At 69.5% G+C, this 56253-nt stretch carries 52 protein-coding genes, 1 pseudogene and 2 riboswitches (2 of these 55 cut by a window edge); of the genes and pseudogenes, 24 read left to right on the top strand and 29 right to left on the bottom strand.

Features of this window, described 5'->3' with window-relative positions; genetic code table 11:
* Positions 1–470, top strand: partial view of a glucosamine-6-phosphate deaminase gene (gene nagB / locus KEC56_RS08570; protein ID WP_227530601.1) — the 3' portion only. It extends 310 nt beyond the left edge of the window; 470 of the gene's 780 nt are visible here — the last part of the coding sequence; the start codon falls outside the window, past its left edge; it ends in the stop codon at positions 468–470.
* Here nagB and KEC56_RS08565 read toward each other — a convergent pair.
* The 5 genes from KEC56_RS08565 to nagA form a co-directional block, all read right to left on the bottom strand.
* Complete coding sequence (locus KEC56_RS08565; protein ID WP_227530600.1) at positions 467–910, bottom strand: NUDIX hydrolase; 444 nt, start codon at positions 908–910, stop codon at positions 467–469. The genes nagB and KEC56_RS08565 overlap by 4 nt on opposite strands.
* Positions 903–2264, bottom strand: coding sequence for an FAD-binding oxidoreductase (locus KEC56_RS08560; RefSeq protein ID WP_227530599.1), 1362 nt, complete (start codon positions 2262–2264; stop codon positions 903–905). The genes KEC56_RS08565 and KEC56_RS08560 overlap by 8 nt, the downstream gene beginning before the upstream one ends.
* Entirely contained in the window at positions 2261–2632 is a 372-nt protein-coding gene (locus KEC56_RS08555) for a YrdB family protein (RefSeq protein WP_227530598.1), read from the bottom strand. Before KEC56_RS08555 ends, KEC56_RS08560 begins: the two co-directional genes overlap by 4 nt.
* 9 nt (positions 2633–2641) lie before the next feature.
* Positions 2642–4489 carry a sigma-70 family RNA polymerase sigma factor gene (locus KEC56_RS13920; protein ID WP_308013006.1) on the bottom strand — a complete coding sequence of 616 codons (1848 nt, stop codon included), beginning with the start codon at positions 4487–4489 and terminating at the stop codon, positions 2642–2644.
* A 373-nt stretch (positions 4490–4862) separates the two neighbouring features.
* Positions 4863–6011 carry an N-acetylglucosamine-6-phosphate deacetylase gene (gene nagA / locus KEC56_RS08545; protein ID WP_227530597.1) on the bottom strand — a complete coding sequence of 383 codons (1149 nt, stop codon included), beginning with the start codon at positions 6009–6011 and terminating at the stop codon, positions 4863–4865.
* 38 nt (positions 6012–6049) lie between these two features.
* Positions 6050–6133: riboswitch (ZMP/ZTP riboswitch) on the top strand.
* A 37-nt stretch (positions 6134–6170) separates the two neighbouring features.
* Here nagA and glyA point away from each other — a divergent pair.
* Together glyA and KEC56_RS08535 are read left to right on the top strand one after the other, a co-directional pair.
* Positions 6171–7445 carry a serine hydroxymethyltransferase gene (gene glyA / locus KEC56_RS08540; RefSeq protein ID WP_227530596.1) on the top strand — a complete coding sequence of 425 codons (1275 nt, stop codon included), beginning with the start codon at positions 6171–6173 and terminating at the stop codon, positions 7443–7445.
* 115 nt (positions 7446–7560) lie between these two features.
* Entirely contained in the window at positions 7561–8445 is an 885-nt protein-coding gene (locus KEC56_RS08535) for a bifunctional methylenetetrahydrofolate dehydrogenase/methenyltetrahydrofolate cyclohydrolase (RefSeq protein ID WP_227530595.1), read from the top strand.
* Between the two features lie 10 nt (positions 8446–8455).
* Here KEC56_RS08535 and KEC56_RS08530 read toward each other — a convergent pair whose 3' ends face one another.
* The 3 genes from KEC56_RS08530 to KEC56_RS08520 are packed head-to-tail and all read right to left on the bottom strand — an operon-like array spanning position 8456 to position 10221.
* On the bottom strand, positions 8456–9013 hold the full coding sequence (locus KEC56_RS08530) for a hypothetical protein (protein WP_227530594.1): 558 nt from the start codon (positions 9011–9013) through the stop codon (positions 8456–8458).
* Positions 9014–9017: 4 nt separating this feature from the next.
* Complete coding sequence (locus KEC56_RS08525) at positions 9018–9776, bottom strand: DUF6882 domain-containing protein (RefSeq protein ID WP_227530593.1); 759 nt, start codon at positions 9774–9776, stop codon at positions 9018–9020.
* Between the two features lie 22 nt (positions 9777–9798).
* Positions 9799–10221, bottom strand: coding sequence for an FGGY-family carbohydrate kinase (locus KEC56_RS08520; RefSeq protein ID WP_372456262.1), 423 nt, complete (start codon positions 10219–10221; stop codon positions 9799–9801).
* 98 nt (positions 10222–10319) lie between these two features.
* Here KEC56_RS08520 and KEC56_RS08515 point away from each other — a divergent pair, with 98 nt between their 5' ends.
* Entirely contained in the window at positions 10320–11087 is a 768-nt protein-coding gene (locus KEC56_RS08515) for an ROK family protein (RefSeq protein WP_227530722.1), read from the top strand.
* Here KEC56_RS08515 and KEC56_RS08510 read toward each other — a convergent pair.
* From KEC56_RS08510 to KEC56_RS08485, 6 genes are read right to left on the bottom strand one after another with little or no spacing between them, the layout of a single operon-like run.
* Entirely contained in the window at positions 11081–11884 is an 804-nt protein-coding gene (locus KEC56_RS08510) for an HpcH/HpaI aldolase family protein (protein ID WP_227530592.1), read from the bottom strand. The two genes, KEC56_RS08515 and KEC56_RS08510, sit on opposite strands and share 7 nt — an antisense overlap.
* Positions 11869–12657, bottom strand: coding sequence for a 2-keto-4-pentenoate hydratase (locus KEC56_RS08505; protein WP_227530591.1), 789 nt, complete (start codon positions 12655–12657; stop codon positions 11869–11871). The genes KEC56_RS08510 and KEC56_RS08505 overlap by 16 nt, the downstream gene beginning before the upstream one ends.
* A complete protein-coding gene (gene hpaD / locus KEC56_RS08500) occupies positions 12654–13820 on the bottom strand; it encodes a 3,4-dihydroxyphenylacetate 2,3-dioxygenase (RefSeq protein WP_227530590.1) in 1167 nt (388 codons plus the stop codon). Before hpaD ends, KEC56_RS08505 begins: the two co-directional genes overlap by 4 nt.
* A gap of 10 nt (positions 13821–13830) precedes the next feature.
* Positions 13831–15327: a 5-carboxymethyl-2-hydroxymuconate semialdehyde dehydrogenase gene (hpaE, locus tag KEC56_RS08495; protein WP_227530589.1), complete on the bottom strand. Its 1497-nt coding sequence runs from the start codon at positions 15325–15327 to the stop codon at positions 13831–13833.
* A 12-nt stretch (positions 15328–15339) separates the two neighbouring features.
* Positions 15340–16029, bottom strand: coding sequence for a GntR family transcriptional regulator (locus tag KEC56_RS08490; RefSeq protein WP_227530588.1), 690 nt, complete (start codon positions 16027–16029; stop codon positions 15340–15342).
* Entirely contained in the window at positions 16026–17594 is a 1569-nt protein-coding gene (locus tag KEC56_RS08485) for a fumarylacetoacetate hydrolase family protein (protein WP_372456258.1), read from the bottom strand. Before KEC56_RS08485 ends, KEC56_RS08490 begins: the two co-directional genes overlap by 4 nt.
* Positions 17595–17731: 137 nt before the next feature.
* On the opposite strand from KEC56_RS08485, the gene KEC56_RS08480 reads away from it, so the two are divergent.
* From KEC56_RS08480 to KEC56_RS08440, 9 genes are all read left to right on the top strand, one after another.
* On the top strand, positions 17732–19105 hold the full coding sequence (locus KEC56_RS08480) for an MFS transporter (protein ID WP_227530586.1): 1374 nt from the start codon (positions 17732–17734) through the stop codon (positions 19103–19105).
* A gap of 64 nt (positions 19106–19169) precedes the next feature.
* Positions 19170–21020 carry an FAD-dependent monooxygenase gene (locus KEC56_RS08475; protein WP_227530585.1) on the top strand — a complete coding sequence of 617 codons (1851 nt, stop codon included), beginning with the start codon at positions 19170–19172 and terminating at the stop codon, positions 21018–21020.
* Between the two features lie 68 nt (positions 21021–21088).
* A complete protein-coding gene (locus KEC56_RS08470) occupies positions 21089–22060 on the top strand; it encodes an ABC transporter ATP-binding protein (protein WP_227530584.1) in 972 nt (323 codons plus the stop codon).
* A 5-nt stretch (positions 22061–22065) separates the two neighbouring features.
* Positions 22066–22827, top strand: coding sequence for an ABC transporter permease (locus KEC56_RS08465; protein ID WP_227530583.1), 762 nt, complete (start codon positions 22066–22068; stop codon positions 22825–22827).
* A 10-nt stretch (positions 22828–22837) separates the two neighbouring features.
* Positions 22838–24010 (top strand): sensor histidine kinase, encoded by a 1173-nt coding sequence (locus KEC56_RS08460; RefSeq protein ID WP_227530582.1) that lies wholly within the window; start codon positions 22838–22840, stop codon positions 24008–24010.
* Positions 24007–24627: a response regulator transcription factor gene (locus KEC56_RS08455; RefSeq protein ID WP_227530581.1), complete on the top strand. Its 621-nt coding sequence runs from the start codon at positions 24007–24009 to the stop codon at positions 24625–24627. The genes KEC56_RS08460 and KEC56_RS08455 overlap by 4 nt, the downstream gene beginning before the upstream one ends.
* 83 nt (positions 24628–24710) lie before the next feature.
* Positions 24711–25091: a VOC family protein gene (locus KEC56_RS08450; protein WP_175985759.1), complete on the top strand. Its 381-nt coding sequence runs from the start codon at positions 24711–24713 to the stop codon at positions 25089–25091.
* A 100-nt stretch (positions 25092–25191) separates the two neighbouring features.
* Positions 25192–25428, top strand: a complete 237-nt coding sequence (locus KEC56_RS08445; protein ID WP_227530580.1) for a hypothetical protein — start codon at positions 25192–25194, stop codon at positions 25426–25428.
* Positions 25386–26843, top strand: a complete 1458-nt coding sequence (locus KEC56_RS08440; protein WP_227530721.1) for a cation:proton antiporter — start codon at positions 25386–25388, stop codon at positions 26841–26843. The genes KEC56_RS08445 and KEC56_RS08440 overlap by 43 nt, the downstream gene beginning before the upstream one ends.
* Positions 26844–26852: 9 nt before the next feature.
* Here the strand turns inward: KEC56_RS08440 and KEC56_RS08435 are convergent, their stop codons facing one another.
* Together KEC56_RS08435 and KEC56_RS08430 are read right to left on the bottom strand one after the other, a co-directional pair.
* Positions 26853–27701, bottom strand: coding sequence for a PhzF family phenazine biosynthesis protein (locus tag KEC56_RS08435; protein ID WP_227530579.1), 849 nt, complete (start codon positions 27699–27701; stop codon positions 26853–26855).
* 39 nt (positions 27702–27740) lie between these two features.
* Positions 27741–29510 (bottom strand): thiamine pyrophosphate-binding protein, encoded by a 1770-nt coding sequence (locus tag KEC56_RS08430; RefSeq protein WP_227530578.1) that lies wholly within the window; start codon positions 29508–29510, stop codon positions 27741–27743.
* Positions 29511–29658: 148 nt separating this feature from the next.
* Between KEC56_RS08430 and KEC56_RS08425 the strand changes: the two are divergent.
* The 3 genes and pseudogenes from KEC56_RS08425 to murQ all read left to right on the top strand — a co-directional run.
* A pseudogene (locus KEC56_RS08425) lies at positions 29659–30027 on the top strand (phosphoribosyltransferase); the annotation flags it as partial.
* Positions 30028–30203: 176 nt separating this feature from the next.
* Complete coding sequence (locus tag KEC56_RS08420) at positions 30204–31091, top strand: N-acetylglucosamine kinase (protein WP_227530577.1); 888 nt, start codon at positions 30204–30206, stop codon at positions 31089–31091.
* Positions 31081–32025, top strand: a complete 945-nt coding sequence (murQ, locus tag KEC56_RS08415) for an N-acetylmuramic acid 6-phosphate etherase (protein ID WP_227530576.1) — start codon at positions 31081–31083, stop codon at positions 32023–32025. The genes KEC56_RS08420 and murQ overlap by 11 nt, the downstream gene beginning before the upstream one ends.
* Positions 32026–32038: 13 nt before the next feature.
* Here murQ and KEC56_RS08410 read toward each other — a convergent pair whose 3' ends face one another.
* On the bottom strand, positions 32039–32689 hold the full coding sequence (locus KEC56_RS08410; RefSeq protein WP_227530575.1) for an HAD-IA family hydrolase: 651 nt from the start codon (positions 32687–32689) through the stop codon (positions 32039–32041).
* Between the two features lie 127 nt (positions 32690–32816).
* Here KEC56_RS08410 and KEC56_RS08405 point away from each other — a divergent pair, with 127 nt between their 5' ends.
* Complete coding sequence (locus tag KEC56_RS08405; protein ID WP_227530574.1) at positions 32817–34265, top strand: glyceraldehyde-3-phosphate dehydrogenase; 1449 nt, start codon at positions 32817–32819, stop codon at positions 34263–34265.
* Positions 34266–34280: 15 nt separating this feature from the next.
* Here KEC56_RS08405 and KEC56_RS08400 read toward each other — a convergent pair whose 3' ends face one another.
* Positions 34281–34649: a DsbA family protein gene (locus tag KEC56_RS08400; RefSeq protein ID WP_227530573.1), complete on the bottom strand. Its 369-nt coding sequence runs from the start codon at positions 34647–34649 to the stop codon at positions 34281–34283.
* Positions 34650–34757: 108 nt separating this feature from the next.
* Between KEC56_RS08400 and KEC56_RS08395 the strand changes: the two genes are divergently transcribed.
* A complete protein-coding gene (locus tag KEC56_RS08395) occupies positions 34758–35831 on the top strand; it encodes a winged helix DNA-binding domain-containing protein (protein WP_227530572.1) in 1074 nt (357 codons plus the stop codon).
* A gap of 72 nt (positions 35832–35903) precedes the next feature.
* Here the strand turns inward: KEC56_RS08395 and KEC56_RS08390 are convergent, their stop codons facing one another.
* Positions 35904–37346, bottom strand: a complete 1443-nt coding sequence (locus KEC56_RS08390; RefSeq protein ID WP_227530571.1) for a helix-turn-helix domain-containing protein — start codon at positions 37344–37346, stop codon at positions 35904–35906.
* Between the two features lie 119 nt (positions 37347–37465).
* Between KEC56_RS08390 and KEC56_RS08385 the strand changes: the two genes are divergently transcribed.
* Positions 37466–39331, top strand: a complete 1866-nt coding sequence (locus tag KEC56_RS08385) for a phosphoenolpyruvate carboxykinase (GTP) (RefSeq protein ID WP_372456256.1) — start codon at positions 37466–37468, stop codon at positions 39329–39331.
* Between the two features lie 189 nt (positions 39332–39520).
* Here the strand turns inward: KEC56_RS08385 and KEC56_RS08380 are convergent, their stop codons facing one another.
* Both KEC56_RS08380 and KEC56_RS08375 read right to left on the bottom strand, forming a co-directional pair.
* The gene (locus KEC56_RS08380; protein WP_175985769.1) at positions 39521–41410 is read right to left on the bottom strand and encodes an ABC transporter ATP-binding protein; all 1890 of its coding nucleotides are present in this window, start codon (positions 41408–41410) and stop codon (positions 39521–39523) included.
* A 27-nt stretch (positions 41411–41437) separates the two neighbouring features.
* On the bottom strand, positions 41438–41644 hold the full coding sequence (locus KEC56_RS08375; protein WP_175985770.1) for an AsnC family protein: 207 nt from the start codon (positions 41642–41644) through the stop codon (positions 41438–41440).
* 141 nt (positions 41645–41785) lie between these two features.
* Here KEC56_RS08375 and KEC56_RS08370 point away from each other — a divergent pair, with 141 nt between their 5' ends.
* From KEC56_RS08370 to KEC56_RS08355, 4 genes are all read left to right on the top strand, one after another.
* Positions 41786–42739: an alpha/beta hydrolase gene (locus tag KEC56_RS08370; protein WP_227530570.1), complete on the top strand. Its 954-nt coding sequence runs from the start codon at positions 41786–41788 to the stop codon at positions 42737–42739.
* 57 nt (positions 42740–42796) lie between these two features.
* Positions 42797–43828: a CdaR family protein gene (locus KEC56_RS08365; protein WP_227530569.1), complete on the top strand. Its 1032-nt coding sequence runs from the start codon at positions 42797–42799 to the stop codon at positions 43826–43828.
* Positions 43829–43959: 131 nt separating this feature from the next.
* Complete coding sequence (locus KEC56_RS08360; RefSeq protein WP_175985773.1) at positions 43960–45012, top strand: alpha/beta fold hydrolase; 1053 nt, start codon at positions 43960–43962, stop codon at positions 45010–45012.
* Between the two features lie 36 nt (positions 45013–45048).
* Positions 45049–46083 (top strand): S66 family peptidase, encoded by a 1035-nt coding sequence (locus tag KEC56_RS08355; RefSeq protein WP_227530568.1) that lies wholly within the window; start codon positions 45049–45051, stop codon positions 46081–46083.
* Between the two features lie 59 nt (positions 46084–46142).
* On the opposite strand, the gene KEC56_RS08350 is transcribed toward KEC56_RS08355, so the two are convergent.
* The 8 genes from KEC56_RS08350 to KEC56_RS08315 form a co-directional block, all read right to left on the bottom strand.
* Positions 46143–47525 (bottom strand): MFS transporter, encoded by a 1383-nt coding sequence (locus KEC56_RS08350; RefSeq protein ID WP_227530567.1) that lies wholly within the window; start codon positions 47523–47525, stop codon positions 46143–46145.
* 88 nt (positions 47526–47613) lie between these two features.
* Positions 47614–47973 (bottom strand): Fe-S protein, encoded by a 360-nt coding sequence (locus KEC56_RS08345; RefSeq protein ID WP_227530566.1) that lies wholly within the window; start codon positions 47971–47973, stop codon positions 47614–47616.
* A gap of 56 nt (positions 47974–48029) precedes the next feature.
* A complete protein-coding gene (ribH, locus tag KEC56_RS08340) occupies positions 48030–48524 on the bottom strand; it encodes a 6,7-dimethyl-8-ribityllumazine synthase (RefSeq protein ID WP_227530565.1) in 495 nt (164 codons plus the stop codon).
* The gene (ribA, locus tag KEC56_RS08335; RefSeq protein ID WP_227530564.1) at positions 48521–49795 is read right to left on the bottom strand and encodes a GTP cyclohydrolase II; all 1275 of its coding nucleotides are present in this window, start codon (positions 49793–49795) and stop codon (positions 48521–48523) included. The genes ribH and ribA overlap by 4 nt, the downstream gene beginning before the upstream one ends.
* The gene (locus tag KEC56_RS08330) at positions 49792–50421 is read right to left on the bottom strand and encodes a riboflavin synthase (RefSeq protein ID WP_227530563.1); all 630 of its coding nucleotides are present in this window, start codon (positions 50419–50421) and stop codon (positions 49792–49794) included. The genes ribA and KEC56_RS08330 overlap by 4 nt, the downstream gene beginning before the upstream one ends.
* Entirely contained in the window at positions 50421–51452 is a 1032-nt protein-coding gene (gene ribD, locus KEC56_RS08325; protein WP_227530562.1) for a bifunctional diaminohydroxyphosphoribosylaminopyrimidine deaminase/5-amino-6-(5-phosphoribosylamino)uracil reductase RibD, read from the bottom strand. The genes KEC56_RS08330 and ribD overlap by 1 nt, the downstream gene beginning before the upstream one ends.
* Positions 51453–51504: 52 nt before the next feature.
* A riboswitch (FMN riboswitch) is annotated at positions 51505–51650 on the bottom strand.
* Between the two features lie 54 nt (positions 51651–51704).
* A complete protein-coding gene (locus KEC56_RS08320; protein ID WP_227530561.1) occupies positions 51705–52568 on the bottom strand; it encodes an Fpg/Nei family DNA glycosylase in 864 nt (287 codons plus the stop codon).
* Between the two features lie 41 nt (positions 52569–52609).
* A complete protein-coding gene (locus tag KEC56_RS08315) occupies positions 52610–53179 on the bottom strand; it encodes a GNAT family N-acetyltransferase (protein ID WP_227530560.1) in 570 nt (189 codons plus the stop codon).
* A 272-nt stretch (positions 53180–53451) separates the two neighbouring features.
* Here KEC56_RS08315 and mfd point away from each other — a divergent pair, with 272 nt between their 5' ends.
* Positions 53452–56253: the 5' portion of a transcription-repair coupling factor gene (gene mfd / locus KEC56_RS08310; protein WP_227530559.1), read on the top strand. 723 nt of this gene lie beyond the right edge of the window; only the first 2802 of its 3525 coding nucleotides appear in the window; its start codon is at positions 53452–53454; the stop codon falls past the right edge of the window.

The raw sequence follows: 56253 nt of genomic DNA, 5'->3' as shown, positions 1-56253 counted from the left end.
AGATCGACGGCGTCGAGCACGCCGGCGCCGACTACGAGGCAGCGATCGAGGCTGTCGGCGGCGTCGACCTGCAGATCCTGGGCATCGGCACAGACGGTCACATCGGGTTCAACGAGCCCGGTTCGTCCTTCGCATCGCGCACGCGGGTCAAGACGCTCACTGAGCAGACGCGGAAGGACAACGCGCGCTTCTTCGGCAGCATCGACGACGTCCCCATGCACTGCATCACCCAGGGCCTGGGCACGATCCTGCGGGCGCGCCACCTGGTGCTGTTGGCGTTCGGCGCAGGCAAAGCGAAGGCCGTCGCCGCGGCCGTCGAGGGTCCGGTCAGCGCGATGCTGCCGGGCTCCGCGATCCAGCTGCACGAGCACGTCACTGTCGTGGTCGACGAGGCAGCGGCCTCCGAGCTGACGCTCGCCGACTACTACCGATACACGTTCGCCAACAAGCCGGCCTGGCAGGGGATCTAGGAGTCCCTGCGCCGCTCCTGCGCCGATCCCTGAGTCTGTCGAAGGGCAGGCCACGCGATCGGCAGCAGGTGCTCGAGGCTGAGCGGCGCCAGTTCGATGGTCCCGATCGCGTCGGGTGTGATCCAGCGGAGCTCGGCGAGTTCGGCTTGGACGCTCACGGCATCCGCATCGATCGTGAACGAGAAGGCGTCGGCGATCACCCGGTGGCCGGGCTCGTTCGCCGCGGCGGAGACGAATCGGCCGAGCGGCCGCATCACGGTCTCCGCGACGTGCAGGCCGAGCTCCTCGTGGAGCTCACGGGCGAGTGTCTGCGCGGGGTTCTCGCCCGGTTCCGGCTTGCCGCCGGGCTGCATGAACGCGGTGGTGCCCTGCTTTCGGACCACGAGGATCCGGCCGTCCCCGTCGTCGATGACGGCGGCGCTGACGTGGATGTCAGGCATCGGCGAACACCTTCCCGGGGTTCAGGATGCCGAGCGGATCGAAGACGCGCTTGATCTGCCGCTGCAGCTCCCACTGGTCGTCGCCGAGCTCGTCGGCGAGCCACCGGCTCTTGAGCATCCCGATGCCGTGTTCGCCGGTGAGGGTGCCGCCCAGCCGCACGGCGGCGCGGAACAGCTCGTCGGCGGCGTCCCAGACCACCGCGGGAACCTCGTCGCCGTCGAAGATGAAGTTCGGGTGCAGGTTGCCGTCGCCCGCGTGCGCGACCGTCGGGATGGCGAGGCCGTAGATCTGCTCGATCCGCGCGATCTCGTCGAACATCTCGGGCAGCGCGCTGCGGGGCACGGCGATGTCCTCGATGAGCGTCGTGCCGAGCGCCGCCATCGCCGGATGCATCGCGCGGCGGATCGCGAGGAGGCGCTCGCCTTCGGCGCGATCGGTCGTGACGATCACGTCGCCGCCGGCCGCGCGCAACGTGACCGCGATGCTCTCGGCCTCGGCGGCGGCCGCCGGGCCGTCGGTCTGGATCGTCAACTGCGAGGCCCCGACCGGAGGCGCCGGGAGGTCGAGGAGGTCGTGGGCGGCCGTGAGCGCCGCGGCATCCATCAACTCCATGATCGCGGGCTGTACGCCGGATGCCGTGATCGCGGCGGATCCGACGGCCGCCGCGCGCACGGTCGGGAACAGCGCCGTGAGGGTGCAGGTGTCGCCCGACGTGATTCTCCGCAGTTTCAGCGTCGCGCCGACGACGACGCCGAGCGTGCCCTCGGAGCCGATCACGAGGGAAGTCAGATCGAGCCCGGTGACGCCCTTGACGCTGCGGTGCCCGAGATGCAGAAGGCGCCCGTCGGCGAGCACGAGGTCGACGCCGAGGACGGCATCCCGAACGACTCCGTACTTCGCGCATAGGAGCCCACCCGCACCGGTGGCGATGTTGCCGCCGACCGTCGAGATGTCGCGGCTGGCGGGGTCGGGCGCCCACCACAGACCGTGCTCGGCGAGGCGGGCGTTGAGGTCGGCGTTGAGGATGCCGGGTTCGACGACGGCGAGGAGGTCGTCGGGGCGGACCTCGAGCACACGGTTCAGCCGGACGGTGGAGAGCACGATCTCGCCGGGCCCGGCGTTCGCAGCGCCGGCGAGGCCGGTGCCAGCGCCGCGCACGACGACGGGCGTCCGCGTCGCGGTGGCGATCCGCATCGTCTGCTGGACGTCGTCGACGGTGCGCGCATGGACGACAGCGATGGGCCTGCCGGGGGAGCGGTGGCCGGAGCGGTCCGCGCGCGCCGACTCGAGGGTCTCATCCGAGACGTCGACGATGTCGCCGAGGGCGTCGCGCAGTGCCGCGAGGGCGCTCACCTCAGGCTTCTCCGACCCGCGAACAGCCCGGCTGCGACGGCGACCACCGCGAACGCGACGCCCGCCCATGCCTGACCCATCGACCACCAGGCGAGCGTGACGCCGGCGTAGATGATGAGTTCGACCGCGGCGCGGATGAAGGGATGCAGCCGCAGGACAGGGCGCGGCGAGAGGAACAACGCCCACACGACGAGGACGACGAGCGGCGTGCCGATGCCGAAGACGAGGTTCCACGGGAACTCCCACATCGCGAAGCCCCACAGGGCCAGCGAGGCGAGACCTGCGACGAGGACGACGGCCCGGATGATGTCGAGCGGAGTGATGTTCGGACGGTCGACACCGGGCACGGCGGCTGTGGCTTCGGGCATGCCTCCAGTCTATTCGGCGGGCGCGGTCTCCTCGGCTGTCGCGGAGTCCGTGGTGGCGGCGAGAGCCTGCGATCCGCCGAGCGCGGAAAGCGTCGTGTGGATCGGATGGAGCGGCCCGTCGGCGGTGACATATTGGATCGTGACGTCGGCGTCGCCCAGGATCTGAGTCAGGGTCGGGCGCAGATCGATCGTGCCGGCGCCCGCCTCGTCGAGAACGATCTGATCGGCGCCTCCTGCGCTTCCGTCGATCAGCGCCTGCACCGTGGCGCCGGGAACGCCGGTGATCGGCGTGGTCAGATGTGTCTTGAGGTTCCCGTCGATCCACACCTCGGTCTGACCGAGAGCGACGGGGCCTGTGATGGGGATCGCTTCGGGCTCAGGGCTCGCGGTCTCGTCGCCTCCGTCCGGGGCTTCGGGGTCCGCGGGGTCGGTCGGGTTCGTGGGGTCCGTCGGTTCGGTTGGGTCCGCCGGGTCGACAGGATCCACGGGCTCGCCGGGGTCGACCGGCTCTTCGGGCTCCACCTCCTCACCGGGGTCGACCGGAGGCTCGACGGCCTTGCTCCCGTCGCCGCCCTCGCCACTCGCCGACTCGTCTGCCGCGGGTTCCTCCTGCGCGATCTGCGGGGCGGTCTGCTCCTCGGGGGCCGTGCTCGGGGGCGCGTCATCGCGCGGGGCGGGCGTCTCGGGGTCCTTCTCAGGCGCGGGGAGCTCGAGGACGAGCATCTCCTCGGACTCGATGTCGCCGGAGGGCACCAACTCGGACGAGATCGATGAGCCGTCGGCATCTCCTGCGCTCGGCAGAGACGTGACGGGGCTGGCGCTGACCAGGCCGGGGATGATCGTGACGGCCGCGACGACTCCGGCCACGACCAGGGCTGCGGAGCCCGCGCCGACGAGAGCCCCGAGACCGGTGATCGCGCCGCCCGAGACGGTGCCGCCGGTCGTGGTGCCCGTGCCGCCGAGCACCGCGCCTTCCAGGCCGATCGAGCCGGCGCCGCCATCGGCGGATGCCGTGCCCGCCACGATGCTCACGGGCATCGTCGCCGCTGAGACGGCGGGAACACCGCCGTGCTGGATGAGCTGCGCGTACCCTGCGGCTCCGGCGACGCCGAGGACGAGCGGGAGCATGACGAGCGCGAGGCGGCCGGAGACGTCCTTCGCCTCGGCGGCGACGATGAGGCACCGGGTGCAGTCGTCGAGATGCGCGTCCATGCGCTTCTGATCACGGGTGCTGAGGTTGCCGCGGGAGTGGGCGCCGAGATGCGCGATCGTCCAATGGCACTCCGAATCGGACGACGTGCTCTGCACGTGCACCTGAATCCACGCCTCGCGCAGGCCCTCGCGGGCGCGGAAGGCGAGCTGCGAGACGGCACCGGCCTTCATCCCGAGCAGTGGGGCGACCTCGGCGGGCTTCATCTGCTCGATCTCGGTGTACCAGAGCACCTCCTGCCAGCGGACGGGAAGGCTCCGGAACGCCTGCGCGGTGAGGCTGCGGTCGAGCGCGTCGCCGACGGCCTCATCGGTGCTGTCGGGATCGACGACGGATTCGAGTTCGTCGATCGGCATCTCCCGGCGGGCACGGCCCCATGCGGCGGCGGTGTTGCGGATGCTCGTGAACAGGTAGGCCCGGAACGATCCGTTCGGACCGCCTCCCTTGAGGACGGCCTGGTAGATGCGGGTGTACGACTCCTGGACGAGGTCGTCGGGATCGATGCTCGAGGTGATCGATCGCGCGACAGCCATACCGGAGGGATAGTGGCGTCGCCACAGTTCGCTGAACGCGGTGGCATCTCCGGATCGCGTGCGCAGAATCAGATCGGCGTCGGCGGTCTGGTCGGTCTCGAGGTCGTGGTGCACAGTCTTCCATCGGTCGTGGGGCGGTCGTGGGCCTCCACAGGCATGGGTGCGTGGAACGGTTCTCCGCGCGCGCCCGAGCCATTGTCTCTCGAAATGCTGAGTGAGACCACCCCCTGTGAACAAGTCGCGGGAACGCTCCCGGGAAAAGTTTCACCGTTCCGCGTAATGAAACGGGTACGTCGTCGTCTCATCAATCAGAGACGGCCATGAACTCCTCAGGGGGAACGGTGTTCTGGCACCAGCGCGGGGGCAGGGCGCTGGTCGGCCGGGCTCGGGAGCCTCGGGGGAGGAGCGCCCGGGCCCGGCTCTCTCGACCGGAGAAGCGCTGGGGCCGCTGCCGCGGCGGCGGCCCCCGGCCGGTCCGGCCGAGGCGTCAGCGAATGCGCGCGCCTGTCTGCACATGCCGCACTTGCAGCCGCGCATCCAGCACCACGGCATCCCCGAGGAAGCCGGGCGCGAGATTCCCGAGCTGCTCGCCGAACCCGACCGCGTGCGCCGGCGTCGCCGTCAGCGCGCGCACGGCATCGGCGAGCGGAACACCCGCCTGGACCGAGCGCTGCAGTGCGACATCCTGGGTGAGGGTCGACCCGGCGATCGATCCGGTGTCGTCGGCCCGGGCGATGCCGTCCATCACGGTCACCTTCACGGCGCCGAGGTCGTAGCTGCCGTCCGCGCTGCCTGCTGCGGCCATGGCATCCGTCACCAGGGCGACGCGACCCGGCGCGGAGTCGAACAGCAGTCTGATGACCGTCGGATGCAGGTGCACGTTGTCGGCGATCCCCTCCAGGACCACGCGATGATCCGCGGCCGCCGTCAGCACGGGCCCCGGTTCGCGGTGGTGGATGCCGGGCATCGCGTTGAACGCATGGGTGAGGATCGTCGCACCCGCGTCGAAGGCAGCGGCGGTCTGCGCGGCATCCGCGCTCGTGTGTCCGACGGCGGCGGCAGAGCCCGCGGCGACGACGATCCGGATCGCGTCGAGCCCGCCGGGCAGCTCGGGGGCGATCGTGACCTGCCGCACGGTTCCGCGACCGGCATCCAGAAGGCGCTGCACGTCGGCCGCGGCCGGTTCGCGCAGCAGCGAGGGCTCATGGGCGCCGTGGTGCGCCGGGTCGAGGAACGGCCCTTCGAGGTGGGAGCCGAGGATGTCGGCATCCGTCCGCATGAGGTCGGCGATCGCACTGACTTGTTCTGCGAGAACGTCCAGCGGAGCGGTCACGAGCGAGATCACGGAGCGGGTCGTGCCGTGCGCGCGGTGCAGGTCGCGGGCGATGCGGATGGCGTCTGCGCCGTCGTCGAAGGATGCTCCGGCGCCCCCGTGCGCGTGGATGTCGACGAAACCGGGGGTGAGCACGGCATCCTGCCCGGCGATCTCGATCGCATCGACCACGGTGTCGGCATCCGTCCAGGTGCGCCCCGTGCCGACGGCCGTCACGTATCCGTCCTCGAATCGCACCCAGGAATCGGGCGTCTCGGCGCCGTCGGTGATCAGCCGGGCGGAGTGGATGACGCGGGAGACCATGAACAGAAACCTATCGCGCACGGGGGAGTCCGCTATGCTCGAACCGTCGCGACTGGCGTCTGGGTGGGTCACCACCGGGGAGCGACCGTTACGGAATTCGACCGCGCGCCTGGGCCGATGAGGAACACCCCCCTTTCCCGTGTGTGACAGGAGAACGCCATGACCGATCCGTACTTCAACGCCCCGCTCGCCGAGGTCGACCCCGAGATCGCCGAGGTCCTCGACCGCGAGCTGAACCGTCAGCGCACATTCCTCGAGATGATCGCATCCGAGAACTTCGTGCCCGTCTCGGTGCTGCAGTCGCAGGGCTCGGTGCTCACGAACAAGTACGCCGAGGGCTACCCGGGTCGCCGCTACTACGGCGGCTGCGAAGAGGTCGACGTCGCCGAGTCCCTGGCCATCGAGCGCGTCAAGTCGCTGTTCGGCGCCGAGTTCGCGAACGTGCAGCCGCACTCCGGTGCGACGGCCAACGCGGCCGTGATGCACGCCATCGCTCGCCCCGGAGACACGCTGCTGGGCCTCTCGCTCGATCACGGCGGACACCTCACGCATGGCATGAAGATCAACTTCTCGGGCCGTCTGTACGACATCGTCGCGTACGGCGTCGATCCCGAGACCTCGCTCGTCGACATGGACGAGGTGCGCCGCCTGGCGATCGAGCACAAGCCCAAGGTCATCGTCGCCGGCTGGTCGGCGTACCCGCGTCAGCTCGACTTCGCGAAGTTCCGCGAGATCGCCGATGAGGTCGGTGCGTACCTCTGGGTCGACATGGCGCACTTCGCCGGCCTCGTCGCCGCGGGCCTGCACCCCAACCCGGTGCCGCACGCGCATGTCGTCTCCTCGACCGTGCACAAGACGATCGGCGGACCGCGTTCGGGCTTCATCCTCTCGAACGACCCCGAGGTCGCGAAGAAGATCAACTCCGCCGTCTTCCCGGGCCAGCAGGGCGGACCGCTCATGCACGTGATCGCCGCGAAGGCCACGGCGTTCAAGCTCGCCGCGACCCCGGAGTTCAAGGATCGCCAGCAGCGCACGCTGTCCGGTGCGTCGATCCTCGCCGACCGGCTCACCCAGCAGGACGTGGCGGATGCCGGCATCTCGGTGCGCTCCGGCGGCACCGACGTGCACCTCGTGCTCGTGGATCTGCGCAATGCCGCGATCGACGGCAAGCAGGCCGAGGATCTGCTGCACGACATCCACATCACGGTCAACCGCAATGCCGTCCCGAACGACCCGCGCCCGCCGATGGTCACCTCCGGGCTCCGCATCGGCACGGCCGCCCTCGCGACCCGCGGGTTCGGGGATGCCGAGTTCACCGAGGTCGCCGACATCATCGCCCTCGCGCTGCTGCCGGGCGCCGACGCCGCCGCGCTCAAGGCCCGCGTGGACGCGCTCGCTACGCAGTTCCCCCTGTACCCCGACCTGCAGCAGTAAGCACCCGCAGTCCCACTCGTCTCGAGACGGGGTTTGCGGCGCGAGACGGGGCTCTCTGGCACGGGTCTCATGCTGCGAACCCCGTCTCGGCGCAGTGGTCGATGAGAGGAATGACATGACCGCACAGATTCTCGACGGTAAGGCCGCAGCGGCGGAGATCAAGGCCGAGCTCACCGAGCGGGTCGCGGCGCTGCGCGAGCAGGGGATCGTTCCCGGCATCGCGACGGTGCTCGTCGGCGCCGACCCGGCATCCCAGCTGTACGTCGGCATGAAGCACCGGCAGTCCGAGGCGGTCGGGATGAACTCGATCCAGCGCGAGCTGCCCGCCGACGCCACGCAGGCAGAGGTCGAGGCGCTGATCGACGAGCTCAACGCCGACCCGACCTGCCACGGCTACATCGTGCAGCTCCCGCTGCCGAAGCATCTCGACACGGATGCGATCCTCGAGCGCATCGACCCCGCCAAGGACGCCGACGGCCTGCACCCGACCAACCTCGGTCGGCTCGTCCTCAACGTCAATGCCCCGATCCGCACGCCGCTGCCGTGCACGCCGCGCGGTGTGATCGAACTGCTGCTGCGCAACGACTACGACCTCAAGGGCAAGCACGTCGTCGTCGTCGGGCGCGGCGTGACGATCGGTCGCCCGATGGGCCTGCTGCTGACCCGTCGCGACATCAACGCGACCGTCACTCAGGTGCACACCGGCACGCCCGACATGAGCCCGTACCTGCGTCAGGCCGATGTCATCGTCGCGGGCGCGGGCGTGAAGCACCTCATCCAGGCTTCCGACGTCAAGCCGGGAGCCGCTGTGCTCGACGTCGGCGTCACGCGTGAGGACGATCCTGAGACCGGCAAGTCGAAGGTCTTCGGCGACGTGCACCCGGATGTCGCGGACGTCGCAGGCTTCATCTCGCCGAACCCCGGCGGGGTCGGACCGATGACCGTCGCACTGCTGCTGACGAACGTCGTAGAGGCCGCGGAGCGGTCCGCCGCCGGCTGAACGAGCCCGTTCAGAGGTTGTCGAGCATCCGACGCTGCTCTGGTGTCAGTCCATCGCGCAGCTCGTCGCGTCCGATGCTCGCCTCGGGCGAGGCGGCCGGTGCGGAGGCGGGGGAGGATGCCGCGGAATCCGTCCGCTTCATGCGCGACGAGACCGAGCCGATCACCTCGCCCGTCTTCGCCTCGATGCGGTCGTCGATCTGGTCGTAGATGACCCACGCGATCAGCAGGTAGAGCGGCGGCAGCACGTAGCCCCAGAACCACCCGGCGACGTTCACGCCGCTGAGCAGTACCGTGAGCACCCACACGATCAGCTCGACGACGAAGACCAGCACGTACTGGACGATCTTCTCGCCGACCTTCGTGCGGCTGGATGCCGATTTCGAGGCTGCTCCGCGGAACGCCTTCAGCAGCACGGGCTTGAGCGCCAGCGTCGCGAGCGTGAGGACGACGGCGGCCCACAGCGCGTGCCAGCCGACGCTCACGCTGCGCATGAGCAGGCCGATCAGCAGCAGGACGACGACGTTGAAGACGCACAGCGAGACGGCGCGGATCAACCAGCTCTTCATGCGCTCAGCTTGGCACAGCGGCGCTTTCGGCGGCACCCCCGCCGAGAGCGCCTTCGATGTTCGTGATGCGCGCCTGATCGTCGAACCGGAACGTGGCCGACCCCGACGCGTCGCTGACGGTCGCGCCTGTGAACTCCTCGTCGGTCCACTGCATGCTCCAGCCGGCCAGGCGCGCGGCATCCCACACCGACCCGCGGGCGTCGCTGAGCTCGAGGCCCGCGAGCAGGCGCGGCATCTTCGTGACGGCGTCGGCGACCGTGGTCTGCGGGACCGGGGCATCGAGGAGGAACACCGCACGGGTGCCGCCGCCGATCGGTGCGGAGTAGTAGGGCGAGCGTCCGGTGATCTCGACGGCGATCCTGCCGATCTGGTGCGCCGTGTCGGCGATCCACGCACCGAGCTCGTCACCGTTCGCCGGCGCATCCTCGGGGAACGCCAACTCGGCCTGGGTGAGCTCGTCGAGGCTGTACTGGGCGCCGTAGTCGCGCAACTGCGCAGCCACGCCCTGCGCGTCGCCCTGGGGGTGGGCCCATGCCCACAGCATCGATCGCGGTCCCGGCGCGATCGTCGCGATCAGGTGGGGACGTGTCTCGAGGATGCGCGACGGGTCGGTGGTCGAGCTGAACGAGAGCGTGCCCGCAGTCATGTCGGCGTCCCACCGGTGCTCGCCGAGGCTGTCGAGGGCTTCGGAGAGCGCGTCCTGGCGGAGGGCGGCGAAGAGGGCGGCGCGATCGGCTAGGGGCTGAAGGGATGCGAAGGTCATGCGTCCAGTCTTGCCGCAGATCCTATGATTCCGCCACCTCCACCGCGTGAGCAGTCCTTCCCATCCGCCACACGCTCGGAACCAGGCTGCTCGCTTGTCGTGCCGCGCCCAGAGCGACGTACTCCGCGGGCTCCGGCACCTCGACCGGGACGCCGAGCACGTCGGGGGCTATCCGGCGCACGGCCTCGGACTGCGCACCGCCGCCGATCAGCTGTGCGCGCTCGAACGGGATGCCGAGGTCGCGGAGCGCCTGCATTCCTGCAGCGAGGCCGCCCAGCATCCCCCCGACGGCCGCGCGGGTGAGGTTGGGCCTGGTCGTCGAGGACAGCGTCATGCCGGACAGCGCGGCCGTGGCATCCGGCAGATTCGGGGTGCGCTCGCCCTCGAAGTACGGCACGAGCGTGAGCCCGCCCTCACCCGGCTCGGTGTGAACCCCGAGGTCGATGCGATCGAGATCGGTGCGGTCAGCCTCGGCGGAGGTCTGCGGACGCGCGTGCGGCTCGAGCTCGCCCGCGTGCCGACGGCTGCCGATGCCGTGCCGCCATCGCGGATCTCGTCACGCGCTGGCAGAGCGAGGAGCTCAGCGGCTGCCGCATCGTCGGCCTCGGCGTCGCCGTTCCGGGGCTCGTGCGGGCGTCCGACGGACTCGTGCGCCTCGCACCGCACCTCGGCTGGCGCGACGAGGACATCGCGACGCCGCTCGCGGAAGCCCTCGGGCTGCCGGTGGCCGTCGACAACGACGCATCTCTCGGCGCCAGGGCAGAGCACCTGTTCGGCGCCGCGCGCGAGCACGCCGACGTCGTCTACCTCAACGGCGGCGCGAGCGGTATCGGCGGCGGACTGATCCTGGACGGCACCCTGATCCGCGGAGCCGGGGGCTACGCGGGGGAGTGGGGCCAGACGAGGCCGGCGATCGCGAACGAATCGCACCGCCGCACGCCCGACAGGGTGCTCGAAGACGAGGTGAGCCGCGCCCGGCTCCTCGCCGCGGCTCGACTGGTCGCGAGCGACGACGCCGCGCTCACCGCGGCGCTCGCCGCCGATTCGGGCCCGACCGCAGACGAAGAGGTGGCCAGGCAGCGCGGCGTGCTTGCGGCCACGGTCGGCAATGCCGTCAACGTGCTAAACCCCGGTGTCATCGTGCTCGGTGGGTTCCTGGGCATCCTGCGCGACCGCGACCCGGAGGGCTTCGACGCCGATGTGCGTGAGCGGTCTCTCGCGGTCGCCGCCGAGGATGTGCGGGTCGCCTCGGCGGCGCTCGGCCAGGACCGCCTGCTCATCGGCGCGGCCTTGCAGGCTCGAGGTCAGTAGCCGGCGCGCGCGGCCCGGTCGGCGTCCGGGATCCAGACGGCGGCGAGCTTCTCGGTCGCGCGTGCGAGGATCGACACGTCCGCGGCGACGAGCGCGAAGGATGCTCCGGCGTCGATGTATCGGCGAGCGATGGCCGGATTGAAGGCGTTCACGCCGACCGGCTTTCCCGCCGTTCGCACCTCGGCAATCGTGTGCTCCACGGCGGCGACGACTTCGGGATGCTCCTGCTGACCGAGCAGCCCCATGGACGCTGCCAGATCGCTCGGGCCGATGAAGACGGCATCCACGCCCTCGACCTCGGCGATGGCGCGGGCGCTCTGCACCGCGGCATCCGTCTCGATCTGCACCGTCACCGAGGTGAGCTCATGCGCCCGCGGGAGATAGTCGTCGATGCGGTTCCATCGGCCCGCGCGCGCGAGCGCGCTGCCGACCCCGCGGATGCCGCGCGGCGGGTAGCGGGTTGCGGCGACGGCGGCTGCGGCATCCTCTGCGGAGTTCACCATCGGCACGAGCAGGTTCTGCGCGCCGGTGTCGAGCACCTGCTTGATCCACACCGGATCCGCCGACGGCACGCGCACGACCGGGGTGATCGGGTGCGGGGCGACGGCCTGCAGGAGCGACACGATCTCGCTCAGTCCCACAGGGCTGTGCTCGCCGTCGATGAGGGTCCAGTCCAGGCCGGAACCTGCGACGATCTCGGCGGCGATCGGGCTGCCCGAGCAGATCCACGCGCCCACGAGCGGCCTGTCGGTCGAAGCCAGCCGGTCACGGAACGACGGCTCTACACGAAACGGCATTCGATCACTCCCATCTCGCGGTAGTCGCAGCGCACTTCATCACCCTTGCGCACCCACATCGGCCTCGTGAACGATCCTGCCAGGATGATCTCGCCGGCCTCGAGCCGCGCGCCGTGCCGGTGGAACGTGTTCGCAAGCCACGCGACACCGGTGGCGGGGTGCCCGAGGACTCCTGCCGCGACGCCGGTCTCCTCGATCTCGCCGTTGCGCGAGAGGACCCCGGGAACCCAGCGCAGGTCGATCTCGTCCACTCGCTTGCGCACGTCGCCGAGCACCATCGCACCGTACGCGGCGTTGTCGCTGATCGTGTCGACGATCGTGCGGCCCTCGAGCTGGATGTGCGAGTTGAGCACCTCGAGCGCCGGCACGGCGTAATCGATCGCGGCCAGCGCATCATCGAGCGTGCAGTCGGGGCCTTCGAGCGGCGTCTTCAGGACGAACGCGAGCTCGACCTCGATCCGGACGTTCGAGAAGTCGTCGAACCGGAGCTCGGAGCCCGAGGCGTACACGGTGTCGTCGAACATGACGCCGTAGTCCGGCTCGGTGATGCCCGTCGCCTGCTGCATCGCCTTCGAGGTCAGCCCGATCTTGCGTCCGACCAGGCGGCGTCCGGCAGCGATCTGCGAATCGCGCCATATGCCCTGAATGGCATAGGAGTCCTCGATCGTCGCATCCGGGTATCGCGCCGTGATGCGCTCGATCACGCCGTGCGTCCGGTCGGCCTCGTCGAGCTCGCCCGCGATCTGCTCGTGCTGCTGCGGCGTGAGCGTCACAACTGGTGTCCCAGCTTGTACTCGCCCTGCTTCCACTCCGGCATCGACCCCTCGCCTTCGTCGGGGCGGGTGTACGAGAAGCCGTCGGCGCCGATCGTCACGGCCATCTCGCTGTTGTCCGTTCGGGCGACCACGGGCTGCGGATTGCCGTCGAGGTCGAGCACGAGCGAGCCGTCGGTGTACCAGGACGGCACGACGGGGTTTCCCCACCAGTCGCGGCGCTGGTTGTCGTGGACGTCCCAGGTGACGACCGGGTTGTCGGGGTCGCCGGTGTAGTAGTCCTGCGTGTAGATCTCGACGCGGTGGCCGTCGGGGTCGCGCAGGTACAGGTAGAACGCGTTCGAGACGCCGTGGCGGCCGGGGCCGCGCTCGATGGCGTCCGAGCGGCGGAGCGCGCCGAGCTTGTCGCAGATGGCGAGGATGTTGTGCTTCTCGTGCGTCGCGAAGCAGACGTGATGCATCCGCGGACCGTCGCCGCCGGTCATCGCGGTGTCGTGCACCGTGGGCTTGCGGCGCATCCACGCGGCGTAGACAGTGCCCTCTTCGTCCTGGATGTCCTCGGTGACGCGGAAGCCGAGATCCTGCATGTACTTCACGGCGCGCGGCACGTCCGGGGTGATCTGGTTGAAGTGGTCCAGGCGCACGAGCTCGCCGGGGATGTGCAGGTCGTAACGCCACGACATGCGCTCCTGATGGTCACTCTGGTGGAAGAACTCGTAGGGGAAGCCCAGCGGATCGATGACGCGCACCGAGTCGCCGACGCCCTTGACGAAGCCGGACGGGTTGCGGCGGACGTCGCAGCCGAGTTCGGTGAAGAACGCCACGGCCTTGTCGAGGTCCGCAGGTTCGCGGACGCGGTACGAGAACGCGGCCACCGCGGCGACGGGTCCCTTGCGCAGCACGAGGTTGTGGTGGATGAACTCCTCCGTCGAGCGCAGATAGATCGCCTCGTCGTCCTCGCTGGTCACGTACAGGCCGAGGATGTCGACGTAGAACTGGCGGGATGCCGCGAGGTCGGTGACCACGACCTCCATGTACGCGCAGCGGAGGATGTCGGGCGGCGAGGCCTGCGGGGTCGCGACCGGGTTGTCGGTCTCGATCGGGGCCTCCTGGCTCACGTAGTAGCCGGAGGAGGTCAGGGTCATGTCCTTGCGGTTCGTCATGTCAGCGTCCTCACTGCTTGCCGAAAACAGGGTTGTGGACCTCGCCGAGGTTGATGTGCACGGCCTGCTGGTCGGTGTAGAAATCGATCGAGCGGTATCCGCCCTCGTGACCGAGACCGGACGCCTTCACGCCGCCGAACGGGGTGCGCAGGTCGCGCACATTGTTCGAGTTCAGCCACACCATGCCCGCCTCGACGTTGCCTGCGAAGTTGTGCGCGCGCTTCAGATCGTTGGTCCAGATGTAGGCGGCGAGGCCGTACTTCGTGTTGTTCGCGAGGGCCAGGGCCTCCTCGTCGGAGGAGAACGGGGTGATCGCGACGACCGGGCCGAAGATCTCCTCCTGGAAGATCCGCGCGTCGGGCATGACGTCGGCGAAGACGGTCGGGGCCACGTAGTTGCCCGTCTCGAAGCCCTCAGGGCGTCCGCCGCCGGCGACGAGGCGACCCTCGGTCTTGCCGATCTCGACGTACGACATGACCTTCTCGTAGTGCTCGGGATGCACGAGCGCGCCGACCTCGGTGGTCGGGTCGCTGGGCAGCCCAACCTTGACGCGCTTCGCCTGGGCGGCGTACTTCTCGACGAACTCGTCGTAGATCGACTGCTCGACGAGGATGCGCGACCCCGCGGTGCAGCGCTCGCCGTTGAGGGAGAACACACCGAAGATGGTCGCGTTGACCGCGGCATCCAGGTCGGCGTCGGCGAAGACGACGGCCGGCGACTTGCCGCCGAGCTCCATCGACAGGCCCTTCAGATACGGCGCGGCGCCTGCGAAGATGATCTGCCCGGTGCGGCTCTCGCCGGTGAACGAGATCAGCGGAACGTCCGGATGCTTCACGAGCGCGTCACCGGCGTCCTCGCCGAGGCCGTTCACGAGGTTGAACACGCCCTGCGGGAGCCCTGCCTCTTCGAAGATGCCGGCCCACAGGGATGCCGACAGCGGCGTGAACTCGGCGGGCTTGAGCACCACCGTGTTGCCGGTTGCGAGTGCGGGGCCGAGCTTCCAGGACTCGAGCATGAACGGCGTGTTCCACGGCGTGATGAGGCCGGCGACGCCGATCGGCTTGCGGTTGACGTAGTTGATCTGGCGGCCGGGCACCTTGAACGTGTCATCGGCCTGCGCGACGATCAGGTCGGCGAAGAAGCGGAAGTTCTCGGCCGCGCGGCGCGCCTGGCCGAGCGCCTGCGTGATCGGGAGGCCCGAGTCGAACGACTCGAGCTCGGCGAGGCGCTCGTCGCGCGATTCGACGATGTCTGCGATCCTGTGCAGGACGCGCGAGCGCTCGCGGGGGAGCATCTTCGGCCACGGCCCCTCGTCGAAGGCCCGCTTGGCGGCGGCGACGGCGAGGTCGATGTCGGCCTTCTTGCCGGCGGCGGCGGTGGTGTAGTTCTCGTTCGTCACCGGGTCGAGCACGTCGAACGTGTCGCCGTCTTGCGAGTCGACGAAGGCGCCGTCGATGTAGTGCTGGATGTGGTCGGGCAGATCTTCGGGGATGCGGTTGTCGCTCATGGTTCCTCCGGTTCAGTGGACGTGCGTGCCGACGGCGGCGTCTGGCGTTTCGGCATCGTTCGCGCGGGTCAGGTAGGCGTCGAGGGTGGACGCGTGGTGGAGTCTGGCCGCGCGCTCGATCTCGATCACGGGGGCGCTGTTCTCGATCAGGGCGACGATCTGCTCGTGCTCGCGGACGGACTCCTGGGCGCGGCCCGGTACGAAGCTGAAGGTCGAGTCGCGCAGCCTGTTCAGGCGCTGCATCTCGACGGTGACCAGCTCGTGCAGGCGCGGGTTCGGGCACGGGGCGATGAGCGCGGCGTGGAACTGCTGGTTGAGCTGCGTGAACGCCGACGGGTTGAAGTGATCGAGAGTCTCGATCATCCGCTCATTGATCGCCCTGGCGTGCTGCAGGTCGTCCGTGGTGAGGTGGCGTGCCGAAAGGGCGGTCGCGCTGCCCTCGAGGATACTGAGCGCCTCCATGCTGTGCCGGTACTGGCTGTCGTCGACCATGGCGACCCGAGCGCCGACGTTGTGCTCGAACTGGACGAGCCCCTCGGCCTCGAGCTGGCGGATCGCCTCGCGGACGGGCACGACGCTCATGTCGAGCTCACCGGCGATGCTGCCGAGAACGAGGCGGTAGCCGGGCGTGAACGTCTGGCTGGCGATCCGGCCCTTGATCCAGTGATACGCCTGCTGGGACTTGCTGAGTGCCTTGGTCATGATTGCGCTGGTTCCTGTGCTTCGACAGGCTCAGCAACCGTCTGGGCTTCGTACTTCGCGCGCCACTCGGTGTTCATGGGGAACAGGCCGTCGACCGGATGCCCGGCGGCGACCTGCTCGGCGATCCAGGCGTCCTCGTCCTCCTGCGCGAGGGCCGCGTCGGCGACCTCTTCGGCCAGAGCCGGCGGGATCACGATGACGCCGTCGCCGTCTCCCACGATGATGTCGCCGGGCTGCACGGCAGTCCCGCCGCACGCGATCGTCTCATCGACGGCCCACGGCACGTGCTTGCGGCCGAGCACCGAGGGGTGCGCCCCCCGCGAGAACACCGGCAGGCCGATGCGGGCGACCTCATCGAAGTCGCGCACGCCGCCGTCCGTGACGACGCCCGCCGCGCCGCGTGCAGTGGCGCGCAGCGCGAGGATGTCGCCGAGAGTGCCGGTCGTGTCATCCCCGCGCGCCTCGATCACGATGACTTCGCCCTCGCCGACCGCGTCGAACAGGCGCTTCTGCGCATTGAACCCGCCGCCGTGGGTCTTGAAGAGGTCTTCACGGAACGGGATGAAGCGCAGCGTGCGCGCCGTTCCGACGATCTTCGTTCCAGGCAGGTTCGCGCTCACGCCGTCGATGAAGCAGTGGTGGTGCCCGCGCTGGCGCAACTGTGCGGAGAGTCCGGCCGTCGGCGCCTTCTCGAGCTTGGCGCGCAGTTCGGGGGAGAGGGAGCGCGCAGAGCCGCTCTCCGAGCCCGAGGAGCCGCTCCCTGAGCCCGTCGAAGGGTCGGCGGGTGTCGTTCCGGACCCTTCGACAGGCTCAGGGGCCGGAACGCCCCAGGCTTCACTGCGTTGCAGGTCGTCGACCGCGGGCAGCGAGCCCAGGGTTTCATCGAACGGCACATCGCCCTGGGTGACGGTGGTCACAAGACGTCCCGACGTCGGCGCACCCGGTGCGTCCGGAGCATCGACCTCGACCTCGACGACATCACCCGGCACGATCACCGAGGAGCCCGCCGGGGTGCCGGTCAGGATGACATCGCCGGTCTCGAGCGTGAAGTGCTGCGAGAGATCGGCGACGAACTGCGCGAGCGGGAAGATGAGGCCTTCGGAGGTGTCGTCCTGGCGCAGTTCGCCGTTGACCCAGGTGCGCACGCGGATGCCGTGCGGGTCGATCGTGCGCGCATCGATCAGGTCGGGCCCGAGCGGCGTGTAGCCGTCGCCGCCCTTGGAGCGGACGTTCGAGCCCTTGTCGTTCGCGCGCAGGTCGTAGAGGCCGAGGTCGTTCGCCGCGGTGACGTGAGCGACGTGCGCCCAGGCGTCTTCGAGCGCGACGTGACGGGCGGGCTCGCCGATGACGAGCGCGATCTCGCCCTCGAAGGCGAGGAGCTCGGTGCCGGCTGGGCGTTCGATCGTCCCGCCGGATGCCGCGACGGAGCTGGCGACCTTGAAGAAGTAGGAGGGGTGCGCGGGGCGCCGTCCGCGCTGATCGGCGCGGGATGCGTAACTGAGGTGGATCGCGATGATCTTCCCCGGACGAGCGATCGGGCCGGGCTGTGCGATCTGGTCCGTCACCGTGAGCGCCTCCTTGCGTCGTGAGCATCGCTCTTGTGCGATGTATTTGAAATCGTATATCATCCTGTCAGCGGGTGGCAAGCATCGGTTCGACACCGCCGCGCCGCCCGGACAATGACGTCATACAAGGAGTTTCAATGACTGAGAATCCCGGCTTCACGCCGACCGGCACCATCGCGAGCCTCGCGGATCGGCGGCGCGTGGTCTTCGCCACGGTCGTGGGAACCACTGTCGAGTGGTACGACTTCTTCATCTACGCGACGGCCGTCGGGCTCGTCTTCGGCGAGCTGTTCTTCAAGCCGCTCGGCGCCGACAGCATCCTCATCGGTTTCGCCACGGTCGGTATCAGCTTCCTGTTCCGCCCGCTCGGGGCATTCCTCGCCGGCCACTTCGGCGACAAGCTGGGGCGCAAGCGCGTTCTCATGTGGACGCTCATCCTCATGGGTGTGGCGACCGCGCTCATCGGTGTGCTCCCCACCTACGACGCGATCGGCATGGCCGCACCGGTCCTGCTCGTCTTGCTGCGCATCCTCCAGGGCCTGTCCGCCGGCGGCGAGTGGGGCGGCGCTGTGCTGATGGCCGTCGAGCATGCGCCGAAGCGCAAGCGCGGCGCGTTCGGCGCGTCGCCGCAGATCGGCGTTCCGCTGGGCCTGCTGCTCGCATCGGGCGTCATGGCGATCATGACCGCGATCGCACCGGGGGAGCAGTTCATCGCGTGGGGCTGGCGCGTCCCGTTCCTGCTCAGCGTCGTGCTGATCCTCGTCGGCTACTACGTGCGCCGCAACGTCGAGGAGAGCCCGGTGTTCGCCGAACTCGCCGAGCGCAAGGAGGAGGCGAAGATGCCGGTCGTGCAGCTGTTCCGCAAGCACCTGCTGCTCGTGATCATCGCTGCGCTCGTGTTCGCCGGCAACAACGCCGTCGGCTACATGACCACCGGCGGGTACATCCAGAACTACTCCACCGACCCCGAAGGCCCTCTCGCGCTCGACCGCGGTCCGGTGCTCTGGGCCGTCGCGGGGTCCGCCGTGACCTGGCTGCTGTCGACCCTGCTCGCCGGATTCGTCTCCGACCGGATCGGCCGCCGTACGACGTACATCATCGGATGGATCCTGCAGCTCGGCGGCGTGTTCGCCCTGTTCCCGCTCGTGAACACGGGGAACATCGGTCTGCTGTTCGCGGGACTCGCGATCCTCACGATCGGTCTCGGGTTCACCTACGGACCCCAGGCGGCGCTGTACACGGAACTCTTCCCGGCCAGCATCCGCTTCTCGGGCGTCTCGATCTCGTACGCGATCGGCGCGATCGCGGGCGGTGCATTCGCGCCGACCATCGCGACCGCCCTCGTGAAGGCCACAGGCACCACGATGTCGGTCACCTGGTACCTCGCCGGCATGACGGTCATCGGCCTGATCGCGACGCTCCTGCTCCGCGACCGCAGTGGCATCCCGCTGGGCCCTGACCACGAGGAGGAGCAGGCCGCCAGCCCGATCCACGGTCTCGCCAGGGCCTGAATCATCTCGGGGGCGGATGCCGCGGCACCCGCCCCCGTCAATGACGCACGAAGAAGGAGTTCCGATGCAGTTCCATCACCACGGCTACGTCTCGCAGGACCCGCGCATCGTCGCGGCGGCGGGCACGGGGATCGATCGCCCCGCTGATCTGCCGGACGAGATGGACGTGCTCATCGTGGGCTCGGGTCCCGCCGGCATGCTGCTGGCCGCCCAGATGTCGCAGTACCCGTCCGTGACTACGCGGATCATCGAGAAGCGCGAGGGGCGGCTCGTGCTCGGGCAGGCCGACGGCATCCAGCCGCGCAGCGTCGAGACCTTCCAGGCGTTCGGATTCGCCGAGCGGATCGTCGCCGAGGCGTACAACATCGGGTGGATGAACTTCTGGGGCCCCGACCCCGAGAACCCGGGCAGCATCGTCCGCACCTCGCGCACGGAGGACTACGGGTACAAGATCAGCGAGTTCCCGCACCTCATCGTCAACCAGGCGCGCGTACTCGACTACTTCGCCGAGGCTGCAGCGCACGGCCCTGGGCGCATCGTGCCCGACTACGGCGTCGAGTTCGCGGGTCTCACCGTGCACGACGAGGGCGAGTACCCCGTGGAGGTACTGGTGCGCACGGCGACCGGCGAGCGCACCGTGCGCGCCAAGTACGTCGTCGGCTGCGACGGCGCGCGCAGCGGCGTGCGCGAGGCGATCGGCCGCAAGCACGTCGGTGCATTCTCCGCGCACGCCTGGGGCGTGTTGGACGTGCTGGTGAACACCGACTTCCCCGACTGGCGCACCAAATGCGCGATCAACGCCGAGGCGGGGAACATCCTGCACATCCCGCGTGAGGGCGGCTATCTCAGCCGGGTCTACGTCGACCTCGGCGAGGTCGCCGCCGACGACAACCACCGGGTGCGACAGACCCCGATCGAGAAGATCATCGAGAAGGCCAACGAGATCCTGCATCCCTACGCGCTGGACGTGAAGGAGATCGCCTGGCACAGCGTGTACGAGGTGGGCCACCGCGTCACTGACGGGTTCGACGACGCTCCGGATGCCGAGGGGTCGCCGCGGGTGTTCCTCACCGGCGATGCTTGCCACACGCACAGCGCCAAGGCCGGTCAGGGCATGAACGTCTCGATGCAGGACGGCTTCAATCTGGGCTGGAAGCTCGGCTCCGTGCTCAGCGGGCGCTCGCCGGAGAGCCTGCTGGCGACGTACTCCGCCGAGCGTCAGCCCGTGGCGCAGCAGCTGATCGACTTCGACCGCGAGTGGTCATCGCTCATGGCGCGCAAGCCCGAGGAGATCTCCGACCCGCAGGATCTCGCCACCTACTACCTGGCGACGGCCGAGTTCCCGTCGGGATTCATGACCCAGTACGCGCCGTCGGCGATCACAGGAGACGCTGCGCATCAGGCGCTTGCCGCCGGGTTCCCGATCGGCAAGCGCTTCAAGTCGTCCGAGGTCGTCCGCGTCTGCGACGGCAACGTCGTCCACCTCGGGCACCACGCCAAGGCCGACGGGCGCTGGCGCGTCTACGCGTTCGCCGATTCCGGGGGAGTGCGGGTGCGGGAGTGGGCGGCGGCGGTCTCGCCGATGATCGCGAGGGTGACGCCGGCGGATGCCGATGCGGATGCCGTCATCGACGCGAAGGTCATCTATCAGGAGCCGTTCGACGATCTGGAGCAGTTGTCCGCCCCGGAGCTGTTCCTGCCCCGCACCGGCCCGCTCGGGCTCATGGACTGGGAGAAGGTGTACAGCGCGGCACCCAACGCGTGGAGTCGCAGCGACATCTTCGACGAGCGCGAGGTCTCGCGCGCAGGCGCCGTCGTGGTCGTCCGCCCCGACCAGTACGTCGCCGCCGTGCTGCCGCTGGACGGTGTCGCCGCACTCGAGTCGTTCCTGGACGGGGTGTTCCTGCCCGCGTGACACGTGTCATGCGGATGCCGTGACAGCGCCCTCCTGATCGTGCTCGCCCGCGCGACCAGGCTGGATGCATGAGCACAACAGCGCACACGCAGTCACGCACGACGCAGGCGGCCGCAGCCCGGAAGGACGCCGGCCAGGACGACGCCGTCGCCATCTCGGGCGTGCGGCGCTCCTTCGGCATCGGCGAACGGGCGGTCAAGGCCGTCGACGGCATCGATCTCAGCATCCGGCGCGGAGAGGTCGTCGCCCTGCTCGGGCCCAACGGGGCCGGCAAGACGACCACGCTCGACATGCTGCTCGGGCTCACCGATCCCACTGACGGCACGATCACGGTCTACGGGCAGCGGCCGGTGAGGGCTGCGCGCTCCGGCGTGATCGCCGGTGTTCTGCAGACGGGCGGACTGCTGTCGGATCTCACCGTCCGCGAGACGGTCGAGGTGATCGCGTCTCTGCACGGCCGCGAGTCCCTCGCCAGGGTCTCCGAGATCCTCGAGCGCACGGAACTCGCGCGGATCGCCCGTCGGCGCATCGTCAAGTGCTCCGGCGGAGAGCAGCAGCGGGTGAAGTTCGCCCTCGCGCTCGTCTCGGATCCGGACATCCTCGTCCTCGACGAGCCGACCGCCGGCATGGACGTCACCGCCCGCCGCCATTTCTGGGATGTCATGCGCGCCGATGCGGATGCCGGGCGCACGATCATCTTCGCCACGCACTACCTCGAGGAGGCCGAGCAGTTCGCCCGGCGCACCGTCGTCATGCATCGCGGACGCATCGTCGCCGACGCCGCCACGGCGCAGCTGCGCGCCAACCTCGGCGGGCGCACGCTCGCCGCAGACCTTCCCGCCGTCGGGGCGGAGGAACTGGTCCGCGGGCTCGAGCAGACCGACGGCATCAGCGACGTGCGCGTCGACGCTCAGCGGGTGACGCTGCGGGCGCTCGACTCGGATGCCGCGGCATTCGCTCTTCTGAACGCCGGCGCCCATGACCTGGAGATCGCCGCCCCCACCCTCGAAACCGCCTTCACGGCTCTCACGGAGGACTGAACATCATGACTATGTCGATCTCACCCACGATGCTGCGCGTCGAGGCGATCCGCCAGATCCGCAACCCCTACACGCTCGCATTCACCCTGGGGATGCCGGTGGCGATGTATCTGCTCTTCGGGGCGAGCATGGGCTACGGCTCGATGCCGGCCGGAAACGGCAACGTCAAGTTCTACGTGATGGTCTCGATGGCCGCCTACGGAACCGCCGTCGCGATGAGCTCGCTCACCTCGCTCGCCGCCACCGAGGCCAAGCAGGGCTGGGGACGCCAGCTCGGGATGACGCCGCTGAGCACCACGGGATACGCGACGATCAAGCTGCTCACCGCCGTCGCGTTCGCAGCGCTGGCCGTCCTGCTCGTGTTCGCGGCGGGCATCCTCACGGGAGCCGAGGCGACGGATGCCTGGCGCTGGTGGGCTGCTGCCGGCATCATCCTCGGCGTCGGGCTCATGTTCGGTCTCTACGGTCTCGGTGTCGGACTGTTCTTCAACTCCGACACGGCAGCGGCGCTGGCATCCATCTCGATGACGTTCTTCGCGTTCTTCGGGAACGTCTTCATTCCGCTCGACGGCGTCATGCTCGACATCGCCCGGTTCACGCCCCTGTACGGCTTCGTGGCGCTGAGCCGCTGGCCGCTCACGGAGGGAACCCTCACCACAGGGCAGACCGATCCGCTCTGGGGGGTCGTGCTGAACGTCGTGGTGTGGCTCGTGATCTTCGCGGTGCTCGTCGCGGCGGGCGTCAAGCGCTCGCGGTCGCGCCGCTAGGGTCGACTGCATGGCGGAAGACGTGACCCGCGACGCGGTGTCGGCCTCAGAGGCCGGCGCCGCGCCGGCGGCATGGGCGGCGTCCGGCGCCAGGCGGCCCCGGCAGGGTTCCGGGTCGCCGTGGGAGCGCTACGGCTGGCTGATGGCCGTGATCTGGCTCGTGTTCCTCGTGTACCCGCTCATCGAGCTCGCCCGCTCCGAGGCAGCGCAGGTATGGATCGTCACGGGCTGGGCGGCGTTCGCGACGTTCGTCGTCGTCTACGTAGCTGGCTTCATCAACGGTATGAGCTTCGGCGGCGGAGGGCTCGTCGACCCGCCCAGGCCCATCCAGTGGATCGCCTTCGGCGGAATGATCGCGTGCGCCGCGCTGACGATCCCCAGCATCGGCGGATACGCCGTCGGCTTCCTGCCGTTCATCATGTCGTTCGCCTCGTACGGTCTGAACCGGCTCGCGCACTGGGTCACGGCGGCCGCGAGCGTCACCATCACGGCGATACTCGTCTTCCTGACGCCGAACGGCCTGTCGTACGTGTCGATCCTCGCGATCATCGTGCTGCTGGGCGTCGTGAACACGGTCTCGACGAGTCTCATCATCCGCTCGGCCGAGGCCGAGCGGCTGGGGCTCGAGCTCGCCACGAGCGAGGGACGCGAGGCCGTCGCGCGGGATGTGCACGATCTCGTCGGGCACTCGCTCACGGTCGTGAAGATCAAGGCGCAGCTCGTGCGCCGACTCATGGACACCGACCCGGAACGCGCGAAGGCCGAGCTGGCCGATATCGAATTCCTCACGGCGGAGGCGATCGCGGGCGTCAGGGCGACCGTCGCTGGCGTGCGCAGCGCGACGCTCTCGGATCAGCTGCAGTCCTGCCGCGAGGCTCTGGCCGCCGCCGACATCGCCCTGCACGTCGAGGGGGATGCCGCGGCTCTGTCGCCCGCGCAGTCGCTCACGGCGAGCTGGATCCTGCGCGAAGCGACCACGAACGTGCTGCGGCATTCCGGGGCGCGGACCGTGACGGTGCGGATCGCGCCGGGGACATTGGCCGTGATCGACGACGGCCGGGGGATCGGCGGGGCGGAGGGCAACGGGGTGCGCGGGATGCGGGAGCGGGCGACAACGGGAGGCGCGACCCTGGCCGTCAGCGCGCCGGAGAGCGGCGGCACGCGGGTGGAGGCGACGTGGTGACGTCGTCCGATCCGATCAGACTCGTCATCGTCGACGATCAGGCGATGCTCCGCGGAGCCCTCGCCGCTCTCCTCGAACTCGAAGCCGACCTCACCGTCGTCGGCGTCGCAGGTGACGGTGACGAGGCCGTGCGCGTCGCGTCCGACGCAGCGCCGGACGTCTGCCTCATGGACATCCAGATGCCCGGCATGGACGGGATCGCGGCGACGCAGGCCGTGCGGGCCGCGAGCCCTGCGACCCGGGTGCTCATCGTGACGACGTTCGCCAGACCCGGCTACCTGCGTTCGGCGCTGGATGCCGGTGCGAGCGGCTTCGTCGTGAAGGATGCGCCGGCCGAGCAGCTCGCCGACGCCGTTCGACGGGTGCACGTGGGGCTCCGGGTGGTCGATCCCGCGCTCGCCGAAGCCAGCCTGTTCGACGGCGCCAACCCGCTGAGCGAGCGCGAGCGCCAGGTGCTGCGGCTCGCGGCCGACGGGCGGTCCGCCGCGGCGATCGCGGCGGAGGTGTTCCTGTCGGCGGGAACCGTGCGCAACAACCTGTCGGCGGCGATCGGCAAGGTCGGGGCGGCGAACAGGGCGCAGGCGGTGCGCATCGCGCAGGACAAGGGCTGGATCTAGACGTCCGTGCCCTGTGCGATGTCCGACCCCGCGCGTAGCGTTGGCCGCGGTCGGGCGCCGATGCTCGCCAGGAGGAGTGAGTGATGGACTGGAAGATCGAACTCATCCACGTGCCGGTCAGCGACGTCGACCGGTCGAAAGACTTCTACGTGAAGATCGGGTTCAACGCCGATCACGATCAGGTCGTCCACGAGGGCCTGCGGTTCGTGCAGATGACGCCGCCGGGTTCGGCTTGCTCGATCGCGTTCGGCGAGGGCCTGGGGCTCGACCTCGAGCCGGGTCAGCAGAACACGATCCAGGTCGTCGTGCCCGATGCCGATGCCGCGCTGGCCCAGTTGCGTGACGCCGGCGTCGAGGCGAACGGGGTCGACGAGCAGGCATGGGGCCGCTTCGTGACCTTCGACGACCCCGACGGCAACACGTGGACTCTGCAGGAGCTGCCGGACTACAGCGCGCAGGGGTGAACCTCTTCCGTGCGCGCACCGACGGGAATACCGTTTGCCTGACGGGCGCTGTGCTTCTTCGCACGTCGCGCCCACTCGTGACGGCGGATGGGGTGCGCGCATGGAGGGTCTTGAGGTCACGGTCCTGCTCGGACTGACGATCCTGGTCGGAACGCTGCTGGCGCCGCGGGTGCGCCTCGCGCTGCCCCTGGTGCTGGTCGTGTTCGGTCTGCTGCTCGGTTTCGTCCCGGCGCTGCGCGAGGTTCAGCTGCCGCCCGAGACCGTCCTGCTGCTGTTCCTGCCGGTCATGCTGTTCTGGGAGAGCCTGACGACGTCGCTCCGTGGGAGATCGCTCTGATTCTCGGCGCCGCGGTCGCGCCACCTGATGCCACCGCGGTCGCGGCCCTGGGTCGGCTTCTGCCGCGGCGCAGTTTCATGAAGCTCAAGGCCGAGAGCCTGACCAACGACGGCACGGCTCTCGTGCTGTACGCGATCGCCGTCTCGCTCGCCGTCGGCGGGCAGATCACCCCGCTCTCGGTGACCTGGAGCGTGATCGTCTCGTACCTCGGCGGCATCGCCGTCGGCGTCGCGGTCGCCTCTCTCGCCTGGCTGCTGCTGCGGACCCCGCGGGCGACCATCGTCATCAACGTGACGCTGCTGCTCGTTCCGTTCACGGCGTTCATGGTCGCCGAGATGATCCACGCCTCCGGCGTGCTCGCCGTGGTCGTCGCAGGGCTCATCGTCGCGTACATCAATCCGGCGATCAGCACCGCCGCATCCCGCCGTCAGGCCGAGACGGTGTGGCCGTTCGGAGTGTTCCTCCTCAACGGCGCGCTGTTCGTGCTCATCGGGATCGAGGTGCAATGGGTCGTGCACCAGACCTCGCTGCGCGAGATCGGCTGGCTCGTGCTCGCGACACTCGCCGTGTGGCTCGTGCTGCTCGCGGTGCGGTTCGCGTTCCAGCTGCTGGCGATGCCGTTCCAGCGCGTCGGAGAGAGTGCGCGGCCTCCGCGCGGACTGCGCACGCGCATGCAGATCGTGACGACGGTCGCAGGCATGCGCGGCGCTGTGTCGCTCGCGATCGCGCTGTCCGGGCCGCTGGCCGCGCCCGACGGTGCGCCGCTGGACGGCCGCGACGACATCATCTTCGTCACCGCAGGGGTCATCCTGCTGAGCCTGCTGGTGCAGGGCCCGCTGCTGCCGGCGGTCGTCCGGTGGGCGCGGTTTCCGGTCGACCACGGCGAGGACGAGGAGTTCGAACTCGCCGAGCGCGCGATCTCGGGCGCCGCCATGACCGCCCTCGATGCCCTCGCCGCCGAGAACGGCATCAGCGACGAGATCCGTGACCGCGTGAGGCGCGAGGGGTATGAGCGCCTCGAGCTCGCGAACGCACGGGCGATGGCGAGGGAGCGCGCGCTCATCGACGCCGAGGTCGGGGCGATGGAGGACATGCTCGACGCGCCCGATCCGCTCGCCGACGAATCCGTCGAGTTCGGAGACGCGTCGATGGACGTGCAGGCCTCGGCGATCGGCGTGCGGGGCACGACGCTGCAGATGGTCGCGACCTCCACTGACGTCGATCTCGAGCAACGGTCGCCGATCATCCGTCATGAGGAGTTCGCCCGCCTCAAGCTCGCGGTTCTCGATCACAAGCGCGAGGTGCTCTTCGGCCTGCGCCGCTCCGGTGCCGTGGACGACATGATCGTCCGCCGAATCTCGGCGAACCTCGACCTCGAGCAGGTCCGCGTGCAGGGGCTCGAACTGATCGAGTGACAGGGCTGGTCAGCGGATCCGCGTCGCGCCGCCGGTGACCTCGATGCCGCCCGAGTCGGGGATCGTGACGACGAGCGCGCTCGGCCTGCCGACATGACGACCCTGCTCGATGCGGATCGTCCGCTCCAGGTAGCCGTGCTCGCGCAGGTACGCTCCGGTGGATGCCGCAGCAGAACCCGTCGCCGGGTCCTCGGTGATCCGGCCGACCGGGAAGAGATTGCGGGCCTCGAAGACCCCGGGGCGGAGCTCGTGCAGCACCGTCACCGTGCCCAGCCAGCCCAGTTCGCGCATGATCGCCGCGACATCGGCGGGAAGGAAACGGAACTGGTGGAACAGGTCGCGTTCGGCGATGACCACGATGGGATGCCAGTTGCCCGCGTACGCCTCGCGGACGGGAAAGCGGGGATCGAGGTCGGCGCCGGTGAGTCCGAGAAGCGCCAGGAGGCCATCCCGCACCTCGTCGTCGATGTCGCGCACCTCGGGATCCACGCTGGTGAAGGACACCGTCACGGTTCCGGTCTCGTCGGTCGCCGACCGCAGTTCGACCCGCCCGCCCAGCGTCTCGAACGCGACGTGCCCCGGGCCGTCTCGCTCGGCCAGAGCGACCGCCGTCGCCACGGTGGCGTGGCCGCAGAACGGGACTTCGGCGGCGGGTGACCAGAACCGAACGCGATAGGTCGGCTCATCGGCATCCTGGCCGACGACGAACGCGGTCTCCGAGTACCCGACCTCGGCGGCGATCCGCTGCATCGCAGCGTCGTCCAGGCGCGACGCGTCCAGCACGACCCCGGCCGGATTGCCGCCCTCCGCAGTCGCCGCGAATGCGCTGTACCGCAGGACCTCGGGGTCTTCTGCCATGGCGAGGAGCCTATCTGTACCACGTGACGCCCAGCCCTCTCAGCTGTTCACCCGGATGATCTCCTGCTGATAGGGCGCGACGACGGCGGGGGAGACCCGCAGATCCAACAGCAGGAACGGACGCTCCTCGGCGGGCTGCGCAGACCACGTCGCCAGGCGGTCCAGGTCGGCAAGGGTCTCGACGACGACGCCCTCGGCACCGACGGCGGCGGCGAATGCCGCGAAGTCGACCTGGGGGATCAGCATCGGGTCCTCGGCGAGGCCCTTGAGCCCGTACAGGTGCACCTCGGCGCCGTAGGCGGCGTCGTTCCAGATCACGGCGCAGCCGCGTCCGCCGGCGGAGCGCACCGCCGACTCGAGGTCGGCGATGGCCATGAGACCGCCGCCGTCGCCGCTCGTGAGCACGATCGTCGATTCCGGACGGGCACGGGTCGCGCCGACCACGCTCGGCCAGCCCTGTCCGATCGCCTGGAAAGCTGTTCCGACCATCATCATCCGATCGGGGGATGCCACCGGCCAGTACATGTTGGCCCAGCCGATGAAGTGTCCGCCGTCCGAGACGACGACACGATCCGCCGGCAGCAGCTCGGCGATGCGGCGAGCAGCGGACCGCGGGTCGAGTCGGCCGTCCGGGGCGAGGTCGTCGCCGCGGTCATACGTGCGGGCGGCGGCGACATCGACGCTCTCCCGCCACGGCATCCGCCCCTGCTCATGCTTCTGCTCCGCGCCCAAGCCGGGCACAGCTTCGGATGCCGCGGGCGACTCGCCGTCGGCGCCGCCCGGATCCGCGGCGTGTTCAGCCTGGGATCCGAAGTTGTGCGCGGGGAGAGCGGGGGAGAGGCGCGCGACAAGGGCCTCGGCGACGAGGCGGGCGTCGCCGCGCACGAAGCCGCCGATGTGCGCGTGCGTCGCCGCCGGCGCGACATCGACCTGGAACACCCGTGTCCCGGGTGCGAAGAGGTCGCCGAAGCGCATCGTGAACTGATTGAGCGACGCGCCGAACACGACCGCGACATAGGCCTCGCGCACGAGCCGCATCGCGTCCTCGGCGCCGAAACCGCCCGTGACTCCCAGGTCGTATTCGGCAGCCGGGAACACGCCGCGGCCCAGAGCGGTGGATGCTGTGAGGGCACCGGTCGCGTCCGCCAGAGCGCCGAGGGGCTCACCCGCGCCCGCCAGCCACGCTCCGCGCCCGGCCAGCAGGAACGGACGCTCGGCGCCGCGCAGCGCCGCAGCGATCTCGTCGAGCATCCCGTCGGCGAACTCGCCCGCGGGGGCGAGCGCTGCGGGAACGCGCGGAGCCGGCGCATCCGGCACCGCGCCCGCCTCGAGCGACGCGACGTCGTAGGGGACCGCAAGCACCACGGGCACCCGATACGTGAGGGCGTGCTCGACCGCGATGATCGTGGTCGCCGCAGCATCCGCCCGACCGACCGTGTACGTGCGCGCGCCGACGGCGGACGCGAGCGCGATCTGATCGACGTCCCAGGGCCGCGGGCCCGACGTCGGCTCATCGCCGACGACGAGTACGAGCGGGATGCGGGCCTGCACGGACTCGGCCAGAGCCGTGAGCGTGTTCGTGAACCCGGCGCCGTAGGTCGCCGTGCCCGCTGCGATCCTGCCCGAGGCGCGGTAGTGCGCATCGGCGGCGACCACGGCGCCCTGCTCGTGGCGGACCGCCGTGAACTCGGCACCGGTGTCGCGCTCGAGAGCGTCGAGGAAGTAGGCGTTGCCGTTGCCCATGACGCCGAAGACGTGGTCGACGTGCTGAGCGAGGGTGAGGGCGACGTGGGCGGAGACGGAGGGCATGGTGGAGCCTTTCGAGACGGTATCGGGATGGATTCCGTATGTGTCTCGCGCGGCGCTTCGATGCGTCGCCTGCTTCGTGCCCTTTTTTCGAGCACCGGCTCGGCCGGACCCGTCGATTCTACTGCGGGGGAGGCGGAAGAATGGTCGCATGACGGCTGACGTGCGCGAGACCCTCACCTGGGACGGATTCGGATCGGCGACGCGGGATCTCGCCCGCAGCATCCTCGACAGCGGCTTCGAGCCGGAGGTGGTGGTCGCGATCGCCCGCGGCGGGCTGCTGCCGGCCGGAGCGATCGCCTACGGTCTCGGTGCGAAGAACTGCGGCGCGATCAACGTCGAGTTCTACACGGGGATCGGCACCGTGCTGGATGCTCCGGAGGTGCTGCCGCCCGAGCTCGACATGGCCTACCTCGACGGACGCCGCGTGCTGCTCGTCGATGACGTGGCCGATTCCGGGCGCACGCTCGCGCTCGCCGTGGAGCTCCTGGAGGCCAAGGGCGCCGAGGTGCGCTCGGTATGACGCGGTCGAGCTCATCGCGGCGATCCTCATCTTCAGCTGGATCATGCTGTTCCTGCGGGCCGCGGACGACGTGGCCGCCGACGCGGCACGAGCGCGCAGCCCAGCATTATGCATAGACTCTTTACAATTGCGCGTCGCTGATCGGCGCATCTCCCCGTCCTGAGAGCCGCCCCATGCCCATCACCGTCGCCGTGGATCTCGGCAAGACCCGTTGCCGGGTCGCGATCATGGATGCCGGCGCCCGGCGCGTTTTCACCGGACCGGGCGCCCCTGGGCTGGCAACGTCCGGCGGTGTCGATGCCGCACGGGCCGCGATCGAGCCACTCGCCGCGCAGGCGGGCCGGTTCGAGGTGCTCGCCGTCGGTGCGGCCGGCGCCTGGGCGGATCCGGATGCCGCGCACGACCTCGCGCGACGTCTCGCGGAGGCGACCGGGGCACAGGTGGCCGTCGCATCGGATGTCGTCACGGCTCACGCCGGTGCGCTGGACGGCGGGCAGGGCACGCTGCTCATCGCCGGCACAGGAGCTGCGGCGCTGGGCGTCGACGACGCCGGAACCCGGCTCATCGACGGATGGGGCCCCGACATCGGGGACCTCGGCGGGGGGTCGTGGATCGGCCGGGAGGGCGTGCGCGCCGCGCTGCGCGTCCGCGAGGGGCTCGGGGAGCCGACTGTGCTGTCCGACGCGATCGCCGCGCACATCGCTCCCGCTCCGGATGCCGTCGCCTGGCTCGCAGGCCTCCTCCCCGTCGCGCGGCAGCTCGCCGGGATCGCCCCGCTCGTCCTGGATGCCGCGCGCGACGGCGACCAGATCGCCGCACAGATCGCCGCGGAGGCGGTTCGTCTGCTCACGGCATCCGCCGTCGCGGCATCCGACCACCCCGGCGTCGTCGTGCACGGCGGGCTCACCGAGCATCTGTGGTTCCGCGCCGAGCTCGAGCGCTCCTTGACCGACGCCGGCCGCACACCGGTACCCGCCCGAGGGGACGCCCTCGATGGCGCTGCCCTGCTCGCGCTGCGCGCCGACACATCTCACGAAAGGTTCGTACACCGTGTCCGATGATCCTCGTTCCTCCGATCGCCTGTCCGCCCTCATCGGACAGCTCGCCCGGCTCGACACCGAGGCCGCGACCACGGAGCGCGGTGATCTCGACCTGCAGAGCACCGTCGAGCTCGTCCGGCTCATGAACGCCGAGGACCAGCGGGTGCCCGCGGCCGTCGCCGAGCGCGCGGCGGACATCGCTCGCGCCGTCGACGGGATCACCGAGTGTTTCCGCCGTGGCGGCCGGCTCATCTACATCGGCGCCGGGACGGCCGGGCGCATCGGCGTGCTCGACGCGAGCGAGTGCCCTCCCACGTTCGGCACGGACCCCTCGATGGTCATCGGGCTCATCGCGGGAGGGGAGAGAGCAGTGCGATCCGCCGTCGAGAACGCGGAGGACGACCGCGACGCCGCAGGCGTGTCGCTGTGCGAACTCGGGCTGACCGAGCGCGACACCGTCGTCGGCATCTCGGCATCCGGCCGGACCCCGTACGTGATCGGCGGACTCGAGTACGCCCGCGGCATCGGGGCGCTCACGGTGGCGATCGCGTCGAACAGCGACTCCGCCATCGGTGCGGTGGCGGAGATCCCCATCGAGATCGTCACGGGTCCGGAGTTCATCTCCGGGTCCACGAGGCTGAAGTCGGGCACGACCCAGAAGCTCGTCGTCAACATGCTGACGACGCTGTCGATGATCCGACTGGGCAAGACCTATCGCGGGGTGATGGTCGACCTCGTCGCCACGAACGAGAAGCTGCACGCACGATCGATCCGCACCGTCGCGGAACTGACCGGCGTCGGCGTCGATGAGGCGGATGCGGCGCTGCGGGCTGCGGACGGATCGGTCAAGCTCGCGCTGCTCATGACCATCACGGGCGCCGAGGCGTCCCGTGCGCGCGACGCGCTCGCCGCAGCGGACGGCATCCTGCGCGAGGCGATCGCGTCCCTGAGCTGAACAGGCAGGGCGCTCAGCCGATCCTGACCTCGAACCCGTCGGCCGCGGGCACGATCTCGACCCGCGTCAGGTCGTCGACGTGGTGCGCAGGGCCGAAGGACGGCGCGTGCGGGCCGACGCCGACGACCGTCATCCCGGCGTCGAGTCCGGCGCGGATGCCGGCGCCGGAGTCCTCGAACACGACGCAGTCCGCGGGCGCGATGCCGAGCAGGGATGCCGCGAGCAGGAACCCCTCCGGGTCGGGCTTGCTGTTCGTCACACGCTCCGCGGTGACCGCGAGTTCGGGGATGGCCAGCCCTGCGGCCCCCATGCGCGCGGTCATGAGGGCGACATTCGCTGAGGTGACGATGGCGTGGGGGAGGCCGTCCAGCGCGCGCAGCAGGTCGTCGGCGCCGCGGATCGCGACGACACCGTCGGTCTCGGCGCTCTCGCGTGCGAGCATCCGCTGATTCTCGATCAGGTTGATCTCGTGATCGCGCTCGGGCAGCAGGATCGCCATGCTCTGCCACCCCTGGCGGCCGTGCACGGTCCGCAGCACCGTCTCGCGGTCCAGGCCGTGCGGCTCCGCCCATTCCAGCCACAGATGCTCGACGACGGCCGTGGAGTCGACGAGCGTGCCGTCCATGTCGAGCAGGGCAGCGCGGGCAGTGAAGGTCGTCGCCATGCATCCAGGCTAGCCCCGGTGAGGGACGGCTCCGTCGCGGACTATTCTTGAAGCATCCCCCGATGTTCCACCCGGCAACCCGCGCGCCGGACGATCTTCGGTGCGCTCAGAACTTGCAAGGACGCAGATGAACGACTTCGCGGCACACCGTGATGACTGGTTGGTCAGAGAAGAGCTCGCAGAGCGGATGGTCCCGCTCATCGGCGCGCTCCGCCGCGATCATGAGGTGGTGACGTCGCTGCACGGGCACCGGCTGCTGGGGCTCTCGACGACGGGCATCATCGAGTTGCACGAGCGCGTCGCCCAGCTCGGCCACGAGGAGCTCGCTCTCGAAGACACCCTGGCCGTTCTCGAGGCTCTCCGCGATCTCGCGCCCGGCGCATCGTCGATCGACGTGGCGCGGCTCGTCGCCGGGCTCTCCGACACGGATGCTCCGCTCGACGAGTACCTGCGCGAGGCGCTCGCACCTGCCATGGGCGCCGAGCCCGCCGAGCCCACCGATGTCGTGCTCTACGGCTTCGGGCGCATCGGACGCCTGCTCGCCCGCATTCTCATCGCCCACAACAGCGGGGGCAGCGGACTGCGCCTGCGTGCCATCGTCGTCCGGCGCGGATCCGAGAACGACCTCGTCAAGCGTGCTTCGCTCCTCATGCGCGACTCGGTGCACGGCAGCTTCGCGGGGTCGGTCACCGTGGACGAGGACGCCGAGCAGATCATCGCCAACGGCACCCGCATCCAGGTCATCTACTCGAACGACCCGGCATCCGTCGACTACACCGCGTACGGCATCCGCGACGCCATCGTCGTCGACAACACCGGTCGCTGGCGCGACGAGGCGGGCCTGCGCCGTCACCTCGAGGCGAAGGGCGCGGCCCGTGTTCTGCTCACGGCCCCCGGCAAGGGGGCGCTGAAGAACATCGTCCACGGCATCAACGACGCCACGATCGAGGACTCCGACCGCATCGTGTCGGCGGCCTCGTGCACGACGAACGCGATCACGCCGGTGCTCAAGGCCATGGACGAGGCGTACGGCATCGTGCGCGGCCACGTCGAGACCGTGCACTCGTTCACGAACGACCAGAACCTGATCGACAACTTCCACTCCGGCGACCGGCGCGGCCGGTCGGCCGTGCTGAACATGGTCATCACCGAGACCGGAGCGGCCAAGGCCGTCGCCCGCGCACTGCCCGCGCTCGAAGGCAAGCTGACGGGTTCAGCGATCCGCGTGCCCACCCCCGACGTGTCGCTGGCCGTCCTGCACCTCACTCTCGAGAACCCGGCGACCAGGGATGAGCTCAACGACTACCTGCGCCGCGTCTCGCTGCACTCGAAGCTCCGTCAGCAGATCGACTACGTCGAGAGCCCCGAGGTCGTCTCGACGGACTTCGTCGGCTCGCACCGCGCCGGCATCGTCGACGGGCTCGCGACGATCGCGAACGACCGCGACGTCGTGCTGTACGTCTGGTACGACAACGAGTACGGCTACTCGTGCCAGGTGATCCGCGTGCTCGAGGTCATGGCAGGTTCGCACCCCGTCGTGCTGCCGCCCCGCCGCGAGGTGACGCTGCAGGGCTGAATCGGCAGTGCGGGGTCAGCCGCCCAGCCGGCTGAGGAGGTCGGCATCCACGTCGCCGGTGATCGCGACATACTCACCGTTCACGACGAGGGTGGGCGTTCCCGCGCCGCCGGTCTGCGGGTTCGTCGGCAGCTGCTGGGCCTGATCCACGGTGAACTGCCGGTGGGTGCCGTCGGCGATGCAGCCAGCGGCATCCGCTGCGCTCACGTCGTCGGCCGATGCGGCCAGCTCCGCATCGCAGAGCCCCTGGCCGCCCGGTCGCATCGCGAACAGCTCGGAGAAGAAGGCGAGGGCGGCGTCCGGGGCGGATTCGGCGACGCAGTAGAGGGCGCCGGCCGATCGCTCCGAGAACTCCGTGCCGGATGCCGCGTTCAGACTCGACAACGCGGCCGGCTGGAGGTGCAGACTATCCGGTCGGTTCTGGTCGTCTGTGACCGACCGATTCGATACGGCATGAGCGGCGATGTCCGACGCGCAGGGCAAGATGGGGGCATGAGGCCGGAGATGCTGCGTCAGGAGCGGCTGCGGTCGCACCGGCTGTCGGCCCCTGCGCGCTCGGTGGCGTATGCCGCGCAGCACATGCTCGCCGTGCAGGCGCAGGAGTTCTGGGCCGGTCGCTGGGCGCTGGCCTCCCGCACCGCGGGCACGCCGACAGTGAGCGCGGTGGACGGCCTGTTCGACCGCGGTGTCCTCGTGCGCGCGTGGACGCAGCGCGGCACCTTGCACATCGTCCCTGCACAAGACCTCGCGTGGATGCTGCAGGTGACCGGTGCACGCCAGATGCGCGCGCAGGAGCCGCGGCTGCGCGAGCTCGGACTCGACGCCGAGGCGCTGAAGCGGGTCGAGCACGTCGTTCGGACGGCGCTGCGAGGCGGCAACGCCCTGACACGCGCAGAACTCTTCGACCTGTTCGTCGGCATCGGCATCGACCCCGCCGGGCAGCGCGGCGCCCACGCGATCGGAGCCCTAGCGCTGCGCGGCATCATCTGCCAGGGGCCGACCGTCGCGCGACCGGGCGGAGTGAGCCGCGAGCAGTACTTCGTGCTCGTCGACGAGCACATCGGCGAGTCCGCATCGCCCGTCGATCCCGCCGCCGAGATGTTCGCGCGATACATCGGCGGGCACGGTCCGGCGACGGCCGCCGACTTCGCATGGTGGGCCGGTGTCACGCTCACGGCGGCGCGCGCCGCGGCATCGGCGGCGCAGAATGACGAGCGCATCCACGAAGTGGACGACGGGCTCTTCGCGGCGAGCAACCGGCCGCGGCGCAGCCCGCGCGCGGCATCCGTGCTCGCGCTCGCCTCATTCGAGGAGTACTACATCTCGTACGCCGATCGCACGGTCGCGTGCCCGCCCGAGCACCTGGCCGCCGTTGGGCCGGGCAAGAACGGCATGGTGCGCCCGATCATCGTCCGCGACGGCGTCGTGATCGGCACCTGGCGGCAGTCGACGGCGATCGGCCGGCACGCCGAAGATCCCATCCCCGAGCTCCTGACGCCAGGCGCCGCGGACGCGGCCGACATCGGCGCAGCGCTCGACCGCTACGCCGCCTTCATCACGGGGTGATGCTGGATGCTTTTCGTCGGTGTCACGCGCTCGGAACCGACCGAAAGCATCCAGCATCGCGCGCTCCGCAGATCACTCCGCTGCGTGCCGATCGAGGAACGCGTACACCTCGCTGTCGTCGACGCCCGGGAACGCGCCGCGGGGGAGCGGCGAGAACATGTGCGTGTGCACGCGGGCGCTGGGCCAGGAGCGGCCGTTCCACCGATCCGCCAAGCCCGGATCGGGTCGCCGGCAGCACGCCTCGTCGGGACACATCGAGACGGCGCGGTCCGACGTCTCCCGTCCGCGCCACCACCGTGCGTCGTCGAAGGGCACGCCGACCGTGGCCGAGTACTCGCCGTCGCTGCCCGAACCCGTTTGCGTCGCGCACCAGAACGTGCCCGACGGGGTGTCGGTGTACTGGTAGCGCTCCGTCGTGCGGTTCTGCTGCTCGAACGCAGCCCGTGCCTGGAACTTGCGGCACACCGGCTGACCCTCCACGGCGCCGGTGACATCCATCGGCAGCGGCAGATCGTCGTTCTCGTACACGCGCGTGATCGCGCCGCTGCCCTCGACGCGCAGGAAGTGCAGCTTCATGCCGAGGTGCTCGGTCATGAGATTCGTCATCCGCATGCCCGCGGCCTCGTGCGTGACGCCGAACGCGTCGCGGAAGTCCTCGACCGCGAGGTTGCGGTCCTTCTTCGCCTGCTGCAGGAACGCGATGCCCGCCGTCTCGGGGATGAGGCACGCGGCCGCGAAGTAGTTGATCTCGAGACGCTGCTGCAGGAAGTCGGCGTAGTCGGTCGGCGGCGTGTGGCCGAGCAGGCGATGCGCCATCGCCTGCAGGGCCATGGACCGCAGGCCGTGACCGCCGGGGATGGATGCCGGCGGCAGGTAGATCCGGCTGTTCTCGAGGTCGGTGACCGAGCGCGTCGAGTGGGGCAGGTCGTTGACGTAGATGAGCTCGAACCCGAGTTTCTCGGCCATGATGATCACGGTCCGGTGGGTGAGCGCGCCGCTGACGTGCCCGGCCGACTTCAGCTGCTTCTCGGCGAGCTTCTCGATGTCGCCGATGTAGTTGTTCTGCGCGCGCATCCGCAGGCGCAGCTCGGTGTTGGCTCTGCGGGCCTCCTCGGGCGTGGCGATCGCCTCGCGCTCGCGGCGCTGCAGCTCGCGGTGCAGCCCGAGGATCGATTCGATCGTCTCGTCCGGCATCCCCTTCGAGACGCGCACCGGGCTGACACCGAGCTGCCGGAAGACGGGGCTCGCCTGCGCCTTCTCGAGTTCGATCTCCAGCCCTGCCCGCCGGTTCGGCGGCTCGCCCGAGATGAGGTCGGCGACCTCGGTGCCGGTGGCCTGTGCGATGGACTGCAGCAGCGAGAGCTTCGGCTCGCGCTTGCCGTTCTCGATGAGGCTGAGCTGCGAGCCTGCGACACCGACCTTCGCGCCGAGTTCGTCGAGGGTGAAGCCCTGCGCGACCCGGTGGTGCCGGATGCGATGACCGAGGGTCGTGAGATGGATGCCGGAGCTGCTCATTCCTTGAGCATAGCGAAAGAAGTGCATTTCTTTAGATCGAAAGTGGCCGAAAACACTCGCCTGGGTTCCGGAGGATAGATACAAGAACCGATCTCTACGATCCCTATCAAGGAGCAGACATGGCTATGGTCGAGACCTTCACCCCTCGCGTTCCCGCGGTCTCCGCAGCGCGAACCCTGGGCGCGGCTCCGACTTATGACACGCCGGCCATGGCAGAGCTCACGGCATGGGTCGAGGAGATCCGCGAACTCACCCAGCCCGCAGCGGTCCACTGGGTCGACGGCTCGGCCGCCGAGAACGACGCGCTGCTGCGCGGGCTGGTCGACGAGGGCAAGCTCATCAAGCTCAACCCTGAATGGCGTCCCGGCTCCTACCTCGCCCGGTCGCACCCCAGCGACGTCGCCCGCACCGAGGCGCGCACGTTCATCGCCTCCGAGCACGAGAAGGATGCCGGCCCCACGAACAACTGGGCAGACCCCGCCGACATGCGCGCCAAGATGACGGGCCTCTTCGAGGGCTCGATGAGAGGTCGGACGATGTACGTCGTGCCGTTCTCCATGGGGGCCGTGGGCGGCCCGTTGTCGCACATCGGCGTCCAGGTCACCGACAGCGCATACGCCGTGGCGTCCATCGGCATCATGACCCGCGTCGGCGATGCGGTCACGCGTCAGATCGCCGAGGGTGCACCGTGGGTCAAGACGGTCCACTCCGTCGGCGCCCCGCTCGCACCGGGCGAGGCGGATGTCGAGTGGCCGTGCAACGACGACAAGTACATCGTCCACTTCCCCGACTCGCTCGAGGTCTACTCGTACGGATCGGGTTACGGCGGCAACGCCATCCTCGCCAAGAAGTGCTTCGCGCTGCGCATCGCGTCGGTGATCGCCCGCGACGAGGGATGGCTGGCCGAGCACATGCTGCTGATCCGCGTCATCGACCCCCAGGGCAAGGCGTACCACGTCGCCGCGGCGTTCCCGTCGGCCTGCGGCAAGACGAACCTCGCGATGCTGCGCCCGACGATCCCGGGCTGGAAGGTCGAGACTCTCGGCGACGACATCGCCTGGATCCGCCCCGGTGAGGACGGCCGCATGTGGGCCATCAACCCTGAGGCCGGCTTCTTCGGCGTCGCACCCGGTACCGGTGAGTCGACGAACGTGACGGCGATCGAGACCCTCTGGGGCAACACGATCTTCACGAACGTCGCGCTCCGCCCCGACGGCGACGTCTGGTGGGAGGGGTTGACCGACACACCGCCGGCCAACCTCATCGACTGGCAGGGCAACGACTGGACGCCCGAGTCGGGCCGCCCCGCGGCGCACCCGAACTCGCGGTTCACGGTCGCGGCGGCGCAGTGCCCGCAGATCTCGGACGACTGGGAAGAGGCCGTCCCGCTCGACGTGATCCTCTTCGGCGGCCGCCGGGCCACCAACGTGCCGCTCGTGGTCGAGGCGACCGACTGGACGCACGGTGTCTTCCTCGGCTCCACGATCTCGTCGGAGCGCACCGCTGCCGCCGAGGGGACGCTCGGCGAGCTGCGCCGCGACCCGTTCGCGATGCTGCCCTTCTGCGGATACAACATGGGCGACTACTTCGCGCACTGGCTCCAGGTCGGTCGTGAGCTGCGCTTCGACCGGGCTCCGCGCATCTTCCAGGTGAACTGGTTCCGCCGCGGTGCGGACGGCCGCTTCCTGTGGCCCGGCTTCGGCGACAACGCCCGCGTGGTCGACTGGATCATCCGCCGCATCAGCGGCGAGGTGGCAGCGGTCGACACCCCGATCGGCCGCCTGCCGCTGGTCGAGGACCTGAACCTCGACGGCATCGACGTGCCGGCCGAGGACCTCGAGGAGCTGTTCTCCGTCGACGCTCAGGCGTGGATGGCAGAGGCCGACTCGACCGAGGCGTTCTACGACACCTTCGGCGAGACGCTGCCGGCTGCGCTGCGCACCGAGCTCGCCTCGCTCCGCTACCGCCTCGAGAAGGCGCAGTAGCCGCACAAGACCCGCGTCGGCGGGATGGCAGGGACGAACCCATGGCTGAGTGGTCCCGCCATCCTGCCGCCGCGACCACAGCCGGGCGCTCCGCGTCCGATCGACCGGGCCTGTCCCGATCTGCGGACGTTTCGGGGGAATCAGTCTGCAGATCGGGACAGCGTCCGCATATCGCGACGCGAGTGGATGCTACGCCAGGAGCTGATGCCTGGCGAGATCGCGGTACAGCGGCACCTGCTCGACGAGCTCGGAGTGCGTGCCGGTGCCGACGACCTCGCCGTCCTGGAGCACGACGATGACGTCGCTGTCGACGACCGTCGAGAGCCGGTGCGCGATCACGACGAGTGTCCGATCGGCCGAGACCGCGTCGATGGCCTCGCGCATGCGCTGCTCGTTCACGCCGTCGAGAGATGACGTCGATTCGTCCAGCAGCAGGATGGGCGCCTCAGTCAGCAGCGCCCGTGCGATCGCGAGACGCTGGCGCTCGCCGCCCGAGAGCATCACGCCGTCCTCGCCGACCGGAGTCTGCAGACCGAGCGGGCCGCGTTCGAGCACGTCGCCGAGGTTCACGGCGCGCAGCACGCGCTCGCAGTCCGCGTCGGTGGCGTCGGGGGAGGCGAGGCGCAGGTTGTCGGCGAGCGTGCCGGCGAGCGTCGGAGCATCCTGCTCGACGTAACCGAAGTTCGCGCGCAGCTCGGCGCGCGGATACGTGCGGATGTCGTGTCCGTGCAGCCGGATCGAGCCGCCCGTGGGGTCGTAGAAGCGCTCGATGAGCGACAGGATCGTGCTCTTGCCCGCGCCGCTCGGACCGACCAGCGCCACCCGGGCGCCGCGCGGAACGTCGAAGGACACCCCGCGCAGCACCTCGGCGTTCTCGACCGGATCGCGGTCGTCGTCCGCCCGCTCCAGGTGCGCGTCGACGAGCAGGGTGCGCGCCTCATTCGCGGCCGCCTCGCGGGCGGCGATCACGGCGTCGGGGTAGCGGAACCGCACATCGCGGAACGAGATGGCGGCGGCATCCGCATCGCCGTACCGGTCGTCCGAGAGGGATGCGGCGATCGTCGCATCCTCCTGATCCTCCGTCGGCAGGTCCAGCACCTCCTGGATCCGCCCGAGCGCGCCGAGCGCCTGGCTCACCGAGGTGATCGCTCCGAACGTCGTCGCGAGCGGCATGATGAGCATGAAGAGGAACATCACGAACGTCACGAGGGATGCCACGCTGATCGCCCCGGCCGCGACGCGGAAGCCGCCGACCCCGAGGACGGCGAGCAGCGACAGCTGCAGCGCGACGCCCGCGATCGGCACGACGAGGGCGGAGACCTTCGCGATCCGCACGCCGATGCCGTACGCCTCGCCCGCGAGCCCGCTGACGGCATCCGTCTCGCGCTCGGTCGCCCCGGATGCGCGCACGGTGCGGATCGAGCCCACTGCGCGCTCCACGGCCGATGCGAGTTCGCCGACCTTCACCTGCTGCGCGGCCGACGCTGTGCGGATCCGGCCGCTGAGCAGCACGACGACCGCGAGCGAGACGCCGACCACGACGACGATGATCAGTAGCAGGAGCGGATCGATGATCAGCATGGCGATCAGGGCGCCCAGGAAGAGCAGGACGCTGCCGACGGCATCCGCGAGACCCTGCGTCAGCACGGCGTACAGGAGGGTCGTGTCGGTGCCGACGCGCGAGACGAGGTCGCCGGTGCGGCGGGCGTCGAACTCGCGGATCGGCAGGTGCAGGATGCGGGCGATGAGCTTCCGGCGACTGGAGTGCACCACGGCCGTGCCGGTGCGCTGCAGCAGATAGTGCTGGTAACCCGAGATCACCGACGAGATGATCACGAATGCGACGAGCGCCCACACGAGCATCCCGAGCGGCTTGCCGTCCTGGACGAACCCGATGACCTGGCCGACGAGAAGCGGCTGGACGAGCGAGGTCAGCGCTCCGATGACACTGAGCACGGCGACGACGATCAGCGTGCGCTTGTGCTCGAACAGGAAGGGGAGGAGCTGGCGGAAGGTGGCGCGCGGACCGTCCTGCGGCGCGCCGCGTCCGCGTCGGCGAGTGGGCGCCGTACGAGACATGCGTGACCTCGATCTGAAGAAAAGGGCTTACCTACGACCGTACTTCCTGTGCGCGGCCTGTTTCGTCACGCCGAGGGCGCCGGCGATCGCCTGCCAGGAGTATCCCGCCAGACGTGCGCGGCGCACCTGCGCCTCTTCGGCGCGGGTGATATCGAGACGGATACCGGCGAGCCGGTGCAGTTCGGCGATCGGCTCGCCGTCCGGGTCGAGTGCCTGCGCGGTGTGAGCGGTCATGGACGTCAATGTACGTTGACGACGGGTGGATCGTCAAGCGATGTTGACACCGGACCGTCGTGTCCATGGATTGTGACTCCGTGCACGTGCTGCGCATGTGATCATGAAAACAGCGGCGAGTACCCCGATGAGGAGCACATCATGCGGCATCCGCGTATCGATCCGGAACTGCGCGCGGCCCTGACCATCGTCGGTGGTGTCTTTCCTCCGACGATCACGCCGGAGCTCATACCGTTCATGCGCCGCTCCTATGCGTCGGGTCCGCGGGACGAGCTTCTCGCAGGGCTGCCGGTGACGGTCGACGACATCGAGTTCCCCGGCTATGAGGGCGCTCGCCTCAGCGCGTCGATCGTGTCACCTGAAGGCACCGGCGGGTCTCTTCCCGCACTGCTCGCGTTCCACTCCGGAGGCATGATGTTCGGCGATCGGTTCAGCGGAATGGACGTCGCTCTCACGCTCGTCGCCGAACTCGGCGTGCGACTCGTGACGGTGGAATACCGGCTTGCGCCGGCGCATCCGCATCCGTATCCCGTAGAGGACTGCTACAGCGCGTTGGCCTGGCTCGCCGAGTCGAGTGCCGCCCTGCAGATCGACCCGGATCGTATTCTTCTCGCCGGCGCAAGTGCCGGTGCGGGGCTCGCCGCCGGCGTCGCGCTCCTCGCCAGAGACCGAGGCGGCCCGCAGGCGTGCGGGATGCTGCTCGACTACCCCATGCTCGACGACCGAGGCGTGACAGCCTCGACATCGGAGTTCGACGGCATCGGCGTGTGGGATCGCGTCAGCAACGAGACCGGTTGGCGCGCGCTGCTCGGCGAGTCGGTGGGCTCCGACGACGTGTCGGAGTATGCGGCACCCGCTCGGGCGACGGACCTCTCGGGACTGCCGTCCGCCTTCATCGACGTCGGCACCGAGGAAATCTTCCGTGACGAATCGGTCGAGTTCGCCGCCCGCCTCTGGCACGCAGGGGTGCCGACTGAGCTCCATGTCTGGCCGGGCGCATTCCACGCCTGCGACATCTTCGCGCCGCACACGACCATCGCGCGCGCGATGATCCGTGCGCGCACGGACTGGGTGCGGCGCACTCTGCTGCCGTGAGACAGCCGCGCTCGGACAGCCCCGGGGACATAATGGAGTCCTGGCGAAGGAGACATGATGCAGGAGCTGCTCGGACGCATCCACTCGCTCGATCCGCACGCCAGCGAGAGCATCCGGATCATCGCCTGCTTCGACGAGCTCATGGCCGGAGGAGTGTCGATCCACGGACTGGTCGCGGCTGCCGCCGCCCTGTCGGGGTCGACGGCCGGCGCGGAATACTCCGGCAGATTCATGCGCGTCGCCCGCTCGGGTGAGGCGCTTGTCGCTGATCAGACGGCCCATGTCAGACGCGCGCACGATGACGATGGCGTGCGGGTGTGGATCGAGGGCGACGAGGATGCTGTGCGCCTCAACGATGACCTGCTTCTCGAGCGGCTGTCACTCGCCGTGCGGATGCGACGAGATCATGCCGACCGCACACCACCCCGCCGGGATCTCGCGCTCCTCATCGATCCGACTGTTCCCGAACCAGACCGCCTCGAGGCGGCGTCGCGGCTGCGGCTGTCGTCGGAGGAGACGTTCCGTGTCGTCCTCGCTCCGCTGTTCGCGAGCTGGAAGACGCATCCGCGCGGACCCGAAGACGTCGTGCCGACGGCATCCGGGCCGCTGCACGTGGCGCTCATCCGGGGGAGCGACCGTCCGGAGGGAACACCGGCGGGAATCGGAGTCGCGACACCACTGCGCGATCTGCCGACGTCCTTTCGCACGGCCATGGTGGCGGTGCGACTCCACGACGGCAGATCAGTGGAGGCATCCCACGCGGATGATCTCGGAGGCCTCGCCGTGACGCTCGCCGATCTCGCGCAGCAGAGCGGGCACGAGGACCGCGATCGTATCACGAGCGTCACCGCACACAGCTGGGGCGCGTCGACTCTGGACGCGATCATCCGCACGACGACGATGCGTGAAGCAGCGCGTGTCCTCGGCATCCATCCGAGTACCATGGCCGCGCGGGTGGATTCCCTCACCGCCGCGCTGGGCTTCGACCCGATGACCGGACTCGGCCGCACGAGAATGGGCATCGGCTTCCTACTGTGGCGCGTGCAGAGCTCGACCGTGCTCGACGCGGTGACGGTCCCCGCCGACTGACCCCGACAATCGTCGGTGCCGCTGCCCCGCATCGCGCACCTGTCTGTACCGCGGGCTTGCGCGGCACGACACGATGAGGGTGCCGTCGATCGGAGAGGATCGTGCGGACCCGATCACGAAGGAGTGTCGCCATGCTTGAGAACCCGTACTACACCGCTGACGTCCACAAGGACTTCACGCTGATATCCATCGGCGAACTCGCGCTCGAGGAAGGTGGCGTGATTCCCGACTGCACGCTGGCCGTGCGCACCTGGGGCACGCTGAACGAGGCGCGGGACAACGCGATCCTGATCACGACGTGGTACTCCGGCACTCATCAGATCTGGGCGGACGCGTACGTGGGCCCCGAGCACGCGCTCGACCCCGAGAAGTACTTCATCGTGTGCGTGAACCAGATCGGCAACGGCCTGTCCGTCTCGCCGCACAACACAGCGGACGCATCGATCTCCGCGTCACGGTTCCCCCACGTGCGTATCGGTGACGACGTGGTCGCGCAGGAGCGACTGCTGCGAGAGCACTTCGGCATCGAGCGGCTGGCCCTGGTCGTCGGAGGATCGATGGGCGCGCAGCAGACCTACGAATGGGCGGTACGCTTTCCCGACAAGGTGCTCCGCGCGGCGCCGATCGCCGGAACGGCGAAGAACACCCCTCACGACTTCCTCTTCACCGAGACGCTCAATGAGCAGATCTGGTCGGATCCGGGCTGGAACGGCGGCGAGTACGCATCGAACCTCGATGTGCACGACGGTCTTGCACGTCATTCTCACCTGTGGGCGACCATGGGATTCTCCACGGAGTTCTGGAAGCAGGAGAAATGGGCAGACCTCGGGTTCGCGTCGTGCGACGCGTTTCTGAGCGACTTCCTCGAGCCGTACTTCACCGCGATGGATCCCAACGCGCTGCTCACCATGGCCTGGAAGTGGCAACGCGGCGATGTCTCCCGCCACACCGACGGAGACCTCGCGGCAGCGCTGGCTCGCATCACGGCGAGGGTGCTCGTGATGCCGATCAGCGAGGACATGTTCTTCCCCGTTCGCGACTGCGCGGCCGAGCAGGCGCTTATTCCGCGGAGCGAACTGCGAGTGATCGACGACGTATCCGGGCACCTCGGGCTGTTCGCGATCAATCCCGCCTTCATCCCGCAGGTGGATGCCGCTCTCCGCGAGCTCCTCGCCGCCCAGTGAGGCGGCAGGCGGTGTCGGTGATGTCATGATGGCCTGATGCTGACACCGCCCATGCTCACCCCCGGCGACCGTGTAGCGGTGCTCTCGCCGGCGTTCGCCGCACCCGCAATCGCTCCGGCCCTGCATGAGCAGGCGATGCGCCGGCTCACGGAACTGACCGGTCTGATTCCGGTGGAGTACCCGACGACACGCGAACTCGGAGCCTCGCCGGAGGCGAGAGCGGCGGATGTCAACGCGGCGTTCGCCGACTCGTCGATCAGGGCGATCCTCGCGACGATCGGCGGGGACGATCAGATCCTCGTGGTGCCGCATCTGGACGCCGCGATCGCGCAGGCCGACCCGAAGCCGTTCATCGGGTACAGCGACAACACGAACATCCTGAACTGGCTGTGGGGCCTCGGCATCCCCGGCTTCTACGGCGGCTCGACGGCCGTGCACCTCGGGCCGGGTCCTGCGGTCGACGTCATCCACGCGCGATCGCTGCGCGCGGCGCTGCTCGACGGCGGCGAGCTCGAGCTGACCGAACCCGGCGAATCCGAGGACGTCGGCCGGCGCTGGGAGGACCCGCGCGCCCTCACGGAGTTCGGCGATCGCGTCCCCACCGAACCCTGGGAATGGGCCGGGCCGGCGAAGCGCGTCGAGGGACGCACATGGGGCGGATGCCTCGAGGTGCTCGACGGGCTGGCGTTCGCGGGGCGGCTGCCGGCGGCATCCGATCTGGAGGGTGCGATCCTGCTCATCGAGACGAGCGAGGAGCGGCCGCCGGCGTCCTGGGTCGGCCGATGGATGCGCGGCCTGGGGGAGCGCGGCATCCTCTCGGCGATCGCCGGCGTCCTGGTCGCGCGTCCGCCGGTGAGCGACTTCGAGTTCCGTCCGTCGCAGGACGAGGCCGCGGCGCTGCGCGCTGCCCAGCGCGATGTCGTCATCGAGACCGTCGCCCGCTACAACCCGGATGCCGTGGTCTGCGTCGGCGTGCCCTTCGGTCACACCCGACCGCAGTGGATCGTTCCCTACGGCGGCCGGATGGTGCTCGACGGCTCGGTGCAGCGCGTATTCGCCGACTACCGCTGAAGTAACGCAAATGACCGCATCTCAGCGTGAGATGCGGTCATTTGCGTTACTTGAAAGGGTTACAGCTCCGCGCTCTGCGCGAGGCCGAGGTCTGCCTCGTAGTCGTGGTCCTTGGTCTCGGGTGTGAAGATCAGCGCGATGAACGTCAGCACGCCCATGGCCGCGAGATACACGCCCACGAGCACGGGCGATCCGCCGGCGGCGCTCCACAGCGCCACGGCGATGAACGGAGCCACCGCCGCGCCCAGGATCGACGACACGTTGTACGAGATCGCCGAGCCCGAGTAACGGACGTTGGTCGGGAACAGCTCCGGGAGCAGCGCTCCCATCGGGCCGAACGTCGTGCCCATCAGCATGAAGCCGATCACGAGCAGCGCCTGGGTGAGAGCACCGGTGAACTTCGGGTCGGCCTGCGGCAGCAGGAACAGGTTGAACGACAGCCCGAACACGATGATCGCCGCCGTCACCCACATGAGCAGGCGGCGCCGGCCGACCGCATCCGCGACCGGGCCGGACAGCAACGTGAAGATGCCGAAGAACACCACGCCGATGATCTGCATGAGCACGAAGTCGGTGTACGCGAACCCGAGACCAGGCACGGCGGCGTCGGTCTGCGCGGTGCCGTAGGTCAGCGTGAAGTTCGTCATCAGGTAGAACAGCACGTAGGTCGCCAGCATGATGAACGTGCCGAGGATCAGCTGCTTCCAGTAGTGGCGGAACACGGTCGCCAGCGGCATCTTGCGGATCGCGCCGACCTCCGACGCCTTCTTGAACGTGTCGGACTCCACGAGCTTCAGCCGCACCCACAGGCCGATGATGACCATGACGGCCGAGAACAGGAACGGGATGCGCCAGCCCCACGCGAGGAAAGCCTCGGACTTCAGCGACGGGTCCTCGGCGTGCGGCAGCAGCCAGTTGATCCCCAGGAAGATGAAGTTGGCGATGATGAAGCCGATCGGGGCGCCGAGCTGCGGGAACGAGCCGTACCAGGCGCGCTTGCCCTTCGGGGCGTTCTCGGTGGCGACCAGGGCCGCTCCCGACCATTCGCCGCCGAGCGCGAAGCCCTGCGCGAGACGCAGGATGAGCAGCAGGAGGGGCGCGACCCAGTTGATCTGCTGGAACGTCGGCAGAACGCCGATGAGGACGGTCGCAATGCCCATGGTGAGCAGGGATGCGACGAGCGTCGCCTTGCGGCCGTACTTGTCGCCGAAGTGTCCGAAGACCATCGCGCCGATGGGGCGGGCGACCATGGCGGCGCCGAAGACTGCGAAGGACGCCAGCAGCGAAGCCGTCTCGTTGTCGCTCGGGAAGAACAGGATCGGGAAGACGAGGACAGCGGCCGTCGCGTAGGCGTAGAAGTCGTAGAACTCGATGGTGGTGCCGACGAGGCTCGCCGTGATGACGCGCGAGCGGGGGTTGGCCGGTTTGACGGTGGTGCTCAAGGTGCTCCTGACGATCGGGTGCCCGAAGAACGAGCACCCGGGGAGTTTACGCCTTCCTGAGAATCAGCTGTGCACAGCTCGCCGCGTGTTACCGCCAGAGCAGGGCGATGCCGGCGTTCGCGAGCGTCAGGAGGCCGACGAGCCAGAAAACCGCGGGGGGCACGGTGGCACCGCGCTTCTGCCGTCCGGCGCCGATGCCCAGCAGTGCGCCGATGATGAGCAGCACCACGAGTTTCGTGCCGATCTTGGCGTAGTTCATCTCCACGCCGTCAGCGAGGCCCCAGGGGGCGGCGAGAGCCAGGCCGGCGGCACCGGCGATCGCGAGACCCCAGTCCATCATCCTCGTGATCTGGCGCTTGCCGCCGAAGGCCTGGGCCGCCCATGCCCCGAAGAGCACGGCGAAACCGACGAGGTGGACGAGGACGACGACGTGGCGCAGGGTCTCCATGCCGTCAGGCTAGCCCTGCGCTGCGGCGTCCGCTACCCAGGTGAACCTCAGCGGGTTCAGCCGCGCGGTCCCTGAGCCTGTCGAAGGGCCCGCACGACCAGGGCGGTGCGCAGCGCGGCATCCGCAGCCTCGGCGCCCTTGTCCTCCTTCGAACCCTCGAGGCCCGCACGATCCAGACCCTGCTGCTCGTCGTCGAGGGTCAGGACGCCGAAGCCGACCGGCTTGCCGGCATCCAGCGCCACGCGCGTGAGGCCGTCGGTCGTCGCCGCCGACACGTACTCGAAGTGCGGGGTGCCGCCACGGATGATGACGCCGAGCGCCACGACGGCATCCGCGCCGCCGGCGAAGGCGGCCTGCGCGGCGACGGCGAGCTCGAAAGAACCGGGCACGCGGACGATCTCGTAGGTCGCCCCGGATGCCGTGAGCACTCGCTCGGAGCCCGCGATCAGTCCGTTCGTGATGACGTCGTGCCAGGTGCCGGCGACGACGACGACGCGCAGTCCCGTGCCGTCGATCTTCTCGGTGGGGGAAGGTGCTCCTGCGCGGCTCATGCCTGGTCCTTTCCGTGCGCGAGGGCCTCGGCGAGCTCTGCCTCGCCGAGGATGTGCCCCATGCGGTCGCGCTTGGTCTCGAGGTACTGATGGTTGTCGGGTCCGACGCCGACGATCAGCGGAACCTGTTCGATCACGTCGAGTCCGAGCTCGCGCAACTGGCTCACCTTGTCGATGTTGTTGGTGAGCAGACGCACCTTCGCGATGCCGAGGTCGCCGAGGATGCCGGCGGCCGCAGCGTATTCGCGGGCGTCGGCGGGAAGGCCGAGGGCGAGGTTGGCGTCGACGGTGTCGAGCCCCTCCTCCTGCAGGCTGTACGCGCGCAGCTTGTTGATCAGGCCGATGCCGCGGCCCTCGTGGCCGCGCATGTAGATGACGACGCCGCCATCCTGCTCGATCGCGTCGAGGGCTGCGTCCAGCTGAGGACCGCATTCGCACTTGAGCGAACCGAACGCCTCACCGGTCAGGCACTCGGAGTGCACGCGCACCAGAGCGGTCTCGCCGGGCTCGCCCGAGACGACCGCGATATGGTCGGTGCCCGTCACGCGGTCCTTGTAGGCGAGGAAGCGGAATACGCCGTGCTCGGTCGGCACTGTGGCGTCGGCTCGCAGGCTCACGCGGCGCCGTCCGGTCCGGGACGAGGTCACCGGCCCCTCCAGCGGGTCGATCTCGTTGAGATGGCCGATGAGCTGCTCGATAGTGATGACCGGAACCCCGTCGCGCTTGCCGAGCTCCTTCAGGCCGGGCAGGCGCATCATGCTGCCGTCCTCGGCGACGACTTCGGCGATCGCGCCCACTGGCTGGAGACCGGCGAGCTTCATCAGGTCGACAGCGGCCTCGGTGTGACCGCCGCGCTCGCGCACCCCGCCGTCGACGGCGCGCAGGGGCAGGACGTGACCGGGGCGGATGACGCTCGTCGAGGTCGACGCCGGGTTCGCCAGAACGTTCAGGGTGTGCGCGCGATCCGACGCGCTGATCCCGGTCGTGACGCCCTCCGCGGCATCCACGCTCACCGTGTAGGCGGTCGAGCGCGCGTCCTCGTTGGCCTCGACCATCGGTGGCAGGTTCAGATGGTCGGCCAGATCCGACGGCATCGGGGCGCAGATGAAGCCGGACGACCAGCGCACCGTCCACGCGACCCACTCGGGGGTGGCGAGTTCGGCGGAGAGGATGACGTCGCCCTCGTTCTCGCGGTTCTCGTCGTCGGCGACGATGACCGGCCGCCCCGCCCGCAGCGACTCGAGGGCTTCTTCGATGGTGGAAAGGCTCATCGCGAGCCTCCTTCCGGTGCAGCCCGGAACGCCAGCAGGCGTTCGACATGACGGGCGAGGATGTCGGTCTCCAGGTTGACGCGATCGCCGACGGCGCGGCCTCCGAGTGTCGTGGCGGAGAGGGTTTCGGGGATGAGGGAGACCTCGAGCCAGTGCTCATCGCCGCCCGCTGTGCTGACCGCGCTCACGGTGAGCGAGGTTCCGTCGATCGAGATGGAGCCCTTGTCGACGACCAGGGGCGCGAGGTCGGCGGGAATCGTGACGCGCAGTACGCTCCACCGGTCTCCGGGTCGCACCTCGGCGATCTCTCCCGTGCCGTCGACGTGCCCCTGCACGATGTGACCGCCCAGGCGCGCACCGACCGGCATCGCCTTCTCGATGTTCACGCGGGTACCGACGGATGCCGTCGCCAGCGCTGACACGTCGAGGGTCTGCTTCATGACGTCGGCGTCGAAGCTCTCGGACGTCGATCCGACGACGGTGAGGCAGACGCCGGAGACGGCGATCGATTCTCCGTGCACGGCATCCTGCGCGGCCTTCGGTGCGCGGACGGTGAGGCGCCAGCCGTCGCCCGACGGCTCGATGGCGGTGATCTCGCCGATCTCCTCGATGATTCCGGTGAACATCAGAGTTCTCCTTCTTCTGTGCGTGCAGAGTGGGCGATCGCGAGCAGGTCGGCGCCGAGCGGCACCCATTCGTCGATCGTGAGTCTGCGGGCTTCGACGATGGATGCGACGCCGATGTCGGTCAGGGCGAGCCGGTCGCCGCCGAGCAGCACGGGCGCAAGATAGGCGAGGACGCGGTCGGCGAGCCCCGCCGCGATGAACGCGCTGGCGAGCGTCGGGCCTCCCTCGACGAAAACCGTCTGGATGCCGCGGGCATGGAGGTCGGCGAGAACCGCGGTCAGGTCGCGGGTGTCGAAGAACAGGGGCTCATGCGGGTGGCGGCGCAGCGCGGCATCCGCCGGCGTCTCCCGCGACCCGATGACGACGGGGACGGGCTGATGCTCGAACAGGGCATCGCCGTCGCGTGCGGTCAGCGCCGGGTCGTCGGCGAGAACGGTACCGGTGCCGACGACGATCGCGTCGGCGACGGCGCGACGGCGGTGCACATCGCCGCGGGCTTCGGGGCCGGTGATCCACTGGCTGGTGCCGTCGGCGGCGGCGGCGCGTCCGTCGAGGCTCTGCGCCCACTTCACGGTGACGTGCGGGCGACCGAGCCGCTGCGCGGTGAGCCAGTCGGTGATGAGGGCGGTGGCGGCATCCGCCTGCTCGCCGGATTCGACTTCGACGCCGGCTGTGCGCAGACGCTCGGCGCCGCCACCCGAGACGGCACCGGGATCGTCGAGTGCGTACACGACGCGGGAGACGCCCGCGTCGATGAGGGCGAGCGCGCAGGGGCCTGTGCGCCCGGTGTGGTTGCACGGCTCGAGCGTCACGACGGCGGTCGCGCCGCGTGCGGCATCCGGGGGGAGCTTCGAGAGGGCGTCGACCTCGGCGTGCGGAGTGCCGGCACCGCGATGCCAGCCCTCGGCGATGACCTCGCCCGCAGCGGAGAGGATGACGGCGCCGACCTGCGGGTTCGGACCGCGCGGGCCTCGGGCGGCGAGTGCGAGTGCATGCGTCATCGCGCGGCGCTCCGCCTCGGTCACTGCCATCCGTCGTCCTTCTGTCCAGAGTCCGGGGATGACAGAACGCGCGCTTTCGCGCACCGTGCTGCCTCCCTTCCGGACTAGCGAGATCTCTCTCGCATCACCGTCGGTCCCGGAATTCCACCGGATCGGCACCTCGGCTCGGCCGAGGCGCTCGCGGACTGTCACCGCCGGTTCGGATTCTCACCGACCCCGGAGCACGTTGATGCTCAGTGTACCGAACGCGCGCGGCGGCGTTTCATTCCGCGTTGCGCGACGTCATTTCAGCAGCCGGGAGAGTCGGCGGTCGGCGAGCGGCTTGCCTCCGGTCTGGCAGGTCGGACAGTATTCGAGTGAGCGATCCGCGAAGAAGACGCTGCGGATCGTGTCGCCGCAGACCGGGCATGCCTCGTCACGGCGCGCGTGCACACGAAAGCCGGCGCGCTTGGCGTCCTTCAGATCGGACGGCGGCTTGCCGGATGCCGCAGCCACGGCATCCTTCAGCGTCGTCTGCATCGCGTCGTACAGCCGGTCGATCTCGGCGTCGTCGAGCTTGCCGCTGATCGCGTACGGCGACATGCGGGCGGCGTGCAGGATCTCGTCGCTGTAGGCGTTGCCGATGCCGGCGATCACGGACTGATCGCGCAGCAGCCCCTTGATCTGCGTCCGCCTGCCCTCGAGCAGCCCGGCGAAGACCTCTCGTGTGAACCCGTCGTCGAGGGGCTCCGGCCCGAGGCGGGCGATGCCCGGGACGTCCATCGGATCGCGCACGACGTAAACGGCGAGGGACTTCTTCGTGCCGGCCTCGGTGAGATCGAACCCGCTGTCGTCGTCCAGCGCCACCCGCAGGGCGATCGGCGACTTGCCTGGTTTGATGAGCGTCGTCGGCAGCAGCTCGTACCAGCGCAGCCATCCCGCCTTCGCCAAGTGGAATGCGAGGTGCAGTTCAGGCCCGCACGAAAGCACGACGAACTTGCCGTGCCTGCTCGCGGCCGTGATCGTCGCACCGTGCAGGGCCGTGTTCGGCGGATCGTAGGTCTTGAGCGCCGCGATCTCGCCGACGCTCGTGCGGGTGATCGCGTGCCCGACCGCGCGTTCGCCGAGGAAGTCGACGAGCCCCTGGACCTCCGGCATCTCAGGCATGAGCCCATCCTGCCACCGGCCGCCGACATCGGGGAGGGGCGTCAGCCGAGCGCGACCGGCCAGGCCACCGGTACCCGATCGTCGGATGCCAGGATCCCCGCCGCCCATCCGTCATCGCGCCCGCGCGGACTCGTCAGCGCCTGGCGCATGAGCCCCTCGTACTGGAATCCGAGCGCTCGGGCTGTGCGGGCGGATGGGATGTTCCCCGCGACGGCCCGCCAGACGATGCGGGCGAGGCCAAGTTCGGCGAACCCCCAATCGATCACAGCACGGGATGCCTCGACCATGAAGCCCCTGCCGCGTGACTCGGCCGTCGCCCAGTACCCCAGCTCGGCGGATCCGCCCGTGTCGTGCGGGGTGATGTGGTGGAGCCCGACCGCGCCGACGAGCACATCGCCGTGGAAGATGCCCCAGATCGTCTGGCTGCCATCGGCCCACCAGCGCGCGACGAGGTCGACGAAGCCCTCGGCGTGCTCTCGCGTGTACGGGCTCGGCACGGTCGTCCAGCGCGGGATCTCGGGGTCCTGGCACGCTTCGAAGATCGCGTCGACGTCGTCCGCTGCGGGTGGGCGGAGGACGAGGCGGTCGGTGCGGAGCGTGACGGTTTCCATCCCGGCATCCTATGCAGGCTCGACATCGGAGCGCGCTCGCAGACATCATGCGAGGGGGCGCAAGTAGTGGCCTCGGCGGCCCGGAGGCGACCGTTTACGGCCCCTCAGTGGATCGCCTGTACCAGCAGGGGCCGCGAATGGCCGCCATGCCGGCGCGGACGCAACCGACTGCGACCCCTCTGCGGTGTCGCTTCGCACCCGAAAGCCGTTGCCGGGGTGACGCGCGAGAAGGAGCCGCCTCCAGTGTCGGAGGCCGCGTCTAAGCTTGTCTGGTGACTGTTCCCGGGATTCTGCGCGCCTTGGAAGAGGCCACCCTGTACCGCGACGCCCTCACCTGGGCGCAGACGGACGCCGATCTCGGCCTGGTCGACGGCCTCGACGCGCCGGCGATCGCCGGTCTCCTCGACAAGCGCCACAGCGCGGGGCATCCGACATCCCTCCTCGTCATCGCGCCCACCGGAAGGCGTGCCGAGTCCCTCGCGGGGGCGCTCGGGTCCTTCGTGCCGGATGCCGAGATCCTCAGCTTCCCCGCCTGGGAGACCCTGCCGCACGAGCGGTTGAGCCCCAGCCCCGACACGGTCGGGCGGCGTCTGGACACCCTGCGCCGCATCACGACGTGGTCGGGCGAGCGCCCGCTCATCGTCGTCGCCTCAGTGCGCGCCGCGCTGCAGCCGATCGCCGGCAATCTCGGTGACACCGCACCCCTCGCCCTCGCGCTCGGCGCTCGCGGCCTCGAGCTCGACGATGCCATCGAGCAGCTCGTCGAGCGCGCCTACACCCGCGTCGACATGGTGTCCCGGCGCGGCGAGTTCGCCGTGCGCGGCGGCATCCTCGATGTCTTCCCGCCGACGAGCGAGCATCCGTACCGGGTGGAGTTCTTCGGTGACGAGATCGACCAGATCCGCGCGTTCTCGGTCGCCGACCAGCGCTCGCTGCCGGGTGACGTCGATCTCGTCGAACTGCCCGCGACGCGCGAACTGCTTCTCACGACCGAGGTGCGTGAGCGGGCCCGATCGCTCGTCGGCGGCTTCCCCGCGATCGCCGGGATGCTCGAGAAGATGGCCGAAGGAATCCCCGTCGAAGGCATGGAGTCGCTCCTGCCCGCCGTCGCGGGCCCTCTCACTTCGCTCGCCGAGTACTTCGCGCCCGGAACGGCCGTCGCCCTCGTCGACCCCGAGCGGGCGAGCGCCCGCGCGCAGAGCCTGGGCGAGACGAACCGGGAGTTCCTGGATGCCGCGTGGAGCGCGGCGACCTCCGGCGCATCCGCCCCGATCGACCTGGGCGCCGGTGACTTCCTCAGCGTGGCACGACTGCGCGAGATCGTCCGCGAGCGTGACGGCGTCTGGTGGCGGTTCAGCCCGTTCGCGACCGACGATGCGGATGCCGAGAACATCGACGCGTCGATCATCCCCTCCTTCCACGGCAACGTCGACGGCGCGATCGCCTTCGTCGAAGCCCGCCTGACGGACGGCTGGCGGGTCGTGGTCGTGGCATCCGGCACCGGTCTCGTCGATCGCGCGCGGGACGTGCTCTCCGACCGGGGACTCGCCGCGCGAGCCGTCGAGACCCTGCCGGATGCACCGGATGCCGGCGTCGCGACCCTCGTGATCGGGTCTCTCGAGTCCGGGTTCCAGGTACCAGAGGCGAAGCTCGCCGTCCTCACCGACAACGAGTTCTACGGGCGCACGATCGGCGGCGACCAGCGCGTCGTCAAGAAGCTGGCCTCGCGTCGGCGCAACGTCGTCGACCCGCTGCAGCTCAAGAACGGCGACTACGTCGTGCACGCCACGCACGGCATCGCGAAGTTCGTCGAGATGACCCAGCGCGAGGTGTCCACCGGCGGTCGAAACGCGACCAAGACCACCCGTGACTACCTCGTCCTCGAGTACGCGCCGTCCAAGCGCGGCTACCCGGGCGACAAGCTCTACGTGCCCACCGACCAGCTCGACCTGCTCTCGAAGTACGTCGGCGGCGAGGCCCCGACCCTGTCGAAGATGGGCGGCAGCGACTGGTCGGCGGCCAAGGGCAAGGCCCGCAAGGCGGTCCGCGACATCGCGGTCGAGCTCGTGAAGCTGTACTCGTCGCGCATGGCGGCCAAGGGCTACGCGTTCTCGCCCGACACCCCGTGGCAGCGCGAGCTCGAAGAGGCCTTCCCGTTCGCCGAGACGCAGGACCAGCTGCAGACGATCGACGAGATCAAGGCCGACATGGAGCGCGAGATCCCCATGGACCGGCTGCTGTCGGGGGATGTCGGGTTCGGCAAGACCGAGGTCGCGGTGCGAGCGGCGTTCAAGGCGATTCAGGACGGCAAGCAGGTCGCGATGCTGGTGCCGACCACACTCCTGGTCAAGCAGCACCTCGAGACGTTCACCGAGCGCTTCGCCGGGTTCCCCGTGAAGGTCAGGCCGCTGTCGCGCTTCCAGACCGACAAGGAGGCTCGCCTCACCCTCGAAGGTCTGCTGGACGGCTCGGTCGACATGGTCATCGGCACGCACCGCGTGCTCACCGATCAGGTGATGTTCAAGGACCTGGGCCTGCTCATCATCGATGAGGAGCAGCGCTTCGGCGTCGAGCACAAGGATCGCCTCAAGAAGCTGAAGACCAACGTCGACATCCTCGCCATGAGTGCGACCCCGATCCCGCGGACGCTCGAGATGGCGGTCACCGGCATCCGCGAGATGTCGACGCTCGCGACGCCACCCGAGGACCGGCATCCGATCCTCTCGTTCGTCGGCGCACGCAGCGACAAGCAGATCGCCGCGGCGATCCGCCGCGAGATCCTCCGCGAGGGACAGGTGTTCTTCGTGCACAACCGGGTGCAGTCGATCCAGCGCGTTGCCGCCGAGCTCGCCGAGCTCGTGCCCGAGGCGCGCATCGCCGTGGCGCACGGAAAGATGGGCGAGCATCAGCTCGAGCAGGTCGTCGACGACTTCTGGGAGCGCAAATACGACGTGCTCGTGTCGACGACGATCATCGAGACCGGCCTCGACATCTCCAACGCCAACACGATCATCATCGACAAGGCCGACAAGTACGGACTCTCGCAGCTGCACCAGCTCCGGGGCCGCGTCGGC

The sequence above is a fragment of the Microbacterium tenebrionis genome, assembly GCF_020682665.1.
In the GTDB taxonomy this organism is placed as follows: Bacteria; Actinomycetota; Actinomycetes; order Actinomycetales; family Microbacteriaceae; genus Microbacterium; species Microbacterium tenebrionis.
This window is presented reverse-complemented; position numbering and strand designations above follow the sequence as displayed.

Bases quoted from the DNA above. Each gene is read 5' to 3' on its own strand.
- KEC56_RS08565 (WP_227530600.1), bottom strand. From the start codon at position 910: ATGCCTGACATCCACGTCAGCGCCGCCGTCATCGACGACGGGGACGGC.
- KEC56_RS08555 (WP_227530598.1), bottom strand. From the start codon at position 2,632: ATGCCCGAAGCCACAGCCGCCGTGCCCGGTGTCGACCGTCCGAACATC.
- nagA (WP_227530597.1), bottom strand. From the start codon at position 6,011: ATGGTCTCCCGCGTCATCCACTCCGCCCGGCTGATCACCGACGGCGCC.
- glyA (WP_227530596.1), top strand. From the start codon at position 6,171: ATGACCGATCCGTACTTCAACGCCCCGCTCGCCGAGGTCGACCCCGAG.
- KEC56_RS08535 (WP_227530595.1), top strand. From the start codon at position 7,561: ATGACCGCACAGATTCTCGACGGTAAGGCCGCAGCGGCGGAGATCAAG.
- KEC56_RS08530 (WP_227530594.1), bottom strand. From the start codon at position 9,013: ATGAAGAGCTGGTTGATCCGCGCCGTCTCGCTGTGCGTCTTCAACGTC.
- KEC56_RS08525 (WP_227530593.1), bottom strand. From the start codon at position 9,776: ATGACCTTCGCATCCCTTCAGCCCCTAGCCGATCGCGCCGCCCTCTTC.
- KEC56_RS08510 (WP_227530592.1), bottom strand. From the start codon at position 11,884: ATGCCGTTTCGTGTAGAGCCGTCGTTCCGTGACCGGCTGGCTTCGACC.
- hpaD (WP_227530590.1), bottom strand. From the start codon at position 13,820: ATGACGAACCGCAAGGACATGACCCTGACCTCCTCCGGCTACTACGTG.
- hpaE (WP_227530589.1), bottom strand. From the start codon at position 15,327: ATGAGCGACAACCGCATCCCCGAAGATCTGCCCGACCACATCCAGCAC.
- KEC56_RS08490 (WP_227530588.1), bottom strand. From the start codon at position 16,029: ATGACCAAGGCACTCAGCAAGTCCCAGCAGGCGTATCACTGGATCAAG.
- KEC56_RS08480 (WP_227530586.1), top strand. From the start codon at position 17,732: ATGACTGAGAATCCCGGCTTCACGCCGACCGGCACCATCGCGAGCCTC.
- KEC56_RS08475 (WP_227530585.1), top strand. From the start codon at position 19,170: ATGCAGTTCCATCACCACGGCTACGTCTCGCAGGACCCGCGCATCGTC.
- KEC56_RS08470 (WP_227530584.1), top strand. From the start codon at position 21,089: ATGAGCACAACAGCGCACACGCAGTCACGCACGACGCAGGCGGCCGCA.
- KEC56_RS08465 (WP_227530583.1), top strand. From the start codon at position 22,066: ATGACTATGTCGATCTCACCCACGATGCTGCGCGTCGAGGCGATCCGC.
- KEC56_RS08460 (WP_227530582.1), top strand. From the start codon at position 22,838: ATGGCGGAAGACGTGACCCGCGACGCGGTGTCGGCCTCAGAGGCCGGC.
- KEC56_RS08450 (WP_175985759.1), top strand. From the start codon at position 24,711: ATGGACTGGAAGATCGAACTCATCCACGTGCCGGTCAGCGACGTCGAC.
- KEC56_RS08445 (WP_227530580.1), top strand. From the start codon at position 25,192: ATGGAGGGTCTTGAGGTCACGGTCCTGCTCGGACTGACGATCCTGGTC.
- KEC56_RS08435 (WP_227530579.1), bottom strand. From the start codon at position 27,701: ATGGCAGAAGACCCCGAGGTCCTGCGGTACAGCGCATTCGCGGCGACT.
- KEC56_RS08430 (WP_227530578.1), bottom strand. From the start codon at position 29,510: ATGCCCTCCGTCTCCGCCCACGTCGCCCTCACCCTCGCTCAGCACGTC.
- KEC56_RS08420 (WP_227530577.1), top strand. From the start codon at position 30,204: ATGCCCATCACCGTCGCCGTGGATCTCGGCAAGACCCGTTGCCGGGTC.
- KEC56_RS08410 (WP_227530575.1), bottom strand. From the start codon at position 32,689: ATGGCGACGACCTTCACTGCCCGCGCTGCCCTGCTCGACATGGACGGC.
- KEC56_RS08405 (WP_227530574.1), top strand. From the start codon at position 32,817: ATGAACGACTTCGCGGCACACCGTGATGACTGGTTGGTCAGAGAAGAG.
- KEC56_RS08395 (WP_227530572.1), top strand. From the start codon at position 34,758: ATGAGGCCGGAGATGCTGCGTCAGGAGCGGCTGCGGTCGCACCGGCTG.
- KEC56_RS08390 (WP_227530571.1), bottom strand. From the start codon at position 37,346: ATGAGCAGCTCCGGCATCCATCTCACGACCCTCGGTCATCGCATCCGG.
- KEC56_RS08385 (WP_372456256.1), top strand. From the start codon at position 37,466: ATGGCTATGGTCGAGACCTTCACCCCTCGCGTTCCCGCGGTCTCCGCA.
- KEC56_RS08380 (WP_175985769.1), bottom strand. From the start codon at position 41,410: ATGTCTCGTACGGCGCCCACTCGCCGACGCGGACGCGGCGCGCCGCAG.
- KEC56_RS08375 (WP_175985770.1), bottom strand. From the start codon at position 41,644: ATGACCGCTCACACCGCGCAGGCACTCGACCCGGACGGCGAGCCGATC.
- KEC56_RS08370 (WP_227530570.1), top strand. From the start codon at position 41,786: ATGCGGCATCCGCGTATCGATCCGGAACTGCGCGCGGCCCTGACCATC.
- KEC56_RS08365 (WP_227530569.1), top strand. From the start codon at position 42,797: ATGCAGGAGCTGCTCGGACGCATCCACTCGCTCGATCCGCACGCCAGC.
- KEC56_RS08360 (WP_175985773.1), top strand. From the start codon at position 43,960: ATGCTTGAGAACCCGTACTACACCGCTGACGTCCACAAGGACTTCACG.
- KEC56_RS08355 (WP_227530568.1), top strand. From the start codon at position 45,049: ATGCTGACACCGCCCATGCTCACCCCCGGCGACCGTGTAGCGGTGCTC.
- KEC56_RS08345 (WP_227530566.1), bottom strand. From the start codon at position 47,973: ATGGAGACCCTGCGCCACGTCGTCGTCCTCGTCCACCTCGTCGGTTTC.
- ribH (WP_227530565.1), bottom strand. From the start codon at position 48,524: ATGAGCCGCGCAGGAGCACCTTCCCCCACCGAGAAGATCGACGGCACG.
- ribA (WP_227530564.1), bottom strand. From the start codon at position 49,795: ATGAGCCTTTCCACCATCGAAGAAGCCCTCGAGTCGCTGCGGGCGGGG.
- KEC56_RS08330 (WP_227530563.1), bottom strand. From the start codon at position 50,421: ATGTTCACCGGAATCATCGAGGAGATCGGCGAGATCACCGCCATCGAG.
- ribD (WP_227530562.1), bottom strand. From the start codon at position 51,452: ATGGCAGTGACCGAGGCGGAGCGCCGCGCGATGACGCATGCACTCGCA.
- KEC56_RS08320 (WP_227530561.1), bottom strand. From the start codon at position 52,568: ATGCCTGAGATGCCGGAGGTCCAGGGGCTCGTCGACTTCCTCGGCGAA.
- KEC56_RS08315 (WP_227530560.1), bottom strand. From the start codon at position 53,179: ATGGAAACCGTCACGCTCCGCACCGACCGCCTCGTCCTCCGCCCACCC.